This is a genomic window from Paenibacillus oryzisoli, from assembly GCF_001653565.1.
Classification (GTDB): domain Bacteria; phylum Bacillota; class Bacilli; order Paenibacillales; family NBRC-103111; genus Paenibacillus_E; species Paenibacillus_E oryzisoli.
In genome coordinates this window covers 1-57671 of the sequence record NZ_LYPB01000050.1, presented here as the reverse complement: position 1 = coordinate 57671, position 57671 = coordinate 1, and the positions used below count along the sequence as shown (strand labels likewise).

The 57671-nt window shown below is 46.0% G+C and carries 39 protein-coding genes and 1 riboswitch (1 of these 40 running past the window's edge); of the genes, 35 read left to right on the top strand and 4 right to left on the bottom strand.

Annotated features, from left to right (window positions below; translation table 11 throughout):
* From A8708_RS08455 to A8708_RS08400, 12 genes are all read left to right on the top strand, one after another.
* Positions 1–65, top strand: partial view of a glycerate kinase gene (locus A8708_RS08455; RefSeq protein WP_068663075.1) — the end only. It extends 1198 nt beyond the left edge of the window; the window shows 65 of its 1263 coding nt (coding positions 1199–1263); its start codon lies beyond the left edge, outside the window; it ends in the stop codon at positions 63–65.
* Positions 66–70: 5 nt separating this feature from the next.
* Positions 71–1045 carry a D-2-hydroxyacid dehydrogenase gene (locus A8708_RS08450; protein ID WP_068663074.1) on the top strand — a complete coding sequence of 325 codons (975 nt, stop codon included), beginning with the start codon at positions 71–73 and terminating at the stop codon, positions 1043–1045.
* 272 nt (positions 1046–1317) lie between these two features.
* Positions 1318–2778 carry a sulfatase-like hydrolase/transferase gene (locus A8708_RS08445; RefSeq protein ID WP_068663073.1) on the top strand — a complete coding sequence of 487 codons (1461 nt, stop codon included), beginning with the start codon at positions 1318–1320 and terminating at the stop codon, positions 2776–2778.
* A gap of 89 nt (positions 2779–2867) precedes the next feature.
* A complete protein-coding gene (locus A8708_RS08440) occupies positions 2868–3650 on the top strand; it encodes an MgtC/SapB family protein (protein ID WP_068663072.1) in 783 nt (260 codons plus the stop codon).
* A 143-nt stretch (positions 3651–3793) separates the two neighbouring features.
* Entirely contained in the window at positions 3794–5554 is a 1761-nt protein-coding gene (locus tag A8708_RS08435; RefSeq protein WP_068663071.1) for a sensor histidine kinase, read from the top strand.
* A 4-nt stretch (positions 5555–5558) separates the two neighbouring features.
* Entirely contained in the window at positions 5559–6299 is a 741-nt protein-coding gene (locus A8708_RS08430) for a response regulator transcription factor (RefSeq protein WP_068663070.1), read from the top strand.
* A 141-nt stretch (positions 6300–6440) separates the two neighbouring features.
* On the top strand, positions 6441–7772 hold the full coding sequence (locus tag A8708_RS08425) for an ABC transporter substrate-binding protein (RefSeq protein WP_068663069.1): 1332 nt from the start codon (positions 6441–6443) through the stop codon (positions 7770–7772).
* Positions 7773–7845: 73 nt separating this feature from the next.
* Positions 7846–8799: a carbohydrate ABC transporter permease gene (locus A8708_RS08420; RefSeq protein ID WP_082927357.1), complete on the top strand. Its 954-nt coding sequence runs from the start codon at positions 7846–7848 to the stop codon at positions 8797–8799.
* Positions 8789–9631, top strand: coding sequence for a carbohydrate ABC transporter permease (locus A8708_RS08415; protein WP_082927356.1), 843 nt, complete (start codon positions 8789–8791; stop codon positions 9629–9631). The genes A8708_RS08420 and A8708_RS08415 overlap by 11 nt, the downstream gene beginning before the upstream one ends.
* A gap of 336 nt (positions 9632–9967) precedes the next feature.
* On the top strand, positions 9968–16381 hold the full coding sequence (locus tag A8708_RS08410; RefSeq protein ID WP_068663068.1) for an S-layer homology domain-containing protein: 6414 nt from the start codon (positions 9968–9970) through the stop codon (positions 16379–16381).
* A 401-nt stretch (positions 16382–16782) separates the two neighbouring features.
* The gene (locus tag A8708_RS08405) at positions 16783–17823 is read left to right on the top strand and encodes an alpha/beta hydrolase family protein (protein ID WP_068663067.1); all 1041 of its coding nucleotides are present in this window, start codon (positions 16783–16785) and stop codon (positions 17821–17823) included.
* A gap of 3 nt (positions 17824–17826) precedes the next feature.
* On the top strand, positions 17827–18825 hold the full coding sequence (locus A8708_RS08400) for a hydroxyacid dehydrogenase (RefSeq protein WP_068663066.1): 999 nt from the start codon (positions 17827–17829) through the stop codon (positions 18823–18825).
* Between the two features lie 60 nt (positions 18826–18885).
* Here A8708_RS08400 and A8708_RS08395 read toward each other — a convergent pair whose 3' ends face one another.
* A complete protein-coding gene (locus A8708_RS08395) occupies positions 18886–21129 on the bottom strand; it encodes an AraC family transcriptional regulator (protein ID WP_167355861.1) in 2244 nt (747 codons plus the stop codon).
* Positions 21130–21365: 236 nt separating this feature from the next.
* Between A8708_RS08395 and A8708_RS08390 the strand changes: the two genes are divergently transcribed.
* The 5 genes from A8708_RS08390 (at position 21366) to A8708_RS08370 (ending at position 33304) form a co-directional block, all read left to right on the top strand.
* Positions 21366–22256, top strand: a complete 891-nt coding sequence (locus tag A8708_RS08390) for a carbohydrate ABC transporter permease (RefSeq protein ID WP_068663064.1) — start codon at positions 21366–21368, stop codon at positions 22254–22256.
* Positions 22257–22313: 57 nt separating this feature from the next.
* Positions 22314–23867: an ABC transporter substrate-binding protein gene (locus A8708_RS08385; protein ID WP_068663063.1), complete on the top strand. Its 1554-nt coding sequence runs from the start codon at positions 22314–22316 to the stop codon at positions 23865–23867.
* Positions 23868–23941: 74 nt separating this feature from the next.
* On the top strand, positions 23942–24862 hold the full coding sequence (locus A8708_RS08380) for an ABC transporter permease (RefSeq protein WP_068663062.1): 921 nt from the start codon (positions 23942–23944) through the stop codon (positions 24860–24862).
* A 112-nt stretch (positions 24863–24974) separates the two neighbouring features.
* Entirely contained in the window at positions 24975–32807 is a 7833-nt protein-coding gene (locus A8708_RS08375; RefSeq protein ID WP_068663061.1) for a DUF4962 domain-containing protein, read from the top strand.
* A gap of 200 nt (positions 32808–33007) precedes the next feature.
* Positions 33008–33304, top strand: coding sequence for a hypothetical protein (locus A8708_RS08370; RefSeq protein WP_068663060.1), 297 nt, complete (start codon positions 33008–33010; stop codon positions 33302–33304).
* Positions 33305–34420: 1116 nt separating this feature from the next.
* On the opposite strand, the gene A8708_RS08365 is transcribed toward A8708_RS08370, so the two are convergent.
* Positions 34421–34840 carry a hypothetical protein gene (locus A8708_RS08365; protein WP_068663059.1) on the bottom strand — a complete coding sequence of 140 codons (420 nt, stop codon included), beginning with the start codon at positions 34838–34840 and terminating at the stop codon, positions 34421–34423.
* Positions 34841–34852: 12 nt separating this feature from the next.
* Positions 34853–35896, bottom strand: coding sequence for an eCIS core domain-containing protein (locus A8708_RS34750; protein ID WP_082927355.1), 1044 nt, complete (start codon positions 35894–35896; stop codon positions 34853–34855).
* A 610-nt stretch (positions 35897–36506) separates the two neighbouring features.
* Between A8708_RS34750 and A8708_RS08355 the strand changes: the two genes are divergently transcribed.
* The 9 genes from A8708_RS08355 (at position 36507) to A8708_RS08315 (ending at position 45725) form a co-directional block, all read left to right on the top strand.
* Entirely contained in the window at positions 36507–37769 is a 1263-nt protein-coding gene (locus A8708_RS08355; RefSeq protein ID WP_204787492.1) for a glycosyltransferase family 39 protein, read from the top strand.
* Positions 37745–38461 (top strand): glycosyltransferase family 2 protein, encoded by a 717-nt coding sequence (locus tag A8708_RS08350; RefSeq protein WP_068663057.1) that lies wholly within the window; start codon positions 37745–37747, stop codon positions 38459–38461. The genes A8708_RS08355 and A8708_RS08350 overlap by 25 nt, the downstream gene beginning before the upstream one ends.
* Positions 38462–38463: 2 nt before the next feature.
* The gene (locus A8708_RS08345) at positions 38464–38868 is read left to right on the top strand and encodes a DUF2304 domain-containing protein (RefSeq protein WP_068663056.1); all 405 of its coding nucleotides are present in this window, start codon (positions 38464–38466) and stop codon (positions 38866–38868) included.
* Complete coding sequence (locus A8708_RS08340; RefSeq protein WP_068663055.1) at positions 38862–39200, top strand: EamA family transporter; 339 nt, start codon at positions 38862–38864, stop codon at positions 39198–39200. The genes A8708_RS08345 and A8708_RS08340 overlap by 7 nt, the downstream gene beginning before the upstream one ends.
* The gene (locus tag A8708_RS08335) at positions 39185–40288 is read left to right on the top strand and encodes a GNAT family N-acetyltransferase (protein ID WP_204787491.1); all 1104 of its coding nucleotides are present in this window, start codon (positions 39185–39187) and stop codon (positions 40286–40288) included. The genes A8708_RS08340 and A8708_RS08335 overlap by 16 nt, the downstream gene beginning before the upstream one ends.
* A 43-nt stretch (positions 40289–40331) precedes the next feature.
* On the top strand, positions 40332–40997 hold the full coding sequence (locus tag A8708_RS08330; RefSeq protein ID WP_068663053.1) for a class I SAM-dependent methyltransferase: 666 nt from the start codon (positions 40332–40334) through the stop codon (positions 40995–40997).
* A complete protein-coding gene (locus A8708_RS08325) occupies positions 40990–41838 on the top strand; it encodes a DUF3473 domain-containing protein (RefSeq protein WP_082927352.1) in 849 nt (282 codons plus the stop codon). The genes A8708_RS08330 and A8708_RS08325 overlap by 8 nt, the downstream gene beginning before the upstream one ends.
* Positions 41839–41952: 114 nt before the next feature.
* Complete coding sequence (gene ade, locus A8708_RS08320) at positions 41953–43752, top strand: adenine deaminase (protein ID WP_068663052.1); 1800 nt, start codon at positions 41953–41955, stop codon at positions 43750–43752.
* 146 nt (positions 43753–43898) lie between these two features.
* Entirely contained in the window at positions 43899–45725 is a 1827-nt protein-coding gene (locus A8708_RS08315; protein WP_068663051.1) for an APC family permease, read from the top strand.
* Positions 45726–45884: 159 nt separating this feature from the next.
* On the opposite strand, the gene A8708_RS08310 is transcribed toward A8708_RS08315, so the two are convergent.
* The gene (locus A8708_RS08310; RefSeq protein WP_068663050.1) at positions 45885–46424 is read right to left on the bottom strand and encodes a hypothetical protein; all 540 of its coding nucleotides are present in this window, start codon (positions 46422–46424) and stop codon (positions 45885–45887) included.
* Positions 46425–46719: 295 nt separating this feature from the next.
* Positions 46720–46888: riboswitch (cyclic di-AMP (ydaO/yuaA leader) on the top strand.
* A gap of 118 nt (positions 46889–47006) precedes the next feature.
* Here A8708_RS08310 and A8708_RS08305 point away from each other — a divergent pair.
* The 9 genes from A8708_RS08305 to A8708_RS08265 all read left to right on the top strand — a co-directional run bounded on the left by A8708_RS08305 (position 47007) and on the right by A8708_RS08265 (position 57310).
* Positions 47007–47477: a hypothetical protein gene (locus tag A8708_RS08305; RefSeq protein WP_068663049.1), complete on the top strand. Its 471-nt coding sequence runs from the start codon at positions 47007–47009 to the stop codon at positions 47475–47477.
* A 177-nt stretch (positions 47478–47654) separates the two neighbouring features.
* Positions 47655–48080, top strand: a complete 426-nt coding sequence (locus tag A8708_RS08300) for a DEAD/DEAH box helicase family protein (protein ID WP_068663048.1) — start codon at positions 47655–47657, stop codon at positions 48078–48080.
* Positions 48081–48218: 138 nt separating this feature from the next.
* Positions 48219–48299, top strand: coding sequence for a K(+)-transporting ATPase subunit F (gene kdpF, locus A8708_RS37065; protein WP_068663047.1), 81 nt, complete (start codon positions 48219–48221; stop codon positions 48297–48299).
* Between the two features lie 32 nt (positions 48300–48331).
* Positions 48332–50002: a potassium-transporting ATPase subunit KdpA gene (gene kdpA, locus A8708_RS08290; protein WP_068663046.1), complete on the top strand. Its 1671-nt coding sequence runs from the start codon at positions 48332–48334 to the stop codon at positions 50000–50002.
* A 26-nt stretch (positions 50003–50028) separates the two neighbouring features.
* Positions 50029–52056 (top strand): potassium-transporting ATPase subunit KdpB, encoded by a 2028-nt coding sequence (kdpB, locus tag A8708_RS08285; protein WP_068663045.1) that lies wholly within the window; start codon positions 50029–50031, stop codon positions 52054–52056.
* Positions 52057–52068: 12 nt separating this feature from the next.
* Positions 52069–52650 (top strand): potassium-transporting ATPase subunit KdpC, encoded by a 582-nt coding sequence (kdpC, locus tag A8708_RS08280; protein WP_068663044.1) that lies wholly within the window; start codon positions 52069–52071, stop codon positions 52648–52650.
* A gap of 79 nt (positions 52651–52729) precedes the next feature.
* A complete protein-coding gene (locus A8708_RS08275) occupies positions 52730–55033 on the top strand; it encodes a histidine kinase (RefSeq protein ID WP_068663043.1) in 2304 nt (767 codons plus the stop codon).
* 5 nt (positions 55034–55038) lie between these two features.
* A complete protein-coding gene (locus tag A8708_RS08270; protein WP_068663042.1) occupies positions 55039–56553 on the top strand; it encodes an ATP-binding protein in 1515 nt (504 codons plus the stop codon).
* A gap of 58 nt (positions 56554–56611) precedes the next feature.
* Positions 56612–57310: a response regulator gene (locus A8708_RS08265; RefSeq protein WP_068663041.1), complete on the top strand. Its 699-nt coding sequence runs from the start codon at positions 56612–56614 to the stop codon at positions 57308–57310.
* Positions 57311–57671: the final 361 nt, after the last annotated feature.

Genomic DNA, 57671 nt, shown 5'->3' with positions numbered 1-57671 from the left:
CTGCAAACGAACCATTGGATGCAACGGCCACCGCTGTAACCAATGACCTTTTCAAAGGAGGCTAATTTCTATGAAGCGAATCATTGTCTTAGATGGTTACACCCTGAATCCCGGCGACCTATCCTGGGCGGAATTACATCAACTTGGAAATGTGACGGTATACGACCGCACGGCTCCAGAAGATATCGTTGAACGCATAGCAGATGCTGACATTGTGCTTACGAACAAAACACCGATCAGCGCGGATACAATCCGCAAGCTGGATAAGCTAACTTATATCGGCGTGCTCGCAACTGGCTACAACATCGTCGACACAGAGGCCGCCCGCGAGCGGGGCATTCATGTGACCAATGTGCCAACATACGGCACCCCCTCGGTGGCACAATACGTCTTCGCACTTCTGCTGGAGCTGTGCCACCGAGTTCAGGTGCACAGCGATGCCGTCCATGCCGGGGATTGGGTGTCCAGTCCTGACTTTTGCTTTGTTCGGCATCCGCTCATGGAACTTGCGGGGAAAACGCTAGGTCTCATTGGCGTCGGACGTATCGGTCAGCAGACGGCCCGGATTGCGATGGCGTTCGGCATGAACGTCATCGCCGTGGGCAGTGGTACCAAGCAGCCAGATCCACTGGATGGCGTTCAATGGGTGGATATGTCCACGTTGTTTACCGAAGCGGACGTCATTAGCCTGCACTGTCCACTGACACCTCAGACCGACCAACTCATCCGGAGAGAGTGGCTGCAGGACATGAAGCGGACGGCGCTGCTCATCAACACGTCGCGTGGCGGCCTTGTTCAGGAAGCTGATTTGGCCGATGCGCTCAATGAAGGTATCATTGCGGGCGCCGCACTGGATGTATTGTCCGTTGAGCCGCCGAAAGCTGACAATCCGCTGCTGCAAGCTAGAAATTGTTTAATTACTCCTCACATCGCGTGGGCCACCAAAGAAGCGCGGGCAAGGCTCATAGAACAGGCAGTGGAAAATGTACGAAGCTTTTTGAACGGTAATGTCAGAAATGATGTTCATAGAATGCCCCAACCATAAATACTTTGCTTCTATGCTTCTTGTTCTGGAATCAGCGTATAGGAAGTAATAAACATCTTGCGATTTTGAACCAATTATGGAAATCGTGTCATTACGGCTGGGTAGTTAAAGTTTTATAATATGACTTGTAAGCGCTTAAGCAAATCCTATCAGGAAATGATCGAGGGGATGCTGACAGAGAGAACACTATGATTACCTCGTAACCGTATGTGCCAGATCGCTAGTCAGTTCACTATGCCAATGATCTTTAAGTGAGAAAGGAGACATCACATTTGAAATCACGGCCGAATATTCTGCTAATAACAACAGACCAGCAACGCGCAGATTGTCTAGGTATTGCCCAATCCACTCATCCGGTTATGACCCCTCATCTGGATCAGTTGGCCAATGAGGGTATCCAGTTCAGCCGGACTTATGTGGATTGTCCACTATGTGTACCATCAAGAACTACGATTATGACAGGCAGATCGGCATACAACCATGGCGTGGTATCCAATGGTCACTATCGTATTCCTGAGGTAGCTGAGGATACACTGCCCGGGAGATTACTGTCCGCAGGGTATCAGACTCATGCAGCAGGTAAAATGCAATTTACGCCTCCGCGCAACCGTAATGGCTTCGAACGGATGCGGTTAGTACCTGAGGATTATGTTAATTTCCTGGAGACTACGGAATATCGCGGTACGTACCGAGGGCATGGCGTAGGAGGAAATGAGGTATACCCCGTATTTAGTGCGGCACCCATACGTTACACTTCCACGCATTGGACCGTTGAAGAATCTATTGATTTCCTTCGGCAGCGTGACCAAGATACTCCCTTCTTTATGTGGACCAGCTTCGAAGCGCCGCATCCACCCTTAGATCCTCCGGAGTCCTTCGTTCGTCTTTATGACGGTATTCCCATTTCGGATCCTGTACAATCCGACTGGAGTGGAGGGGAATCATCACCAGAATGGGTTCGGGCTAGAAAAAGAAGCCATAAGCTGGACATGCTTCCGCCACACATCATTAGCATGGCCAGAAAGCATTACTATGCCCAGATTACTCATATTGACTATGAATTGGGCCGCCTGTTCGGTGAATTGCAGGGCCAGAAACTTTGGGATAATACCCTCGTCATTTTCACTTCGGATCATGGAGAGATGCTTGGCGATCATGGATTATTTCACAAAACCTGCTTCTATGAGCCTTCAACCCGGGTGCCGTTTTTACTCAAGCCACCCAAAGGTTATGGAGGCCAGTTAAGCCCATCGGAGGTGGTGGATACGCCGATAACGCTTGCTGATTTATATCCGACGGTTCTAGCGTATGCAGGCTGCCTGAAGGATGAAGACCGAAATCGGGATGGCCGGTCCTTGTTGGATATGGAAAGCATTCGTAAGGAACGTGAATGGGTTTTCGGTTACATGAATGATAGGGACGGACTGTACATGGTAGCTAATAAAGACTGGAAATATTTATATTATGTATGTGGCGGGCAGGAGCAGTTGTTTTATCTAAAAGAAGATCCCTTCGAGCAGCAAGAGCTTTCCAACAGCAGCGCGGAGCACTGCAGGGCTCAGCTTCTGGAGATGAGGGAAGCGCTAGCTGTACGTTTTCCTGAATTGAGGGAAGATGGTATGGCGGGTGCAAGCCAGCTAAAACAGACAGAACCACGCTATAAAGAGTCGGAACTCACTGCTTCCAATCCATTCGCCTGGAGAGGTCCTATCAGATATGGAGGAGGTTGGTGAGCTTTCGCTCACCTTAAAGCATGTAACGTTCGCTTAAACTCGCTGTCTGCGATGCAGGAGATATTTCAAACATAACGGAGGCGGCCTGCATGTCGTTTGCTACTGTAAGCGTATGGGAAATTACGCACTTGGAATTGGCCGTTCGAATGGTTCTGGCAGTTGTACTTGGAGGCATCATCGGAATTGAACGGGAATGGAGCAACCATGCGGCCGGCTTCCGTACCCATATCCTGGTTTGTCTAGGTTCAGCTATGATCATGTTGCTGTCCATTTATGGCTTCTCGCAATTTGTTAATGAAACCAATGTCCGCATGGATCCTGCACGTTTAGCGGCTCAGGTCATCAGCGGTATCGGCTTTCTAGGAGCGGGTGCCATCCTGCGCAACGGCAATATGATTAAAGGTTTAACAACAGCGGCTTCCGTCTGGGTTGTCGCTGCCATTGGCTTGAGCGTAGGGGCTGGCTTCTATATGGGTGCCTTGCTATGCACTTTTCTTGTATTAATCAGCTTATTTGTACTGAATAAATGGGAGAAGCATTTACTTAGAAATCGCAGATTTGATGAAGTGGTAATTGAAATTGTCGATCATCCCGGAGCTTTAGGCAGGGTAGCTACGATATTAGGGAATTATGAGCTGCAAATTGTTAATTTCCAAATGGTACCTTATACGGATGAGAGAGCAGGGGGTACCGCCAATGAGAATGGTTTGGAGATATCCGTGCAAATCCTATTCAAACTGAAGATTCAAAAACAGGAAAAGCTTATTGCGGCTCTCATGCAAATCTCTCAAATGGATGAGGTTCTTTCACTAGATTCTTTACACCTACCTACAATGAAAAGATCAGTATCAGAAAAAAAGTTAAGTTTCTAAAAGATGTAAAAAGAGCTATCCAAACTTAGCAATTAAAGTTGGATAGCTTTTTGTTTCACCAGCGGCATAGGTACTTGTAAATTCAACAGGGACAATTTATACTTTCCTTCAATACGAGCATGCATTTGAAGTGGGGGAAGCTTATGAAGATAAATAAATCGCCGTTCGTGTCCTTACGGACGAAATTTCTGGTTTTATTTTGCTTGATGATAACGCTTCCATTTTTATTTAGTGGTTATTTAACCTATCAGAAATATTCAGCTAATGTTGAGCGAGAGGCTAAAACATACTCAGATCAAATTGTGGAGCAGTTATCGATTAATTTAGAACGCTATGTGAAGGATATCGAACGAATTACGATTGCAATGTATTATGATACGAATTTATTGGAAATTTTAGAAAAACATAAAATCGCTAGGGCTAGTGGCAGCTACAAAAGCATTGAAGAGGAGGTCAAAACGAGTAAACTTATTGCCTCAATTATTATTGATCGGACGGAGTTAGAAGGTGTATTCATTTTTGCCTTGGATGGGACTTTGTTCAGCAATCTGACGGAAACGATTAATGGAAACTGGGAGCCTAATTCCTCGAAATGGATGGAGCAAGTCAAACAGAAGGACGGTGGACTCGTCATTTTGCCTCCTGTAGAGTGGAATTACTATCGCAATAAACCGAAGGAAGCATTGTCTTTTGCACGATTAATTAAGGATCCGCTTACGAATCGCGAGTTAGGCTATGTGAAAGTTGATTTGACGAGTAAAGGCTTTGAGAAAATTTTGTCCACGGTTAAAGTATCAACACATAGTAAATTGTATGTATTTAATGAAAGCTTGCAGCCGATTTACCCATTTACACAAGAAGGCTCACTTCCTTCATTCGATGATATTATGGGTACGAATTCTTCCGATATCATCACATCTTTGCGTACTACGGGGTACGGTGGCCTACAGATTATCGGCACGATACCTAAGGAAGATCTCCTTACGGATGCGCGAAAGCTTACGAGTTTCACCTTATGGATTTCAGTCGTTTCGCTCATATTTGCTTTTGCTGCCGCACTGTTTACTTCGGATAGATTGGTTAAGCCCGTCCATCATTTACAACGCAAAATGCGGCGTGTTCAAGGTGGTGATTTTCAAGAACGAGCTACTGTTTATTCGAATGATGAGATTGGTTCCTTGACAGAAGGCTTTAACAGCATGGTATCCCAGCTAGATATCATGATTAAAGAAATGTATGAGCTCAGGTTACGGGAGAAGGACTCGGAATTGAATGCGCTGCAAAGTCAAATCAATCCACATTTTCTATATAATACCTTGGAATCCATCAATATGGTCGCGGTGAAAGAACAGAATAATGAGTTATCTCAAGTTATCACGAGTTTAGGAAAGCTGCTGCGGTATACGGTGGATAAACAGGAAAGATTCGTGTATTTGAAGGATGAGTTAGCGTTTGTCCAAAACTATTTGAATATCCAAAGCTTCCGACTAGAAGATCAGCTGAGCGCAGAAATCCTTGTGGATTTCTCACACGAATATGCCATGGTTCCGAAATTAATTCTTCAGCCTTTGGTTGAAAACGCAATTGAACACGGTCTTGGCAAAGATCCCATTACCATACAGATTACCTCCAAAGCGGAGGGACAGGATCTCTATATTTATGTCACAGATAATGGCAAGGGTATTGATCCAGAGCGTCGGAAGCTAGTCGAACAACGCTTGGTTGAACCTGAACGTCAACAATCGGGCTTGCTTTCAAATAAGCGATCAAAAGGCTTCGCCCTTCGCAACATTCATCAGCGTTTGGTGATTTTATATGGTGTGTCGTATGGATTATCAATCGCAGACTCAGGTCCGGAAGGGACATCTTTCTGCATCCATATACCATTTCAATGGGAGGAATAATCAGATGAATATTTTGTTAGTTGAAGATGAACAGAAAATTAGACAAGGTCTTAAGAAGATTATTGAAGATGTCATTACCTCGAAACTGCGAATTACCGAAGCAAGTAATGGCCGTGAGGCGTTAGATTGGTTGAAAACGCAAGATCAAGTGGATCTCATTATTACCGATATTCGTATGAGTGAAATGAACGGAATTGAATTGATCAAGCGAGCGAAAGAGTCTCATCCGAGTCTCTTTTTTGTCGTGATTAGTGGGTACGATGAGTTTGTTTATGCTAGAGAGGCTTTGCGATATGGCGTAACTGATTATTTATTAAAGCCCATCGAACGTGTTGAGTTAGCCCAAGTTCTTCAGAAAATTAGTTTGCAGCTTTATATGACCACGCAGCCCACTTCCGAAACAACAACGACGCCATTGACCGATGATACGGATCGATTATTGATTCGAAGAGTAAGAGAACTCGTGAATGAATATCTCAATCAGGATATTTCCTTACAGTTTCTTGCTGAGCGCGTCTATCTTAACCCGAAATATTTATCCTATACGTTCAAGAGGGAAACGGGACAGAATTTGTCTGACTTCGTCACAGAAGTTCGTATGGAGAAAGCGAGAAAGCTGTTGAGAGAAACAACTCTGAAAGTCTCTGAAATCGCGATGATGTGTGGTATTGCCAATCATAAATACTTTGCTTCCTTGTTTAAACAAAACACGGGATGGACACCGTCCGAATTCCGAGATCAATAATCCGGTTTGTTTTGGGCAGTGAAGACCTTGCTATTTTGAACATTATATAGATTTTTTGGCGTTATCTTAAGATTGGGCTAAGTTTATAATAAGGTTATGAAAGCGCTTCACACCAAATGATGAAAAAGGGGACTAAACACAATGAAGAAAGCTTTACTCTTAACGACTTCCGTACTCTTAGTTAGTAGTTTCATTGCAGGATGCAGTTCTACGAAAGAAACGACATCAACGACTTCGACAGCTCCTGCTAGCTCTAAGGCAGCCGATGAGACGAAAGCGCCAGCAAAAAATGTTAAGTTAACAATGAGCATTTGGGGAACTGAAGAGCAAAAGAAAATGTATGAAGACATGATCGCGAATTATAGGAAGACAAAGCCGAACGTAAGTGTCGAAATCATGATTATTCCATCCGCAGATTACTTACAGAAAATGTCTGTTATGTTCGCTTCCAAAACAGCGCCAGACGTGATGTGGATGCTTGAAAGAGGCATTCCACAATTCCTTGAAGCAGGGCAGATCGAAGATATTTCTTCTATTAAAACCGATGCGGCGTTTGATATGAGCGATATCATTCCATCCTCATTAGAATTAGTGACTAAAAATGACAAACTGTACGGTGTGGCTTTCTCAACACCTCCGAACATGATCTATTACAATAAAAATTTATTCAAAGAGAAAAACTTGAAAACGCCTACTGATCTCTACAAAGAAGGCAACTGGACATATGATGAAATGAACAAAGCGGCGATCGCGATTACTCAACCGGATAAAGGGATCTACGGAATGAACTTGGTTCGTCCAGGTGGATGGGGAAGAAGTTGGCTGGAGTCACTTCAAACGTTGGTATGGGCATACGGTTCTGACTTCTTCACCAAAGATGGCAAGAAAGTTGCTTTGAATACACCACAAGGCCAGCAAGCTCTTCAATTCTTCAGTGATTCGATGTTCAAAACGAAGGTTCATCCGAAGCCAGGTGATCAAACAGGTTTCGAATCTGGCAAAATTGGCATGCAGCAAGATTTGCTGAGCTATATGGGTAAAGCGAAAGCAATCAAAGATTTCGAATGGGACATTGCGCCAATGCCGAAAGCAGCAGGCGGACAAGGAACAACGCTAGGTTATGCCGCTTACATGGTTCCCAAAGGAAACAACAACACAGCCGAAGCCATTGAACTTGTTAAGTTTCTAAGTAATAAAGAAAACACGAAGATCGCGTCCCAATACTTCGTGCCAAGCCGTAAATCCGTTCTGAATTCAGAGGAATTCTTGAAGCAAGGACCTTCTCCTGAGAGCATGAAAATGGCGGTTATCGATCAAATTGCTGGTGGTCGTGTACGTCAAGGATTCGTCAACTTCCAGAAAATTGATGACAAAATGAAGTTGCACTTCGATGCGATCTACTCGCAAGCAGGGACAATTCCAGAAATCTTTAAAAAGTTGGAAACGGATGTTAATGCAATTCTAGCGGAATGATCGGACTGGATTAGAAACTGTGGCCAAGCCCATACAGCTTGGCCATTGTCTCATAAGGAGTGGAGCGAACATCATGGACATGTATAGAACAGCACCCACCGAGGTGCCAGTAGCAAGCATAGTTACAAAAAAGCGAAACGACTTCTCTCGAATTAAACGCAGAAATGCAATCTATGGCTATTTATTTATTGCACCGATGATGCTTGGGTTCTTGATCTTTATGGCAGGACCGATTATTAGTGCCTTTGGACTTAGTTTCACCAGTTATTCGCTCCTGCATGAAACGAAATTTGTTGGCGTTGATAATTATGTGAAAGTAATAACGAATGATGAACTGTTCTGGTTGTCCGTGAAGCATACCTTGTATTTCTCGGCAGGACTGATTCCGCTTAATCTCATGCTCGCTCTAGGGCTTGCTTTATTGTTATCGACTAAACTTCCCGGTGTTGGCATCTTCCGAACGGCTATCTTCACGCCTGTCGTCACATCTATTATTGTTTGGGCTATCGTGTGGAAATATGTATTCGCTACAGATGCTGGATTGGTCAATCAGATCCTGCATTTCTTCGGCATTACGGGTCCTGCTTGGATGTACAATACGACGCTTGTGATGCCAGTTGTTATTCTCGTCAGTGTTTTGAAAAAGGTGGGAATGAATATGGTTATCTTCCTCGCGGCCTTGCAGGATGTACCGAAAATGTACTATGAAGCTGCTACGATTGATGGTGCATCAAAATGGAAGCAGTTCACGAAAATTACCTTACCGATGATTTCGCCTTCGTTATTCCTAACATTAATCATTACCTTAATCGGTTCACTAAAAGTGTTCTCGCAGATCAGTGTAATGACCGATGGCGGTCCTGGGAGTAGTACAAGTGTGCTCGTATATTACATTTATAAGCTAGCCTTCAAAACCTATGAATTCGGTTACGCATCTGCTGTTGCGTTTATCCTCTTCTTCTTAGTACTTGTACTTACCATGGTGCAGTGGAACTTCAGAAAAAGGTGGGTGCATCATGAGCAATAAATCCATCCGAATACTGAGTAATGCCTTATCGTATGTGTTGCTGACGATTGTCTCCGCCATAATTTTGATGCCGTTTGTTTGGATGGTGACCACATCACTCAAGGATCAAACGAAAATATTTTCGTTTCCTCCTCAATGGATTCCGAGTCCGATTGTATGGTCCAATTACTCGAAAGTGTTTACAACACAGACCTTATTTATAACGCATTATGCGAATAGCGTGTACATCGCGATTGTGGTAACAATTGGAACGTGCATTTTTGGAGCATTGGCTGGATTTGCTTTTGCGAAGATTAATTTCCCATACAAAAATGTTTTCTTCCTTATTCTTCTAAGCGGGATGATGATCCCAAATGAGGTTACGATTATTCCGAATTTTATCTGGTTCTCTAAGCTAGGGCTTGTGAATAATCACTTCCCGTTAATCATCCCACCTATGCTGGGAGCCGGCGGAATCTTCGGCGTGTTCTTGCTTCGGCAATTTTATATTACGATTCCTAAGGACTTGGATGAAGCAGCAGAAATGGATGGCAGTACACCTTGGCAGACATTCTGGCGCATCATGGTGCCAATGGCAACACCAGCATTCGCGACTTTATCGATTTTCACCTTCTTACACAGCTGGGAGGATTTCCTCGATCCGTTAATTTACATCAGTTCTTCGAAGTTGTTTACACTACCGATTGCATTGAAGTTATTTACGGATACAGCAGGAACGGACTGGCACTTATTAATGGCAGCATCTGTCATGGCTACCGTTCCACTCCTACTCGTGTTTTTCTTCGCTCAGAAGAAATTTATTGATGGGATCGCAACGACAGGCTTGAAATAGAAGATGGAATGAGGCGCCCGTATAGCGTTTGTAACAAAAAAGCCAATCTACCCGATAACTTGCACAGCAAGCATCAGGGTAGATTGGCTTTTTTGTTGTAGATTCACCCTTGCCATTTTTTTGAAATAGGTAAAAATATGAGCCATTTTGGTTAATTTATTTTCTTATCTACGATTCTTAATACTTATATAATGACGAAAGCACAACAACATGGCGTACTGGTTAACAAATTATTGAACTTGGAAAGGAGTTAATTTAAAGCGCTTACAGCATTTGATAGAGAACAAAGTGATCATGAAGATTTCCTACTCGTTTTAATAAAAGGAGTGAACCTGTGTGATACAACGTAAAAATCTACAGAAAAGCTTAGCGGTTATCCTTACATTGTTCATGGTAATTTCGTTATTTCCAACAAGGCCTGCTTATGCGGCTGACTCGCCACTGAAGGTGGTAACAATAGATGGGGATGCTGCCGATACGAACCCAGCCAATACATTTAAAGGTTATGGAGTGGTATCCGGTAATAATACTTCCCGTTTACTTTTAGATTATAAGGAAGAACACCCTGCGCAATATTGGGAAATTATGAATGGATTATTCAATCAAGATACAGGTGCTGGCATCAATGACATTAAGATTGAGATGGGCAATGATTCCAACACGTCATCTGGAACGGAGCCAGCTACGAAGCGCTCTGACGATGAGCTTGCTAATGTTCGGCGAGGTGCAGGATTCGTATTTGCAGCTGATGCGAAGACCATCAACCCGAATATGAAAGTAAGTATTCTCCGCTGGACCCAGCCAAGTTGGGTTCAACCATGGAGCGATGGCAATACGGATCCAACACTACCTGCAACACTGGCTTCCTATGAGCGAATGTACAAATGGTACAAGGATACCGCAATTGCGATTCAGGATACATACGGCTATTTGCTCGATTACATCAACCCAGATCGTAATGAAACAGGCACACCCAATGTGAATTTCATTAAATGGTTTGCAAAACGTATGCGGGCAGATGCTACGTTCCCTAACTACGATAAGATTAGAATTATCGCTTCCGATGAGAACACAACGCTTAACATACCTACAAGAATGCTAGCGGACGCCGAACTCATGAATGCGGTTGACGTAATGGCGTACCACTATAACTTGGCAACAAGCGCTGACTATCTCAAGGTCAATGATCAGAATCAAAAAGAAGTTTGGTATAGTGAAGGCGTGGCACCACAAACGGCAGCCAAATATCGTGCTAATTCGGATAGCGTATTCGGCGGTGTTGCTAGTGCGTTAGATATTGCTGGCCGTTTCATTGCGATGTATACACAAGGAAAGCGTACGCATTATATGTTCCAACCTGCTGTAAGCGCATTCTATAGCGGCGCTCCCTACAGCAGCAAGGAAATTATTTCTGCCAAAGATCCATGGTCAGGTTACTATACACCGGATGTGGGCGTTAACACGACCATGCAATTTACCCAATTTGCCGCAAATAACTGGATGTATATTCCTAATGCGAGCGCGGGTGTTGTTGGAAACAGAGGGAATAGCGAAATGGACGGCAACTTTACAGATGCTGAATATAATCGGATAGCCCTAGTGAGCCCGGATAAGAAAGATTTCTCTGTGGTCATGGTCAATGACAGTGATCGCGTAGCTAATTACCAATTTGATGTGAAAAAGAATATTAGCCATGCAGGCAATCCGCTGCAAGTATGGGAGACACGAGGACCTGATGCTGGACAAGCATATGATGCGAATTGGTATCAACAGCTTAGTAATGTCACCGCTACGAGTAGTGGAGATGTGTACACGTACACGCTAACAGTGAAACCGCACAGCATGGTTAGCTTGACGAGCACTGTCACTAATCCAAACACGGGGCAAGCTCGCACACCTTATGTGCGAAACACTCAAATTCCAGCACAAAGCGTATTGGATGTTGCTGGCAGCAACCCGGCTATCTTGTATGAAGATGATTTTGAGTACAGTAACTATCCTGTGGTAAATGGTTTAAGCTACCTTGAACGCCGTGGGGGCACACCTCGTTATACGGCAGATCAAGGAGGAGCTTTCGAAGTCTATGGAGGCATTGGTACGAACGGATCTAATGGCTTGAAGCAGATGATCTATTCGGGTAATAAACCGGGCACTTGGGCTACAACGCCTTTCTCCTATACGGTGCTTGGTGATGAGCGATGGGCGAATTATGAAACGTCGATCGATTTCAAAATGGATTTGGATGGAACGCATACGGGTGAGAACTATGTTGCTTTAGGTTTGCGACATACCTTGAATGGGACGACATCTGATTCAGAATCAGGTTATAAAATCCGAGTATATGCCGATGGCACTTGGCGTCTTATTCGCTTCACGGCAACCGTGGCATCTGGCAGTATGGATAACTTTGATGCTAGTGCGTGGCACCGTATTTCCATTAAAGCGGCAGAGAAATTCATCACCGCTGCGATAGATGGTAAGGTCCTTACTAGTTACACCGATACGGCTAGTGGCGCACCACTTTCTGGGCAAGTCATGATTCAGAGCAGTGTTCGCCAATCGATCTTTGACAATTTGAAGGTAGAAGCTGTTAATGGCTATGTACCTTATGCAACAGATCGAGTGGACGATCTGGATTCCCGTGTATCCTATCATGAAGGCAGCATGCCCTGGGGGCATAGTCTATCAGGTGGTGCAGGTCGAATTAACCGGACAATTACGACAAGCGGAACGACGATCCTGCCTAGTAGTTCTACGTTAATTGAGGGTACGCCGAATCGGTGGTACTTAGTAAGAAATAGTGGAAATACTTCAGCATGGAGCTCGAATACTTCGAATGCTTGGGCAGGAGAGAATGGCAGTTATGCTTCATTCACCTTTAACGGGACTAGCATTGCGGTGTACGGAAATCAGCAAGGGACAAATTCAGTAGCCAGAATGGATGTTTATCTGGATGATGCGCCTGGCTATACCAACGACGTCTCTAAGCGGGTTTTGCAAGACTTTAAGTTCAATAACGGCTCCGTTGAGCAGCAAATCTATGCAGTAACTGGTCTTGCACCTGGCACGCATACGATTAAGATTGTCAAAACGGCTGCAGCCTCTGGCGCAGGTAACTACATTTCTATTTCCAAAGCAGTAGTTGCCGCTGATAATACAGCTCCTACTTATTTGGAACTGCCTTTCACAGGAACTGGGTTTAATCTCGTAGGTGATACAGGCAGCGGGACACTCGATATGTATGTGGATGATGCACTTGTTGATTCGAATGTGGTCATTCCTGCAGCTACGATTAATCGTACGAACACCTACTCCTATCGTGGCCTGTCTAATGGACCTCACACGTTAAAGGTCGTGATGAAGAATGGAAGTTTTTCCATCGACGCTATTGATATCATGGGTGCGATCTATGGCACGGTCTCCAAAACAGCACTTACTTCCTTAATCTCTCAAGTAAGCGGCTATGCCGAGTCAGATTATATGTCTACGGAGTGGACGGCGTTTTCAACTGCGTTGACTGAGGCGCAAGTAGTGCTGGCAGATGCTGCAGCAAGCCAGTATGCTATTGATTCTGCAACGACGAAACTTCAGGCTGCTTCAGATGCGCTTAGATTGAAAAAACAACCTGTAACTGTTACTGGAGCTTTTGCAACGGTTGTAGCTACCAAAGTAGGCGAGGCCGTCGCGGGTCTGCCAACAAGTATTTCAGTTACACTTGCTGATGGTACGACAAATGTGGATGCTAACATTAACTGGGTCAACAACACAGCAAGTAGATTCATGGATCCATATTCCACCACGTCAATCAAAGGGGAGATCGTGGGCGGTAAGAACCTCTTTGTGAATGTACAAGTGGAAGTAATACCTAGTGATTTGGTGTACTTTATCGACACTGGCGTCGTTGGCGATGCAACGCCACCATTTACAGCCATTAAGAGTGTGATAGGCGCAAGCTTGTTGAACGATAAGGCGGATCAACCATCGACAAGCGATACGGTTTGGGGGCATACGCCAACCGATGCGAATTACAAGTACAAAACGATCACGGGTGCCGTTGTCGCAACGGACAAAAGTCAAACAGGTGTCTATGGTTCAGATACGAGGAATAACCCGCTCGTGTATGTGCTTCCTTTGACAGCAGGCAAGTACACGATAACATCCTTCCATCGGGACTGGTGGAATAATACGTCCCGTACAATGGACATTACCTTGAGCTACCCAGATGCCGGGGGGCAACTCGTAACAAAGACTGTACGAAGTGGCTTAGTCGCAGGACCTGATGGTACGGCGGTTTCCTATGATTTTAACCTTCCTACAGACGGAACCGTTAAATACACAGTCAATAACACCTATTCAGGAAATCAAGCTGCATTGATTAGCTATCTAGGTGTAGCGAAGAAAATCGTAAATCCAGCTGACCAGCAAGCTGTTGATAGTGCCAAAAGCATTATTGACACAGCAACTTATAGCGTTGACAAAGTGATTGCGAACACGAAGGATTCCGTTAAGTTATGGTTAGGTCAGACCATTCCTGCATTAACTGGCTTGAATGCGACTGGTGTTACGGTTGGAGAAATTACCTACGCATCTCTCCAATCCGCAAGTGCAGACACGGATGGCAACTTTACGTTCAGTGTTGTGTTATCTAAAGGGAATGCGGATGCAACGAGTGTAATTAGCGGAACAATTACAGCCCTAGATACCACCAAACCTGTTATTTCACTAGTTGGTGAAGCCGTGGTAAATCTTGCCGTCGGCTCGACTTATGTGGATGGGGGAGCTACAGCCGCAGATGATCGCGATGGCAATCTCACAGGAAGTATCGTGACGACAGTCACCAGCAATGTGTATAGCGGCGTCTATAGCGGAACGACTATTAATACAACAGTAGCGGGCACGTACACGTATCACTATAACGTGAGTGATGCAGCAGGTAATGCAGCTGTGGAAGTGACGCGTACAGTAAACGTATCCGAGAATCCGGATGTAACGAAGCCGATTATTACACTGCAGGGAGATGGAGTCATACATCTTGCCTATGGTGCGAGTTACAGTGATGTGGGAGCCACAGCTGCAGATGACCGAGATGGCAATATTACGGGGAATATCGTTACGACGATCACCAACAATATGAATAGTGATGTGCACAGCGGAACGACTATCGATACATCAGTAGCGGGAACGTATACGTATCACTACAATGTGAGTGATGCTGCAGGTAACGCAGCTGTGGAAGTAACGCGACAAGTAATTGTATCCGAAAGCCCTGATGTAACAAAGCCAATCCTTACGTTAAATGGTGATGCAATCATTCATGTAGTACATGGTGCAAGTTACACAGATGCTGGAGCTACGGCTGAAGATGACCGAGATGGCAATATCACGGGGAATATCGTGACGACGATCACCAACACTATGAATAGTGGTGTGTACAACGGAACGACCCTTGATACAACCGTAGCGGACACGTACACGTATCACTACAACGTGAGTGACGCTGCAGGTAATGCAGCTGCGGAAGTAACGAGAACTGTCATTGTGGCCGCTCAAGAGCAACCACAAACGCCAGATCCAGAAACACCGGTTACACCTGAAACGCCAAATACACCTGAGACTCCAACAACACAAGAGCCGACGTCTACCCAAGTTATAAAAGAGATGGATTTACCTGCGGCAGTTGCGGGTACGATTACAGCTCAAATCAAAGATGGTAAAGATACTGTACTGTTGCCAAGTCGTATTATTGACCTAGTTGGGGATAATAGCCTTCAACTCGTACAGAAAGATTTTACAATTGAATTCTCTAAAGAAGCGCTCAAAAATATACATGGAGCTGTTACTGGCACACAAGCTGAAGGTGCACAAATTAGCTTCTCCGCAACGGTTGCTTCTAAAGACCGCGTGACGAATCTCATTAATAATCAGGCGATCAACGGAGCTGCCCGTGTAGCCACGGCAAGTGATGTGTATGATTTCAACTTAGATATGGTTACAATAGACGGAACGCATGTACCCGTAACAACATTTAAGGAGCCATTGGTAGTTTCGTTTAAAGTCAACCCGAATGCGGATCCTAATCTGTTAGGCGTGTACTACATCGCAGCAGATGGCACCATTCAATATGTAGGTGGGACGTTGGTTAATGGTGTGATGACTGTTAAGATAGCGCATTTCAGTCAATATGCTGTGCTTGAATTTAACAAAACATTTACGGATGTGAGTTCGTCTTCATGGGCTAGCAGCGTAATTAAGAACATGGCGGCAAAGCATATCATCGATGGTGTCACGGAAACGGAATTTAATCCTGAAGGAAACGTGACACGGGCGCAATTTGCAGCTATGCTTGGCCGTACGCTAGGCTTGAAAGCAATGAACAGCGCTCGATTTAAGGATGTACAGCCTGGGGCATGGTATGCAGAGGCAATTGCTCAAGTGAATGAGGCGGGTATCGTACTCGGCCGCAGTGAAGATACATTTGCACCTGACGACGCGATTACACGTGAAGAAATGGCCGTTATGACCGTTCGTGCCTACGAATTCATGAAAGGCAAGAAAGTATCTTTGACGAAAACTAACCGGTTTAGTGATCATGCTCAAATCCAAGAGTGGGCACAAAACGCAGTAAGTGCTGCGCAAGCAGTCGGTTTGATTCAAGGACGCAGTGCAAATCAATTTGCTCCACAGGAGCGGATGACGCGCGCTGAAAGCGCGCAAGTGATTTCCAATCTTCTGAACGGAATGCAGAAATAATGAGGTAGAACGAAGGACATGTACAGCGGGAATCCCCGTGAGTGCATGTCTTTTTTTTGTATTAGAAAGCAAGTATAAGTTTCGGGTGAAAACATAGCGATGCTCTTGCTTGTATTTTAGTGAATTATGGATAATCTTGAGACGCCAGTTTCTTCAATAAGTAGAATTGTGCGCAAGGTGGGTCCCTCCGTCGCCCGACCGGCGCGAAGTAAAGATGTAGGGATATTTTGAAGCAAAAAGTGGACAGTGGAACAAATTAGTTGAGTATATGTACATTAAAAACTTCAGTTCTTTCTATAAATTGTAAAGTATACGGGAGATTAGGGGTTCGACTATGATGAACTTAGGTAACCAGTCGTCCTGTGTTACGTGCCATTCTATTAGAAAGAAGGGATTCAATTGTGGTCTATGTATTATCCCGAATTAACCAAACGGGCATTCCACCGCTCTTGAATGGGATTGTGAGTTATGAACAATGGGCGGAAAAGCTGTCTGGAATTCGTGAAACCTGGCTTTCGTACATTGGTGAACTGCCTGCCAGGGTGCCAGTCCGTGTGCAAGTCAATTGCCAGAGCAAGGAATCAAACCATACGAGGCTTCATATCGAATATGATACGGTACATGGTGATACAGTTACCGCGTACCTCCTTATTCCAGATGACAATGGATCCAATTGTTCTATAAAAGCAGGCTACCCTGCCGTTCTTGCACTCCATTCAACACATGAGCAAGGGAAAGATTTTATTGCGCTTTCGACTGGTGGGAAAAACCGCTTGTACGCGCTGGAACTGGTGGAGCACGGTTATGTGGTGCTGGTCCCCGATGCACTGACAGCCGGTGAACGGATCTACCCGAGCAGAGCGGCATTTGATAGTACACCTTTTTATGAACAGTATCCTGAGTGGTCAACAGTCGCCAAGAATATAACAGATCACATGCAAGGCATAGATGTATTATGCACGTTGGATTATGTTAATCCGCTTGCTGTCGGGGTGATCGGACATTCGTTTGGCGCTTATAACGCTTATTTCCTGGCTGGTTTAGACCAACGTATTAAAGCTGTTGTTTCCAGCTGCGGGTTCAGTCCGTTTACTGGCGATCCACATCCGGAGCATTGGGGCTACCGCACTTATCCTTACACGCATATCCCGAAAGTTTCAGCGGATTTACAACAGGACCGGATTCCCTTTGAATATCACGAGATCGTCGCCTTGTGCGCCCCAACGCCGTTTTTCAGCTACGCGGGACAAGATGATCATATATTTCCTCATTGGCAATCGGTTGGGGAAGGGATGCTGGAGCTCTCGAGGCTTTACCGATGGTTAGGAAAAGAAGACCTTTTTCAGTCCTACCTGGGGACGGGCGGACATGATTTTCCGGAGGAGATACGGATGTTAGCCTACCAGTTCCTTAATCAATGGTTGAAGAAGGAAGGCGAGTAAGGGATGAAACAACTAAAGATTGTAATGCTTCAGGATGCCGCATATACGGAGCGTATTTTTAAGCCTGAGCATTTAGAGCAAATGCAGCGTCATGGCACCTTATGCATGAATCCTCGTAAAGGTACCCCTACTCCGGAAGAAGTCGCGGAGCTAATCGAGGGGGCGGATATCGCCATTACTTCCTGGGACTGTCCGCCATTCGAGGCCGCAATCCTCGACGGTTGTCCAGGGCTGAAGCTGATCGCTCATGCGGCTGGCACGGTCAAGCCGCTTATGAGCCCCGATGTCATTTCGAGAGGGATTCGTGTCTGCAGCGCGAATGAAGCGCTGGCGCACGGAGTGGCGGAAACGACCCTCGGCCTAACCATCGTCTCGTTGAAGAACATCTGGCAGCTTGCCCGCAATACGCGGGAAGGCGAGTGGCATAAACAGCGTGAGCTTGTTCGAGAACTGTACGAGGTAACGGTAGGGGTCATCGGAGCTGGTTTGTCAGGTAAATATTACATTCACTTGCTGCAGCAGTTTGAGGTGCAAGTGTTGGTCTATGATCCTTTCTTGTCCGCTAGTCAAATTCAAGAGATGGGAGCAGTTAAGGTAGAGCTGGACCAACTACTTCAATTAACCGATGTCGTGTCTATTCATGCTCCTTCCATTCCAGCAACGCATCATTTGATGAACGAAAGGACACTGCGTTTAATGAAGGACGATGCAATCCTTATTAATACAGCAAGGGGATCACTCATTGATGAGGAAGCGCTGGTTGTGGAATTGCGTAAAGGAAGGCTATGGGCCTGCTTAGACGTTACGCAGCCCGAACCGCCTGAGCTCCACCACCCGTTCCGTACGCTGCCAAATGTTACGTTAATCCCGCACATTGCTGGAGCGACCAACAACGGGCTCCATCGGCTTGGCAGATTTATCGCTCGTGAAGTCGATCTCTTCGTCCAGGGCAGCCCGCTCATGGGTGAAGTGAAGCTGTCCGAACTTCATAGGATGGCTTAAGGGCTGTACGTAACAAAAAGGGCTTACGCTAGCAAGATACAAGCGTAAGCCCTTTTTGTGTTAAGTTCCGTTATTTCGATATTCGGCAGGCGTAATACCTGTATATTTTTTAAAGACCTTATAGAAATAAGTGCTGTTGTTATAGCCAGTCTTCTGCGAGATTTCCTCAATTGGCGCATGCGTGGAAAGAAGAAGTTCCTTTGCTCGCTGGATTCGGTATTCGTTTAAATAATCGGGAACCGACTGGTTGGCGAGCTTTTTGAAAATCCGCCCCAGATAGGCGGGGGATAAATCGAGAATTTCCGCAATTTTAAATAAGGACAATTCCCGGTCGGCGTAATTCTGACCAATGATTGTATCAATGGATGCAATCAGGTTGTCGTGTTTTGAGCTCTTCTTATCCTTGAAACCCAGACAAAGCCCATCGATTAATTCGCAGAAATGATTGTGTACATCTTGAAGCGTCTCTAGCTTATGCATGTGATGGATAAAGGAACTGAAATCATAATCCAATGGGATGCTAGCATTTTTATCCATTCCAAGTGCCGTCGTACTGAGCGAGAAGGCCAACTGATTGAATAACATGTTATAAACGATATAGGAAGGCGGGTCGACGGCACGTACAATTTCATTGAACCATTTCTTAGACTCTTCCGCTTTGCCAAGCTTAATCGTCTCCAACATATTATTCTCAAGTCCAACAGGATGGATGTACGGCGTGAGCGCTTGCGGACGATGCTGACGGCTGTGCAACATGCAACGGTAACCGTCGGTAAATTTGTATTTCAACTGCTGCAGCGCTTCCGTGTATAAGTCCGATACTTCAACGAGGCTGTCGCCGGTTCTGCTAATGGAGGCAGACAGCGAGATGCTGAGGAATTGCTCAGCTGAGTCTTGCACCTTTTTTACCGTATCCATCCATGCTTGATCACTTTGGAAGCTGCCATTCAGTAGCACCGCAAGGGTCTTCTCATCGATATCAATACACTCGCAGATGCCGATTTGTGAGAACAGTTCGGAGGCGATGTTCATCATGCCGTATTTGAGCAGAACGCGGTCTTCAAAGTGATATTGCTTGGAAAATGAATCAAATCGGTCGACTACGAAAAGGACAATGATAAAGTCACTGGTCGGATCCATCGCGATATCGAATTCACTGAGTTTGGTTTCGAGATCAGTTGGTTTTCTAAATCCACTATTGTGAACAAGCTGACGTAAGAAGTTTTGCTTTAACTTATCGTGATTATTGCGTTTTTCCTTCATCAATGTATTTAATTTGGATGTGACTTTCTCAATCGGCTTGTATAGCGTTCTGGATAAGAAGAATGAAATGCTGAGCCCAATTAATAGAATGAGCAAACAGATCCAAAGTACGGTTTCCTTAATCATTTCCACTTTCCCCATAATGGTGTCATAAGGCAGTATCCGGATGAAAAGCCAGTTGGTAAATTCATGTTTGGAGTATACAACTAACGATTTCACACCCTCTACATCATCGACAAAATAATCGGATGCTTGATTAGCGGAAGCAGTCAATATTTTTTGTACATAAGGTTTATCCTTCAAATCTGCCAGGAAAGGCATCGAATCCGTACTAGTTACCAGGGTGCCTTTGCTATCGATGATGAACGTGGACCCATTTTTATTCATATCAAGGCTTGTAATGGCGTCCTTCATCCATCGCTCGGGTACGTTAAGCATAATCATATTGTCGATATCCTTAGACTGGCCTTGCAGATCATAGAAAACGAAAGTGTATACATTAGCCATTTTGACTTCCTGAAAAGGAGTTTGAACGGGTATTGCCCGGGGAATAGGTGCCAACCGTTTGTAATTTGTGAAATGCTCTACTAACATGCGCGCGTCCGCATCGTAGAAATCGTCGAAGCCTTGAATCGTATTTAGGGAGGACAGGGTGGCTGAGTAAAATGTTTTGGAGTTCTTGCTGTACAGATAAATGGAATGGATGAAATAGTTGATATTCAGATATGTATTCAAGCGATTTAAAGCGGTGTTCGTTTCCACACTGCCTGGGGATGTATAGTGTAGGAGCTTATCGAGCAGTGGATCGGCGTATATTTGCAGCGCGTAGTTCGTCGAGTTTTCAATCATTGATTTAGCACTGTAGCTCGTCTGGGACAAGCTGCTTTTCTCCGATGCATAGATATTTGATAAGGCGATCTTCTCGAAACTCGCGTAGAGTGCAGAGGACAAAGTTACGATGGTGAGGATGATGCAAACGATGAGCGAAAGGAAGATGTTGGCGTAAAGTTTATTGGATGTGCGGGCCGTTGTGAGTTTCATCGTATTGTCCATGCTCCTTCCTTATTCGGGATCGTTGCCATTATTATAATGAATATTTAGTAAACAGGTAAGAGCAGGTACAAAAAGTGTAAAGCGGAACAAATTCGTTTAGTTGCCTTTCACAAAAAAATGGAGACTATTCACGGGTTTGTGAAGTATACGGGGAGCTTGATCGTAGTCTACGATGGAATTAGGAAACCGGTTGTCCTAAACAAAGCGAATTGATGGAGGGCTGCATGGAGAGTAAGCAATCTGTAGAGAAATATGTGTTCCAAATCATCGGCTATTTCTTCATATCGTTGTTCGCAGTCATGTGTTTAATTCCGTTCCTTATGATCGTCATAGGCTCAGTCACGGAGGAAACCCAAATTATTAGGAACGGATACAGCCTCATGCCGAGCAAGCTTTCATTTGATGCCTACGTATTTATTTTTAAAAATCCTAAGCAGATCGTATCCGCTTATCAAATTACGTTATTGGTTACGATCATCGGTACCCTGCTCGGACTGTTTCTTACAGCGATGACAGCATACGTGCTGCAGCGAAAAGACTTTAAGTACCGAAACGTATTCGCCTTCTATTTCTTCTTTACTACCTTATTTTCCGGTGGACTTGTACCATGGTACATTATGATCGTCAAGTATTTAGGATGGAAGGACTCGCTCTTGGCCTTGATTGTGCCTGCTTTATTAAACGTGTTTTATATTATTATCATGAGAAGCTTTATTAGCTCGACCATTCCTGATGCCATCAGCGAATCGGCAAAGATTGATGGTGCTGGCGATTTCCGTATCTTTTTCTCCATGATACTTCCATTGACCAAGCCAGCGCTGGCTACTATAGGTTTGTTCATTGCGCTTAATTATTGGAATGATTGGTATCATGCGACCTTGTTTATCAATAAAGAAAATCTGTACCCGCTGCAATACTTCCTCTATAAAATCTTGAGCAGTATTGCCTTCGCCAACTCATCCGTGGCTTCGCAAGGCTCTGTCGTCATGGATACGCCGAAAGAATCTTTCAAGCTCGCCATGACGGTCATCGCGACAGGACCGATCGTTCTTCTTTATCCTTTTGTCCAAAAATATTTCATTCAAGGTATTACGATAGGCTCCGTTAAAGGATGACACCGGCTGTGGCCGTTGATCATAGATGAGTGAATCAATAAAGGGGAGGATTTATCGATGAAACATGTAAAGACACTGATGACAGTCAGCTTGGCAGCAGTCATGCTTATGGCAGGCTGTTCGACAAACTCAGGCCAAGGAACGGCATCACCTAATCCAACCGCAGGCACGAGTACGGCAGCCCCATCGAACAAACCGGACATTTCTAAAGAAGTGAAGCTGAAAATGTACCTGATCGGCGATCAGCCCAAGGACATAGGGCTTGTCTATGACGAAGTCAATAAGATGCTGAAACGTGATATTAATGCAACAGTTGAGCCTATTTTCCTATCTTGGGGAGATTATTTACAGAAGTATCCGCTGCTGTTTGCAACGGGTGAAGATTTCGATTTGGTTTTCTCGGCAAACTGGATCAAGTATGGCGAGCAAGCAATTAAAGGGGCATTCCTTGAGCTTACGCCGGATATGTTAACTAAAAATGCACCGAAGACGATGAAGGAAATGCCGAAAGAAGCCTGGGAGCAGGCAAAGGTGCAAAATAAAATTTATATGGTACCTGCCTCGACCAAAGATTTCTCTATGGCCGTTGTCGGCGTCAGAGGCGATTTGAGAGCGAAGTACAACATCCCTGAGTTAAAAACGATCAATGATTTTGAGAAATACCTTGAAGCTATTTCCAAAAATGAACCGAATATGGTGCCTTTCGATGAAGGCATTAATGCTTATACGATGTACGACTTCATGGTTGGGACTGAATTAACACCTAAGCTCATTATTGGTAATTCGCTCGTTTCTGTGGACTTAAAAGATAAGTCGGGCAAATTGATTGATATCGCGCAAACTCCGCAATATTCGGAATTTGCGAAAAAGATGGCCGATTGGAACAAAAAAGGTTACTGGTCCCAGAATGCTCTGCTGAATAAGACGCCAATTAAAGATTCGTTCCTTGCTGGTAAAAGTGCAGCGATGGCTGGAAACATTCAGGATATGAGTCTCGGTGTAACGGCAGCGAATCAGAAACATCCGGAGTGGAAAGTCGAGCTGTTTGATCTTTACAATGGGAAAGCAACCTATGTGAATCCGTATATCGGAAATGGGATGTCGATTAATGCCAATTCCAAAAACCCGGAGAGAGCCCTGATGCTGCTCGATTTGTTCCGGAACAATGAGGACTACTTTAACCTTACAACGTATGGCATTAAGGGGAAGCATTATGAGTTGACTGCAGACAAAAAGATACAAGCGCTCGGCGGAACGGATTCCGGCTACAAGATCGACTCCGGTTCTCCTTGGGGCTGGCGTACGGAAGGATTGATTAAGCCGCTTGCCGACGAACCGAAGGAGGTTGGGGCGATTAAAGCAGCTTGGACGAAAACTGCAATTACGAATCCGCTTCTTAACTTTGTGTTCGATACAACGAATGTGAAGAACGAATTGGCAGCGATCAAAAACGTCAAAGATCAATACCGGAATCCAATTACGCTTGGTGTCATTAATGATCCGGTGGAAGCCGTAAAAACCCTCAATACCAAAAATAAAGAAGCGGGTCTAGATAAAGTGATCGCAGAAGCGCAGAAACAGCTGGACGACTATGTAAAGAACAATAAATAACGTTTGTGAAAGGACGAGAGAGGCTGCGGTCATCAGGCAACAGCCTCTCTCGTTTTTATTAGGAGGAGAATCGTATGCATACGAAAGGTTTTCTAGGCGATTTGCGAAGGAATCGCACATTGTATCTGATGATTTTGCCAGCGTTCTTATTTTTTCTGATCTTTTGTTATTTTCCAATGGCAGGCATGGTGGTTGCTTTTAAATCTTATTCCTATAGGGATGGTATATTTGGAAGTCCTTGGGTTGGTTTCGCTAATTTCGAATTCTTCTTCAATTCCGGGAAAGCGTTTCTAGTTACAAAAAATACGATCGTGTATAACTTTATGTTCATGATTGTGAACAACTTGCTCGAAATGAGCATTGCCATTGTGTTATTTGAGTTGGCAGGCAAATACGTCAAGAAATTTTTGCAGTCGGTCATCTTTCTGCCTTATTTCATTTCGTGGGTCGTTGCCGGAGCAATTGTTTATAATTTCCTCAATTATGAGTTCGGTGCGGTGAATACGTTCTTGAAGTCGTTAGGCATCACGACAGTAAACTTTTACAATAATCCGAGTTTGTGGCCTTATATCTTGGTCTTTTTTAGCGCATGGAAGTCGGTAGGGTATGGAACGGTAATTTACCTTGCGAGTATTGCAGGCATTGATTCGGAAATGTACGAAGCATCGAAAATCGATGGAGCGAATGTGCTTCAGCGGATAGTCCATATTACGATCCCATCCATCATTCCGACCTTGATTGTTTTGCTGCTGCTGAAGGTGAGCCAGATCGCGAGAGGCGACTTCGGCTTGTTCTACCAACTGATCGGTGATAATGGACTCTTATATGATAAAACCGATATTATCGACACGTTCTCATTCCGGGCACTCCTCGATTTGCAGGAATTCGGCATGGCGGCGGCAGTTGGTTTATATCAGTCCGTCCTCTGTTTCCTCATTATTGTGATCACGAATGAATCTGTAAAACGAATCAAGAAAGAAAGCGCCCTATTTTAAGAAAAGAAACGTTGAGAGGGGGGATGCTCGACATTCGGAAAAGGTTAGCTTGAAAGGAAGGGCTGGTTGTAAAGATAAGGGTTAGAAGAAAAAAAGGAGATGATTCGTAACGATGATGGTACGAAATTCAAAGAGTCTACTTGCGCTTGTGATGATTGTTGTCATGATGTGGGGTTGTTTCAGCGCTTTGCCGTTTGTGAAGGTACCTGTTGCAGAAGCCGCCGAAGGGTGGCCAACGTCGGTGATGTCGGGGACGAATATGCCGTTTGGTCCTGGGGATGCTCTGGTTACGACACAAAACCCGCCTGACTTCCGGTGGCCTGCCGTTAGCGGAGCAGACAACTACGATCTGCAGGTTAGTCGCAGTACGACAGTATCGAGTGTCGTGTATGAACAAGAAACCCTCACGTCGAACTTCTACAATTTTAATCATGTTTTTGACACAGGTACCTGGTATTGGCGTGTACGGTTTCACAAGCCAGTCTCTGGCTGGTCGGAATGGAGTGATATTCGGAAGTTCCGAATTGAGGAGGAGAATGTTCCGTTCCCCGTTCCTTCTGTCGAACAGTTGTTAAGCAATATCAGCGCGACACACCCTCGCATTTGGGCAAATTCATCGACGCTTGCGGATTTCCGAAATTTGCGGTATACGGTAGGGCAAGATATGTTTCAAAGAATCAATCAATCCGTTATTGCTGCACTATGTACGCCAACTGCTGAGAATCCGCATCAGTGCGACTTGGTCGAACCGGACTTTCCCTATGGAGCTACCTATAATCATAATGCTCCTGAATTTGTCGCAGCGCAGCGTGTTCTCCGTACGAATTCGGAAGCGGCCATTAATAAAATGTTCAATGCCGCATTCATTTACTTCCTCACGGGTTCGCCTGAGATCGGACAGTACGCGAAAGCAAGGCTGCTCGACCTCGCCAGCTGGAACCCGAATGGAACAACAAGCTACTTTATTCATGATCAGGTACATAGGAGCATTGCGTTAGATTCAGCCATGGCCTACGACTGGCTATACGATCTGCTTTCACCTACAGAGAAACAGACGGTATTGAATATGGTGAAAGCCCGCACGCAGACCTTGGTCAATGAAATCGTGGTCAAATACCCCATTCAGAGTAAACCGTATGATTCACATGGGTGGACCGCATTCGGATTTGTTGGCATCATCGCTACGGCGTTGCTGAATGATTTACCGGAAGCTGAATCCTGGTTTCGGCAAGTTGTTCCGGCTTACATCAATATTTTGCCTCCTTGGGGTGGGGAGGATGGCGGTTGGTCACAGGGAACTGGGTATTGGCAATGGTCGTCTACGCTTTCGAAACAATTTATGGACGTCCTGTTGAGTGCGAGCGGTTTCAATCTTTATGACAAAGCATTTTCACGTAATGAAGGCTTATATCCGCTTTATGCATTTCCGAAAGGCAGCCCGAAAGGGATTTTTGGAGACGATAGCGAGTACGCTCCAGGTTCAGCGAGTGTGACTGTTTATAATCGTCTCGCGCAAATGTACGGCGATCCCCGGATGAAATGGGCAGCTGGGGCAATTGGAACGGGCATGAACGGGGAAATGAGCAACTATTTTTATGGGGACGACAATCTGGACGCGAGACCCCCGGTTGATTTGCCGGACTCCAAGTGGTTTCAGGACATTGGACTTGTGACTATGCATTCAAAATTATACGATCCCGACAGCGTGTCGCTCTATTTCAAATCGAGCCCATTCGGCACTTACAACCATAGCCATGCGGATCAGAATGGTCTCATCGTTAACGCTTTTGGAGAATCGCTTGCTGTGGAGAGTGGTTTTTATGACTACTACGGCAGCAGCCACGATACCAACTATGCGAAGCAAACATTTGCCGCTAACGCCATTACAGTTGATGGGAAGAAGGGGCAGCCGATCGATAATATCGATGCGGACGGCAAGATCATGAGCTTTGTTACACATCCTGATTTCGATGCAACGAGCGGAGATGCCACTGCTGCCTATTCGGGTAAGCTTAATCAAGCGAACAGGAGTATCGTTTATGTCAGACCCGATATGTTCGTGGTCATTGATCAATTGCAGTCGACGAATCCAGGGGGCTCGGAATTTGAATGGCGTCTGCACGCAGATAATCAGATGGATCTTGACGCTGATCAGGCTGGAGCAACGATTTGGAAGAATGAAGCCGGATTGAGAGTCCGTTTTCAAGCGCCCTCGGGGCTTAGAACGACGTTTGAAGACCAATACTTAGATGCGAATGACGTGGAATGGAAACCAAATAAGGATTCCGTTTATGCCAACAAAAAGCAGCTGCATGCGGCATTCATCACGCCGAAAGCGAATGCGACGACTTTTGTTTCTACGATGGAAGCTTTTAAGCAGGGAATCCAGCCGCAGAATGTGATCTCAGAGAATCACGGAACGTATACGAAACTTACCTTTGACGACGGTTCAATCGTTTATGTGCGAACGAGTTCGGGTGGGGAAGTTGATACAGGCGGTATTCAATTCAACGGTACTGCTGTGGCTATGAAAGGAAGTACGGTGCTCCTCGTTGACGGTACAAAGCTTGTAAAAGACGGCACTACGCTCATTGCGAGTAGTCAACCAGCGACGGTGGTTTATGGCGGTGACCAAATATCGGTATCGAGTCCATCGGACGTGCAGGTTGATGTCAATGTACCAGGCACTGTACGCTTACGAGATGCCGGAAGTGGTCAGGACTTCCCGAGCGGCGGAGTGATCGAAGACGCAATGGGACTCAGGGGTGTACACTGGACTGCAGCAGGAAACACGCTCACCCTTCATGTCGAAAAGGGGCAGCATGCGTTCAAGCTTAACGATGCGCCGATGTCGGAGCCGCTGGCTCCAGCTACGCTGCATACAGATTTCGATGGCGTGCAGGGAACGAAGTCGATGCAGGTTCGCACCGATATGGAAGGAATCCCTGTCTCTTGGGGGAAACTTGGCAATACAGCGGGATTATACCACGTCGTGGAAGCACCTCAGGGCTTGATTTTTGAAAGGCATGGCCGTCCCCAAGACGTCTACCTCGAAGCAAACGCTAATATTATCATTCGAGGTGAGCTTGGTCCAGTTAAGTTAAGTAAGGTCGGGGGTAATAATTTTACGACTGTGGATGCCTGGACAGACCCTGAAGACATGAGAAATAGGTTGTCCTTTGATTGGATTGAAGCAGAATCCTATACGGATGCGGATGCAGGAGTTAGCGCCTATACGACGAGGCCATTTTTGTCAGGAGGGAAAGGGTTAGGCAATTGGAATCAGGCGGGACAGAAAGTACATTGGACGTATCAAGTTCCCAAGGCGGGAACCTATGACCTGGTCCTGAAGTATGTCGCGGGCTTTGGGCTGAATCCTGGTGAACTCACGAGCAGAAGCGTCATGATCGGAAATATTGCGACAGCCTTTCAGGCTCCAACGACCTACGATTACGGGACGAAGCCGGAATATTGGCAAGGGCTCCGCGTTAATCTGGGGCAGCACTTGGCGGCAGGAACGGTCGATATCACGATGTGGAACGATAATGGACCGATGAATTTGGATTGGATTGGGCTTATCGAGCGAAAAAGCGATGAGGAGCGTCCGACAGTGCCCGGCAACCTTCATCTTGTTGCAAAGACGGATACGACTGCTTCTGTAGCTTGGAACTCGTCGACCGATAATGTGGCTGTCAAGGAATATGAGCTGTATGCAAACGGTGTATTGAAAACCGTAGTTCCGAGCGGTACGCTCACGGCAACGATAGCCGGGCTAGTGATTGGCAATACGAGTGCCATCACGATGGTGGCTGTGGATACCAGCAACAATCGGTCATTAGTTAGTGAGACTTTGAACGTGTTGACGCAAGACACCATGGCTCCAACTTGGGGGGAGACTGCCTCCATATGGCCAGAGCATCTATTCCCGAATACGGCAAGACTTACATGGGACTCGGCGGCGGACAATTCAGGCTCCGTGACGACGTATACGATCTATCGGAAGGAGGGGGGGCAATCCTCCTTCGTGAAAGCGGGTACGGTGAGTGGAAGTGTGTACAGCTATGATGTGACGGGTCTACTACCCGGGGGCAACTATACGTTCCAGATTCAGGCTGCTGATGTGCAGGGCAATGAATCGACGGATGGTCCGAGCAAGACAGTGACGCTGCCTGACCTAGACAGTAGTGGCAGTTATTATGAATCGTTTGACGACAGAATAGCGGGGGCAATGAGCTCTGCTGGCAACTGGACGGTGACGACGAACTCCGGAACGTCGGCAGCCATCGTACCTTCGCCAGACTCGAGCGGCAATGTGCTGCAGTTGACAGACAATTACGCGACATCGGACAGTGACTATACGGAAAGCCCGATTGTTGTAAGAAATAATGCGCCGATTGGCGGTAAGGTCACAATCGAAACGAAATTCATGTTTAATAAAGTGAGCAGCGACACCAGCAATTTCGAGCTAAAGCTGCGTGGTTCCGGGACGGATATCGTGCGGTTCAACGGCTTCTCGGATGGAACCATCGGCTATTGGAATCTTATCAGCGGCACCAATTCATCCGTCAAAATTCCGAATGCCACCGGCTTCACGCTTCCGCGGGATCAGTGGATGACGCTCCGTTTCGACCTGGATATGGCTGCAAAGACGTATGATCTTACCATGCAGGCGGAGGCCTTCAAAACCTATTCCGGCACGGTGGCGGCGCCTGGCACGCTGGATAGGAAAACAGGCACATATCAGGTAAAAGGAATTCCGTTTTATAACAACTCAACAGCAACGACGATTGATTCCTTTCGCTTTAGTTCATCCCGATACACAAGTAAATTCTTGCTTGATTACTTGACGCTGTACAAGACAACTTTGCCTGATACCACAGCTCCAGTATGGGGCGAGGCGGCCTCGATTCAATCGGTGCAATTGTTCCCGAATGCGGCTAGACTTGCCTGGGATCAAGCGACTGACAATTCAGGATCGGTCGCATCTTATTCAATCTATCGAAGGGACAGTGGGCAATCGTCCTTCGTGAAGGCGGCAACGGTGAGCGGGAGTACGTATGCATATGACATGACTGGGCTACTGCCAGGCGGCAGCTATACGTTCCAGGTAAAGGCGACCGATGCCCAGGGCAACGAATCGTCGAACGGCCCAACCACGATAGTGACACTCCCTGCGACAGGCAGCAGCGGCGCGTACTATGATTCCTTTGATGATTGGGCAACAGGAAACGTATCAAACGGCAGTACCTGGACGGTGAGTACGAATAGTGGGACGTCCGTTTCCGTCGTGCCTTCACCGGATGGCGCTGGGAAAGCCCTCCAATTATTAGATAATTACGCTTTGTCGGACAGTGATTACACGGAAAGTCCGATTGCGGTGAGATCCCATGCCGCGCTTGGGGGTAAGCTCTCGTTTGAAACGAGGTTCATGTTCAACAAGGTGACTAGTGATGCCGCTAACTTTGAACTCAAGCTGCGCAGTGCAGGAACGGATGTCGTGCGGTTTAATGGGTTTTCGGATGGCACATTCGGATACTGGAAGGTTATCAGTGGTACCAACACGCCGGTCAAAATTCCGAAAGCCGCAGGTCTGGTACTTCCCCGCGATCAGTGGATTACACTTCGTTTTGATCTAGATATGACGGTTAAGACGTATGATATCTCCATGCAAGGAGATGTGTTTAAAAGTTATGGGGGAACGGTGGACGCGCCGGGCACCTTGGACACAAATAGCGGTACGTATCGTATCAATGGCATACCATTCTATAACAACAACACGTCAGTCACGACCATCGATACTTTCCGAATTAGTACATCGCGTTTTACGAGCAAAATTTTGCTTGATTATGTTATGTTGTACAAAAATACGATAGCTCCAGCAGATGCGATCTTATCAGCCGATAAGATCGTACCAACCAAATTGGATGTCAACGTCATGATTCAGTATCCTGCCGACGCAGCGGTAAAGGAATATAGGATCGGAGAGACTGGTACATGGACGGCCTACACAGCGCCTATTGTCCTTTCCGGCAATGCTACCGTGTTTGCTAGAGGTACTTCTGTCGATGGCAAAGTATCCAATGTTACAAGTTATACAGTAAGCAATATTGATCGAGCAGCTCCGGTTACGAGTGTAAGCGTATCTCCTGCGCAACCGGACGGCACCAACGGCATGTATGTCAATCCAGTCACAGTCACACTGGTCGGTAGCGATAGCTTATCAGGTATGGCCAAAACCGAGTTCAGTCTGGACAACGGAACTTCTTGGCAGCTGTATACGACGGACGTTACGTTTGACACTAAAGGCAACTACAGCATGCTTTATAAGTCTACAGACCAAGCGGGGAATGTCGAGATTCCTCAGCAGTTTGGCTTTATGCTCGACACGACTACAGTCAAGGTACAGCTCAAAGACAGTAAGGGTAATCCGCTTAGCGGCGGCAATGTGAAGTACTACGATGGTGGATGGAAAGATTTCGGCATTACCGACGCTTCCGGGTTGGTAAGCAAATCTCTTCTGAACAAGTCCTACACATTCGCGATGACTTACGAAGGCACATATAAGGAGAGCGTGCAGGATACGTCGATGAACACCGTTGTCAGTTTCCAAACGGTGAACGTCAAGGTGAAGCTGAAGGACAGTCAAGGGAACCCGCTTGATGGTGGTGCTGCCACCTATTATGCGGGCAGCTGGCGGATGATCGGCAGCACAAGCGGCGGCGAGGTCAGTAAGGAGCTGCTGCCAGGGTCTTATACGTTCGCGATGACTTACGAAGGCACATATAAGGAGAGCGTGCAGGATACGTCGATGAACACCGTTGTCAGTTTCCAAACGGTGAACGTCAAGGTGAAGCTGAAGGACAGTCAAGGGAACCCGCTTGATGGTGGTGCTGCCACCTATTATGCGGGCAGCTGGCGGATGATCGGCAGCACAAGCGGCGGCGAGGTCAGTAAGGAGCTGCTGCCAGGGTCTTATACGTTCGCGATGACTTACGAAGGCACATATAAGGAGAGCGTGCAGGATACGTCGATGAACACCGTTGTCAGTTTCCAAACGGTGAACGTCAAGGTGAAGCTGAAGGACAGTCAAGGGAACCCGCTTGATGGTGGTGCTGCCACCTATTATGCGGGCAGCTGGCGGATGATCGGCAGCACAAGCGGCGGCGAGGTCAGTAAGGAGCTGCTGCCAGGGTCTTATACGTTCGCGATGACTTACGAAGGCACATATAAGGAGAGCGTGCAGGATACGTCGATGAACACCGTTGTCAGTTTCCAAACGGTGAACGTCAAGGTGAAGCTGAAGGACAGTCAAGGGAACCCGCTTGATGGTGGTGCTGCCACCTATTATGCGGGCAGCTGGCGGATGATCGGCAGCACAAGCGGCGGCGAGGTCAGTAAGGAGCTGCTGCCAGGGTCTTATACGTTCGCGATGACTTACGAAGGCACATATAAGGAGAGCGTGCAGGATACGTCGATGAACACCGTTGTCAGTTTCCAAACGGTGAACGTCAAGGTGAAGCTGAAGGACAGCCAAGGGAATCCGCTTGACGGTGGTGCTGCCATCTATTACGCGGGCAACTGGCGAACAATTGGCAGCACAAGCGGCGGCGAGGTCAGTAAGGAGCTGCTGCCCGGCTCTTATACATTCGCGATGACTTACGAAGGCACATATAGGGAGAGCGTGCAGGATACGTCGACGAACACCTTCGCCAGCTTCCAGACAGTGAACGTCAAGGTGAAGCTGAAGGACAGCCAAGGGAATCCGCTTGACGGAGGGATTGCCACTTATTATGCGGGCAGTTGGCGGATCATCGGAAGCACGAGCGGCGGCGAGGTCAGTAAGGAGCTACTGCCCGGCTCTTACACGTTTGGCATCTCTTTCTTGGGAACGCACATGGAAAGGGTGAACGACATCTCTTCCAATCCCACGGTTGTTTTTCAGTAGTAGATAAGAGGGCTTTTGTCCGAATCCGAACGGAACTTACAAGTAGATTCAAAAAAGGAACCCGAATCCAAATTGTGGATTTGTGTTTCTTTTTTGTTCTGAATAAGAGTGGACATGTACGATAGACTAATGAAGTTGGCAGGAGGGAACGATGCAGATAAGAATCGGGATGTTTTCGACAGCACCGTGCCTGGGGGCGGATGAGTTATGAGTCGGACGTAAGCGGCTGGCAAAATGAACGGGAAACCCGCTCCCGCAGCGGCGGGCAAAGATTGGTAGATCGCATGATGGATGCGGTCAACGATTACGGCGTGAAGCTTCGCGGGACAGGCACGGACGAGAACCTGTTTGTCTATCGTAAGCTAGAAGGTATGTTGGCCGCGCATGGGGAGACGATTGAGGCTCTGCACATTTTGAAGCCGATCGGTGTTTGCACGGCTCCCGCAAGCCAACCAAGCGCCGAAGCTGACCGTATTAGTGATGAAAAACATCACTAAGTCATCCCGTACGCCCACGAAACGCCGAAGCTGACCGCATTAGTGATGAAAACATCACTAAATCATCCCGCACGCCAACCAAGCGTCGAAACTGACCACATTAGTGATGAAAAACATCACTAAGTCATCCCGTACGCCCACGAAACGCCGAAGCTGACCGCATTAGTGATGAAAAACATCACTAAGTCATCCCGCGCACTCACCAAGCGCCGAAGCTGACCAAATTAGTGATGAAAAACATCACTAAGTCATCCCGCGCACTCACCAAGCGCCGAAGCTGACCAAATTAGTGATGAAAAACATCACTAAGTCATCCCGCGCACTCACCAAGCGCCGAAGCTGACCAAATTAGTGATGAAAAACATCACTAAGTCATCCCGCGCACTCACCAAGCGCCGAAGCTGACCAAATTAGTGATGAAAAACATCACTAAGTCATCCCGTACGCCCACCAAGCGCCGAAGCTGACCGCATTAGTGATGAAAAACATCACTAAGTCATCCCGCGCACTCACCAAGCGCCGAAGCTGACCAAATTAGTGATGAAAAACATCACTAAGTCATCCCGTACGCCAACCAAGCGCCGAAGCTGACCGCATTAGTGATGAAAAACATCACTAAGTCATCCCGCGCACTCACCAAGCGCCGAAACTGACCACATTAGTGATGAAAAACATCACTAAATCATCCCGCACGCCAACCAAGCGTCGAAACTGACCACATTAGTGATGAAAAACATCACTAAGTCATCCCGTACGCCCACCAAACGCCGAAGCTGACCGCATTAGTGATGAAAAACATCACTAAGTCATCCCGCGCACTCACCAAGCGCCGAAGCTGACCAAATTAGTGATGAAAAACATCACTAAGTCATCCCGTACGCCAACCAAGCGCCGAAGCTGACCGCATTAGTGATGAAAAACATCACTAAGTCATCCCGCGCACTCACCAAGCGCCGAAACTGACCACATTAGTGATGAAAAACATCACTAAATCATCCCGCACGCCAACCAAGCGTCGAAACTGACCACATTAGTGATGAAAAACATCACTATTGCGGCCACCCGAACAGAATAAAAGCAGTCCCCCAAGTAGTAACCTACCTCGGGGACTGCCTTTTACTCGCTCGATGCATCTTCTAATTCCCACGTATCGCCGATAGCGCTCACCTTGTAGCAAGAACCCTCCAACGAAATGCAAGCTTCCAACCCAAGCTGCGCAAACGTCAGCAACCAGCTTTCCTCATTATTCTCATACTGAATAGGAAGCACGTCATGCAGGTGGCGGATGAAATCGAAGACGTTCGTGTCATCACCCGTCGCCCGTGTGAAGTCAATCCAACGACCTGTGACCTTTCGATCATTCACCGCGGCGAGGAGATCGATAAGCCAAGAAGGAGCAGCGTCTGCGGCATCAAGCTCGTACTCCGCAATGTGCTCCGCCAAAGCTTGCTTATTAGTCATCGGCGCTCCGCCGCCAGCAGTCAATGCTACAGCCAGCTCGTCCAAGAGCTGACTCAATCGCGTTGAAGACTCCATTTTCTCATCCTCCTAGCTTACTGGAAACATCGTGTTGATTTTTAACTTGCCATTGTCCGGCTGAATATCCAATTGAACCTGGTCGCAAGTGACCTCTGTGCCATCGCGGAGATACCCGACTCCTGCACCTGGTACGCTGATTACGGTACCCATACCGACGAGTTTCTGCTTCGGTGCATTCTTGGACACCAATGTGCTGTAAGCACTGGCGAAGGCTGCCTTATGCTTATCATCTGAGACGAATTTCGAAGCGGCTTTGCCTGTTGGCACTTTACTCACACGACCTGAAGGTGCAGTACCGCTTTTCAAGCGTTCGCGTTGTTGATCTTCCGTTGTATGCGCCCCATGATCGGCATAGGAATGTCCACCGCCAACATCATACGTACTTGGATCATTCGCATCCAATCCGTCGTAAAGGTCGGCAGCCACCTTTTGGATCGTATCCGAAGAGGGGGATGTCTCACCACTTACTAAACTATCGTTGTCCGATCTTTTCATTTGCATACGTTCTTCGCCTAGATCAGATGCTTTCGCTCCCATTCGATCGGCTTCGGACTCTAGTCCATGATCATCATTAATGGCGACGCCGCCAGCTTGCTGCGTAGGAGCCACTCTGCCTTGACGCTGTTGGACAACATGCCAAGCCTCATGTGGCAAATGCTGCTCTTGACCAGGCCCTACATGGATGTCATTTCCCTGCGCGTAAGCTAATGCCTGCAACTGAGCAGGTTTATCGGAATTGTAGTGCACCTTAACGGAGTCCATAGACAATCTGGACAGATTTTCTACACCTGATTTCAATTGATCGGGCATACCTGTGTTATTTTTTTTGGTCTGGATAGGCTGCTCAGATTGTGCAGGTGTTGGAGACTGGGATTTAAACAACTGTGCGACAGCTCGGTTCCCGATGGTTCTTTGTAGTTGTGCGATATGTGAAGTGGATAAAGAGGACATGCGATCCGCAGTTCCATTCTGTTTGGCTGGGCTATTCGTGTGAGTCTGCTTATTGTGTTGTTCTGACGATTGGTTATTTCTCACATGGGATTGATAACTCATAAATACAATTCACCGCCCTAAGTAAATGACCTAACTTTCAACAAATTTCCTGTCGTCCACTCTTTATTTTAAGGTAAAAGTTACCAGAGGACAACAGTTCTAAAGTTGTGTTTACTCCACATAGTTCACTAAGCAGTATCTAATGAATATTAGGTCGGTTCACAAGTTACGGACATCGCATGTAATCTTCATAAAGAGACACTACTACTCAGTTCGAAATGACTGCAATCCCTCATGCAGTTCGCGAGCTTCCTCTGTTAAGTGAGTCATTGGCTACATACTATTGTAGATATCTCAGATATTTCGAAGTTGAGCAAATACTTCAAGGAGCTTGTGTACTCGAGCAATGAATAGATAGAAGGAAGAACCTCTTGTGAAAGGGGTTTTTCCTGTTCGATCGGATCAATATTTCTTGCGAAATATCCTTCAAAACCACTTTCTAGATACCTCATATAAATATATTTAAATATAGTTCAAAAGAAGCAGGAATTTATCAAGGAATGTCGAAAATTCTAAGATGTTTTCACACTTAAATCACACTTTTTTTACAATTCGTTCACAATTAGTTTGCAGATATGGAGTTGTTTGTAGCGTGTATCTTATCGACCGAATGAATCAAATTTATCAGCGATATAAGGGTTGCGAATGGCTATATATTCTCGTTCTCCTCGCGATTTCACTAAAGAAGAAACTAGAGTACTTCTTCTTCATCCTGAACTCGGAGAAGGGACTCCCGAAATCGGAAGATTCGCAGTGGTATCTGAATTACGCTCATTCCTTATTAACAGATTTCAAGCTTGGCTTACACATGAATGACCTACTTTATATGGGCTATAATCTCATTCTTGCCGTACTAATAGGTTTGTTTAAGGAAGAACAAATTGTTGTTTTTATTCAGGCTGTTACAACGGCATCGTGTGTCATTCTGGTGTACCTTATCACGCTTCGCTTATTTAACCGAATTACCGCCATTGTGGCTTCGTATTTCTACGCAACTTCCTGGCATATAACGGTCTGGTCGATGTACATTCTTTCAGATAGTTTATTTATGAATCTAGTCCTGTTGAATGTGTTTCTTCTTCTGAAAACGCTTGAGAATAACAATAAAGTTATGGGTTCGTTATTCCTCGCTTCTTCACTTCTCATGTTAGTATTCCGCCCAACGGGTGTTCTAACACTTGTGTTTATTTTCATCTACATCGTACTGAATGTTAAACGGGAACAACCGATCCATTTCCTCAAGAGGCATAGATATAAGTTTGTATGCGCTTTACTAGTTGTTTTCACAACGTTGGGCTTTCTTGTATGGGCCGACAAATTCAATCCACTTCTGACATCTCTACAATATAATGCGAAGTTAGTCCTGTACAATATCTATGCCAAAGGGTGGATTTATGACAATCCCTCAGACCATGACTATTTTTATCGTCCTGATTATCGCATTGATATGCTAGGCAGCTTGATCCTGAGTTTTCTTATTCATAATTGGGAACATGTCCTGGTGTTATATGGAAGAAGAGCGCTCGCGTTCATTGGCTGGTGGGTATGGAAGACGGATGTTCAGAGTGTGGCTGGAGTTATTAAATTGTTCAGGGATATCCTCCCGTCACTCCTTTTTCTATTGGGAACTTACGCGGCCATTCGAAACCAAATATTCAGGAAAACATCGATTGTTTGGTTGGTGATCGCGTCGATATTCCTATTCTGTATGGTGTTGTTCATGGATAGTATGTATCGCTACAAGCTGCCTGCCCTCCCTTTTATTTGTATCATCTGTGGCTATGGTGTCGAAAGATGGATTGGTATCATCTTATACTTCTTTAACAAATTAGAAGGGAAGTTGCTTCAATGGAACAGAAACAAGCACTCATAGTCATCCCGGCCTATAATGAGCAGAACAATATTTTAAAAGTAATCAGGGATGTACGTGAGAATCTTCCTAGCTACGATATTCTCGTGATTAACGATTGCTCGAAGGACAACACATCGGCCATAGCCAAGGGAGCAGGAGAGGGGGTCAAAGTAATAGACCTCTCTTATAATCTGGGAATTGGTGGCGCGGTGCAAACAGGCTTCAAATATGCACAGAAGAACGGATATTCCTATATGGTGCAAATTGACGGGGACGGTCAGCATCTTCCTGGCGAGGTGGATAAGTTATTTGCGTGTATGACCCAAACAGGAGCTGATATGGTTATCGGCTCGAGGTTTCTAGATATTAAATCATTCCAAACAACGCGGACAAGGCGCCTAGGGATTAAAGTGTTCTATTATTTATTTCGTATATTAATCCAGACGAAGATTACGGATGGGACATCAGGGTTTCGTATGTATAATCGCAAAAGCATCGAGTTATTAAGCCAATTTTATCCGGATGATTACCCAGAGCCCGATGCCATTATTCTGATCAGCAAACATGGACTTCACATCGGTGAAGTAGGCGTTGAAATGAGAGAACGTGAACACGGCGTCTCGTCGATCACTCCAATGCAAAGTCCTTATTATATGACGAAGGTAATTATGTCGATCTTATTCTCTTTTACAAGGACAAGGACGAGGTGGTAGGGATGCTAACGAGTGAACATCATTTATATAGTGTGCAAGTCATGGGTGTGGTCTTCTCTTTAATTCTGATGAGTACGGTATTTATGATGGTGAGAGCTAGAAGACTTCGAGAGAAATACGCACTTGTCTGGTTCGTGATTGGCTTCTTTACGCTGATTATGTCCATGTTCACGGATTTGATGGAGTGGTTCTCCAAGCTGCTGGGGATCGATTATGCGCCATCTGCATTTTTCGCCATCCTAATCGCATCTGCTTATCTCCTGCTGCTGAATACGAGCATAAGTATCTCGGGGTTAAAACTACATAACAAGGCGCTCACGCAGGAACTGGGTTTAACGAAGCTAAGGCTGGAAGAACTTGAGAAGAAGAGCATTGAGGAGGAAAAATCATCAAATATATCATGCTAGTTGCCAGTGTGCTTATGACGGTTGTGGCCAGTACCTTGCTGAAAATAGGGGGGCGAGCTGTCAATTTTGAAGGTGGCATAATGACGATTGCCATAGGGTACATGACGACACCATTGATTGTGACCGGGTTTGCCTTTTACGCACTGGCGGCCTTTATTTGGATCTATTGCCTATCCCAATTCGACCTGAGCTATGTGACTTTCGTATCGAGTATTCAATATATTTTTATGATTCTTGTTTCGATCATGATTTTCCATGAACAAATTAGTGCCATGAAGTGGGCGGGATGTGTGTTTATTATGATTGGCGTCATTCTATGGTTGAAAGGATAGTCCCCATGTACCGTTGTTTGCCCTATACCGAAGACATGAAGGAAGAATGGAACAAGCTGGCTTGGTCTCAGGGGACCACGTTTCATACATTGTCATTTCGACAGATTCTGCTCGAGACGTTCGGTTATCAATGCTTGTATCATGCTGTAGTTGATGCTCATGACCGGATTTGCGCGTTAATCCCTTTAATAAGCGGCCGCAACTTAGGACTCCAACGGGTAGGCGTTTCGCTTCCCTTTGTTAACTATACCGATGTGTGTGCCCTTAATGAGGAAGCTGCGCAATTCGCTAGGGATGCCATCGTGCAGTTGAAGGGGCAATACCGTCTTCGCTATATCGAGTTGAGATTTAAGAGCGGGACGATGCCCATTGAAGGCAAGAACCTGTCTCCGATACGTAAGCAATTGGAAACCGTTCATGGGCAGATAAACAACATTAATCACACTTTCGTACTGCCATTAACCAATGAAGATGAGGTGCTATCCCTCTCCACTCGCAGTAATCGAAACCATATTCGGAAGGTGTACAAGAACAATTGGTTTCAGGTTTCTTATGATCAAGGGAATCTAGCGCGATTTCATAAGGTTTATGTCCGGCGTATGAAGCAGTTGGGTTCACCAGCACAGGAGATCGGTTTTTTTCAAAAATTCTTCGACTATTTGCCCCATCATACGGTGCTGCTTACCGTGATAGACGTAGAGACGGGTGAGGTAGCTGGTGGTATGCTGCTAATCATTAGCCCGGGGGATTCAACACTTTATTATCCCTATGGAGCAAATTTGACGGCGTACAACCACAAGTATCTCAATAACTTTATGTACTGGGAAGCTGTGAAATTGGGGATTCGAAGAGGGCTGAAACAGCTGGATCTGGGTCGTTCACAAACCGGTTCAGGAACGTATAAGTACAAGGAACAATGGGGGGCTGCTGCCGAGCAGCTCACCTATGTCGTCATGGGCAGCGCCAATGACTTGGCGGGTCCTCCGGATAAAGAAAAGCTTCGCCTTTTCATCGAACTCTGGAAGAAAATGCCTAACATGGTGACAGAGCCCCTAGGTAAGCAACTCATTAAGTATCTCATGCCGTAACGAACAAACTATAGGTGTCATCTAAAATCGGGGGAAATAAAGAATGGCTAATCTTAGCTGGAAGCAGTATTTTGACAAGAGGGCAGAGGTTCATGGAGCTTCCGTGCAATCCTCCGATTATTATAATGAGGAAAGTTTCTTTTTGCAGCGAAATCATACATTAGGTTGGCTTGGGGAACTTCACGACAAAGAGATTCTGGATGCCGGCTGTGGTGTTGGCGCATTTAGTGAGCCTCTCGTTGGGGCTAACACGGTGTATGGGGTGGATTTCTCGGAGAGAAGCCTTGCCTTTGCCGCGGAAAGAGGTCTTCGAACATCGTCGGATGATCTAACGGCGCTTCATTTTGAAGAGGGCAAGTTCGACGTCGTGCTGTGTATCGGTGTGATTCAACTCATCGAACAGTATCGAGCGGTTATTGCCGAGTTGGCTAGGGTGACGAAGCCTGGGGGAACGCTGCTCATAGAAACCTTGCATCGACGTTCCTGGCAGAGGAAAGTGCTCCTATTGTTCGAGAAAACCAAAAAATTCGATCGCATGTACGCGATGGACGAATTGAAGAAAGTATTCATAGCGCACGGATTTGAGCATATAGAGTTCTTAAAGATCTATCATCCGTTCCCTTACGTTTCCAAAGGAAGTACGGGGTGGAAAGTGCACGATCGGTTGTGCACGTCATTCGCCATCAAAGGAAGTAAGAAGCATGTCTAATTCTTCCAAACCGATAACGAATTTACTCACCTTTGATATTGAAGAATGGTTTCATGCGAATTATGATGGGCTGACGCCAGATCGGACGAAAGGTTCTAGTTTCCGTGCTCACATGGATACCCTGCTTCAGATGTGCAGCGACGCGGGGTGTAAAGCGACTTTTTTTACGCTCGGCTGTATTGGAGAGGATTATCCGGATATCGTGAAGGCTATTGCGCGAGAGGGGCATGATGTTGCCTCGCATGGGTATGCCCACGAACTAGCCTATAAGCAAACGAGAGAAGAGTTTCGGGCAGATGTTCAGAAATCGGTGGATATTCTTGAGGATTTGACGGGGACGAAGGTGCTCGGTTATCGGGCGCCGTCATGGTCTATCGTTGAAAGCAATTTACACTATCTTGAAGTACTGGAAGAGATGGGCTTCCTGTATGACGCGAGTATTTTTCCTGTCAAGACGTTCCTTTATGGAATACCTACTGCGAAAAGAGAGATTCATAAGCCAATCGTGAACGGCAGAGAACTTCATCTCTACGAGGTTCCCATGTCTGTCATGCGCGTTGCCGGGAGAAATGTGGGTTATTCCGGTGGGTTTTATTTCAGATTTTTCCCGGAATTCGTGATCCGCAAAGCAATGCAATCAGCCAACCGCCGAGGGGAGAGCTCGATTGTCTATCTGCATCCACGTGAAGTTGATCCCAGTGAGCATAAGCTTGATCTTCCTAGCAAGGAGCACTTTATTCATTATTACAATGTCAAAGGTACGCAAGCGAAGCTGGCAAACATTCTGGGGGCATTCGCTTTTACGTCCATTTCGGAGCACTTGAAGGGGCAGCATACATAATGAACGGTTGGTATCTGTTAGAAGAAATAGTTACAAGTTGCTCAGCTATGCATGAAAGTGTACATTTAATAGTTGAAATGGATGCTCATGTAGGAGTAAAGGAGAACGAAATCGATGACATATACCCCCAATCGAAATACATTAACGAATGTTAGCCGCACACTGGCTAAAGTTGCTTTGGGAGAAGCTGCAGCCGATCTGGTTATTCAAAATGGGACCTTAGTCAATGTGCATTCTGGTGAGCTTATTGCTCATATGGATATCGCGATTGCAGCGGGACGAATTGCTTATATAGGAAAGGCAGACCATACCATCGGGGCGCACACGAAACGAATCGATGCCTCTGGCAAATATATGGTACCGGGCCTGCTGGACGGCCACATGCATGTGGAAAGCACGATGCTTTCCGTGACGGAATTCGCCAAAGCGGCGATTGTCAAAGGGACGACAGGGATTTTCATGGATCCGCATGAGATCGCGAATGTGTTCGGCGCCGAAGGGGTCAGACTCATGCATGAAGAGGGGCAGCCTCTGCCGCTCAAAGTGTTCACGACCTTCCCATCCTGTGTGCCGGCAACGAACGATTTGGAAGATGGCGGCGCTACCTTAGAGGTAGCTGATATTGTGGCGGGCTTGCAGTGGGACAATGTAGTTGGACTGGGTGAAGTGATGAATTTCCCCGGTGTTGTGTACGGAGATCCCAAAATGTGCGGAGAAATCGAAGCAACGCTGCACAGCGGAAAGACGGTAACAGGACATTTCCCGAGTGACGATGATCGGATGCTGCAAGCGTATCTCGCATCAGGCGTTACGTCGGATCATGAGACGGTAACCCGCGAGCAGGGGCTGCATAAGGTTCGCATGGGGATGCACCTCATGATTCGGGAAGGCTCAGCGTGGCATGATGTCAAAGAAGTCATCAAGATTGTCACCGAGGATGGCGTCAATACGTCCAATATCTCGCTGGTTACCGATGACGTGAATCCGCAAACACTTGTGGAGAAAGGGCATCTCAATCATGTGGCACGACGCGCGATGGAAGAAGGCGTTCCGGCGGTTACTGCGATTCAAATGGTCACGATTAATGTGGCCCGATATTTTAAGCTGGAGCATGATGTGGGATCGATCACACCGGGGAAATGCGCTGACATCCTGTTGATGGATGACCTGCAGAAGATGGAGCCTTCTACGGTTATTACGGATGGGCAAGTCATTGCAGAACAAGGCGAGCTAACAGTGGAATTCCCTGTGTTTACGTACCCGCTTCATATTCGTAATTCGATGAACGTGAAGCGTGAGTTGACGGCAGAGGATTTTAAGCTTGCGACGGCAGCTGCGGAGCGGGAGCACACGAAAGTCAATGTCATCCGCGTGGTCGAAAATAGTGCAAGAACCGAGAAGATGACTGCAGAGCTCGCCATTCAAGAAGGTGTCATCCTGCCGGATGCCGAGCAGGATATTGTTCGTTTGGCTTGCATTGAGCGGCATCGAGGTACAGGTCAAATTTCACTTGCTTTTGCCCATGGATTTGGCGTGAAATCTGGCGCAGTGGCATCTACGGTGGCCCACGACAGTCACAATCTGCTCGTAATGGGGATTGATGAAGGAGATATGGCATTCGCTGCGAATGAGCTAGTGAAGCTCGGCGGCGGTATGATCGTTGTGGAAAATGGCAAAGTGCTAGCCCAAGTTCAGATGACCATTGCTGGCCTTATGTCTGAGAAGGCACTGCCTGAAGTCGTCAAGGAAGTCGCCGAGATGGACAAAGCATGGCAACACATTGGCTGTACGATGAACGCCCCGTTCATGACGTTTTCCCTCATCGCGCTGCCCGTGATTCCGGAGATTCGTATATCGAATCGCGGGTTGGTTGATGTGACTCAGTTTAAGCTGATCGATGTGGAGATTGTGTAACCAATCCATACAATTCAAACCTTCTCTGAACATTAGTGCATGATGCTAATGTTCTTTTTTCTATGTGGGTTACCAATATTTATAATGGATTTCATATAAATAGGGCAAACTGAAACGAACTTATCACATCAAGGTGGTGTCCTCCATTGTTGACTGATTTGAAGCGTTTATTAATAGGCCAGCCCTTGAAGTCCCATGAATTAGGCGAGCAGAAATTAAATAAAAAGAAAGCCCTGGCTATTCTTTCTTCCGATGCACTCTCCTCGGTAGCGTATGGCCCAGAGCAGATTCTAATTGTGTTAATAACGATTAGCGCAGCGGCGTTCTGGTACACCATACCTATCGCTTGCGGCGTTTTATTTCTCTTAGTTGCTCTAATTTTGTCCTATCGGCAAATCATCTTTGCTTATCCCCATGGGGGAGGCGCTTATGTCGTCTCGAAGGAGAACCTCGGCATGAACGCGGGATTATTTGCGGGCGGGTCCCTATTGGTCGATTACATCTTGACTGTAGCGGTTAGTATATCCGCAGGAACCGATGCGATCACCTCGGCTTTTCCAAGTTTACATAGCTACACGGTACCGATTGCGCTGGCACTCGTCTTGTTTATTACGATCCTCAATCTGCGAGGAATCACCGAATCTGCCTCTATTTTGGCGTATCCTGTGTATTTGTTTGTGGTCGCGTTGTTTATCCTGATTGGTATTGGTGTGTATAAAATTCTGACAGGTCAAATTTCTCCGGATTTGCATGCTCCATTGGGGACACCGGTTGCGGGCATTTCCTTATTCATCTTGTTAAGAGCATTCTCCTCAGGGAGTTCAGCGTTAACGGGGGTAGAGGCGATATCCAATGCGATACCGAATTTCAAAGCGCCTGCCCCGCAAAATGCTTCCAAAACATTAATGGCCATGGGGATGCTACTCGCGATTTTGTTCGCTGGCATCATCTATTTGGCTTACTACTACGGTATTGCCCCGACCGAGAAGGAAACGGTTGTTTCTCAGATTGCGACGGTGACATTCGGCCGAGGACTGATGTATTATATCGTCCAAGGTACTACCGCGATGATTCTTGTTCTCGCCGCGAATACGGGCTATTCCGCATTTCCTTTGCTCGCAGTTAATCTGGCCAAAGATAAATTTATCGCTAGAATGTTTACGATGCGCGGCGACAGATTAGGCTATTCGAATGGGATTATCTTTCTGGCTGTTACCTCAATGTTATTAATCATCGTGTTCAAAGGGCAAACGGAGCAGCTGATCCCTCTCTATGCAGTCGGGGTGTTCATTCCTTTTACACTGGCTCAGACAGGTATGCTGGTGAAATGGTTCCGTGAGAAACCGAGAGGTTGGCTGCTTAAATTGACGGTCAATTTGGTAGGCGCATGTATGAGCTTCATCGTCATGATGATCTTCTTTATCACCAAATTTGGCCAAGTGTGGAGTGTGCTCATTTTCCTCCCGCTCATCGTTTTTATTTTTCATCAAATCAAAAAGCATTACGATGCGATCGCGGAACAATTGCGACTCACTTCTTGTGAACCTGCCCTTCCGATTGAGGGCAATGTCATGATAGTGCCTGTAGCGGGCTTCACACATGTCGTGGAGAATTCGTTGAACTATGCCAAGTCGCTGTCACCTGATCAAATTATCGCAGTGTATGTGGCCTTTGAACGGGACGATGAGAAGAAATTCGAGGAGAAATGGCAGAAGTGGCAGCCTGATGTGCGCTTAGTTACGCTGCATTCCCATTATCGAAGTATTGTTCATCCCTTGACCAAATTCATCGATACGGTGGAACACAAAGCTACGGAATCTAACTTCCGTGTAACCGTGATTATTCCACAGTTTATTCCTAAGAAGAATTGGCATAACATCCTTCACAATCAATCTAGTTTGCTGATCAGGGCGTTCCTGCTGTATAAGCGGAACTTGGTTGTGACGACCGTGCCGTATCATTTGAAAAAGTAGACCGAATTAACCTAACTATTTGCTCGGCTAGCCTCACGAAATCCCTATTAGTCCGAAAAGGCCGAACTAAATCCCCTTAAACCCTCCACACCAAGGGGAAAAGGCGAATTAGTTCGGCAAAATCGGACTATTTACCGTTTTTAAGCAGGAATCCTCGATTTAATTCCGATAAATCGGACTAATGAGCGGGCTGCCCTTTCTCATGAAGGTTTCCATCTGATGTTCTTCACTCACTCGCTGCATAAACCCACGAAGCTCTTCCTCTGTTTCACAGACTGCGACATGTTCCAACCAAACAAAGAATTTCTTCTTCAGTATGGCTGAAACATGGAGGGGGTAAGTCTCCCGAGACTTGATGATATACAAACCTGAGGCAACTTCATTCCACGGTGACTTGAATATCGTACGAATCGATAATCGAGTCCGAGTCTCCCAATCCTGTTTTTTTTGCAGGTTTCTTATCGACTGATACATTCTCATAATGATCTGATTATCTGATATTTGGGTCCATTTGGATAAACCAGTCTGGACAACATTGTGAGTGATCTCAGACTCTTCTTTAGAAAACCAGTACCCCACAATAATAGGGAAACGATTATTTTCTTCAAGCCATAAGACACCGAACCATTCGTAATCTAGATCAATCGGATTCAACATATGAGGTAGTGTTCCTAAATAATAACGTGGTAAGGAAGTCATGACAGTTCTCCTTTTTTGACTTGATCTCGAAGTCGGTAGTGATTGAATATATGCCATTATTGTAGGTTGGAACGCTATAAAAAGGGGGTAAAGAATGAGTAGTCAACATATAAAAATAGAATAAAAATAGTGAAAACGAGAGTAAACCGAAGTATTTCTATGGAAAATACCTGTGACACATAAATGGATGCGCTTTCACAGGCGGCAAATGTCACAGAATGGGAAATAAGTATCTCCCAAGCATTTTACATTGGCGAGCAATCGGGGTAAGATTCGGTTCAACAACAGATCGCATTCAAGCAAAACGCTGAGTTCCCGTAAGGGAAACGGGGGAACCAATAGAAGCCGATTGGACACAGTTCGGTTTCTCGGGGTGAATCTAATGCAAGCGCAGCTTGCTAAGGTAGGGCACTTCCAAGCCCGAATCCGACAGCTAACCTCGTAAGCGCATTGGGAGAGAACCGCCTTCTTTTCGTGCCCTCCGCAGCGCGTGAATTCACGCTGCTTCGAAGCTCGAGAGTAGAGATTCTCTGCTCTTTGGCTTCTTTTTGTTGTTCACCAATTGAGGAGAGTGAATCTATTATGTATCCCGAACCCCTAACGCTAGTAAGAGAATCAGATGAATGTACCAAACGTATCAAGGAATGCAAGATTATCCGTATTGAATGCTTTCAATTCGATTGCGAGCTATCAGATAAGCTGCTGCCTGGGCATGGTACGGACTGTCATTGCGGCATGCTAACGATTTCAACAAATCTTGGAACATGTGGATTAGGGCAATTCGTGATTCCATGTGGCAACCTGAGAGGGGATTTTGTTCAATGGGCGGTTGTTTTTCAAAAGCTCAAAGGCCTAACCCTGAAGGATGGTTTGGATTACGTTCATCAGAAAGAAGAGGCATGGGGAGAGGTTAGATCACAATTAATGGCATCTGCACTAACCAATTTATTTGAAAAGCTAGAGAGCTCATCAACTATAGTTGAACAAGAACTAAGTTTCCTTAGGGATCGCACTTATTTATTTGAGCATTCTGGGGCGTATATCTCTTTCTAAGGTCACGGCGTATTATAAAAAAGCACCTTCAACCACTTCCTTTGAGTGAGTGAGGTGTTTTTTTTGCTTCCGTATATCCTATTTTTATACTTTTTTTATACGGACCACACAGATTCTTTACCCCCTTTTTATACAGATCGGCGTTACAATGTTTCAGGAAAGGGGGCGGTGATCATCATGCAAAGTGATTTTTTGCTGATAGCTGCGCCAACCAAGGCAGGCGAAGCGTTTATGAAATATACAAAATTGGTTGGCCTTCCTTTTGTTGCATTAACGAACAACAAGATGGAAAGAATCAAGTTAGAAGGTCAAGGAGTGAAGCATATTATCCAAGTGGATACGATGCATTCAGAGGATTTTATCGTTCCCGACTATCCAATTGGGAACGTCGTACTGTTTGAGGAGAGCTTACCCTTATGCTGTAGGTATATCCAAATTTGTCGTAGTTGGACTTCAAGACCTATTTATGTCATCACCCAAAGAGTCAATCCTCGATTAATTTACAAAGGGCTGGGTGCGGACTATGTGATTTATTCTACGAATGGAGATGTCAAATTTCTAATATCCTCCCTACAAACAAATGAAGCACAGCAGCATGTATAGGTTTTTGGAAATTAATCTAAGGGAGGTAAATGACATGTTGGATGTCATAATGGTTGCGGGATTTATTCTATTAACAGTCATGATGATTGGCGTATCTGCCTGGGCTGGCAAAGTAGTCGAAGAGGGAAGTGGGAATAAATGATATGGGTGCTTGGGATTGCAGTGATTATGCTGTTTGTGTACTTAGTTTATGCTTTGATAAATCCGGAAAAATTTTAAATAACTTCATTTCAGGAGGGATTTGAGTCACTATGGTTGCCTTCATTTCAATTGCAGTCACGTTACTGCTAGTATTGCTGCTGGCTCGTCCGGCAGGTTTGTATATAGCTAAAGCATTTAATTATGATAGAACAGGTCTAGATAAATTTTTTACACCTTTTGAAAAATTGATTTATGCAGTAGGCGGTATTCGTCAGGATAATCAGACTTGGAAAAAGTATGCTGCTGCCGCTGTACTAAGCAATGCCGTAATGATAACACTCGTTTATATCATTTTTAGAACGCAGGCGTACTTGCCACTGAATCCAGCTGGCATTCCTAATATGGAGCCAACGCTTGCATTTAATACAGCGATTAGTTTCATGACCAATACGAACTTACAGCATTACAGCGGTGAAAGCGGCTTATCGTATTTGGCGCAAATGTTAGCGATTGTCTTTATGATGTTCACGGCTCCAGCCACTGCGCTTGCAGTAGCCATTGCATTCATTCGTGGCCTAGCAGGTAAGCCGCTTGGTAACTTTTTTGTAGATTTGATCCGCTCGATTACGCGTATTCTATTGCCCATTTCTTTTGTAATGGCATTCGTATTTATTGCTCTTGGTGTACCGCAGACGTTGGAACCAGCGGCTGTGGCCCATACATTAGAAGGCGCTGAACAGATTATTGCCAGAGGACCTGTTGGATCATTTCTATCCATTAAGGAACTGGGCAATAACGGTGGCGGATTCTTTGGAGTCAACTCGGCGCACCCATTTGAGAATCCCGATGCGATTAGTAACTTGCTCCAGATCGTACTGATGATGCTTTTTGGAACGGCACTACCGTTCACGTACGGCAAAATGGTCGGAAACATGAAGCAAGGGCGTGTTCTATTTATTTCTATGGCACTATTGTTTGTCGTTATGCTCGGTATTTCGTTTAGCGCTGAAAAAGCTGGGAACCCAGCTTTGAACACTATGGGTATACAGCATGATCAAGGAAGTATGGAAGGCAAAGAAGTTAGATTCGGTATAACGCAGTCTTCTCTATACTCAGTCGTTACAACAGCTACTGAAACAGGTGCTGTCAATGGTATGCATGATTCATTAACTCCGCTCGGAGGCCTAATATCAATCTCCAACATGATGCTGAACACTGTGTTTGGCGGCGTCGGCGCAGGGTTCATGAACGTGCTTATGTATGCCATCATTGGAGTGTTCTTAGCTGGTTTGATGGTGGGTCGTACACCGGAGTTTTTGGGTAAAAAAATCGAAGGCAGAGAAATGAAATTGGTTGCTTTAACGATGTTAATTTCGCCTTTTCTTATTTTGATACCAACGGCTATTGCAGTCTTCAGTTATCCGAGTACAATCTCCAATCCGGGGTTTCATGGTCTGACGCAAGCCATGTATGAATTTACTTCGTCCGCTGCAAATAACGGTTCTGGATTTGAAGGATTAGGGGATAATACGCCATTCTGGAATATTTCGACAGGCATTGTGATGTATCTTGGGCGGTTTATCTCCATGGTCACTTTGCTTGCGGTAGCAGGGTCTTTAGCGGCGAAAAAAGCAGTGCCGGAATCGGTGGGGACATTCCGTACGGACACCGGATTGTTTGCGGTCGTGTTCCTTGCTTCCGTATTGATCGTCGGCGCTTTGACATTCTTCCCTGGTCTTGTTCTTGGACCCATTGCCGAGCAGTTAACCTTGAAGCCATAAGCTAAGTTTGAATGGAGGACCCTATCATGAGTCAAAAGAAATCGATGATGAACGGAACAATCGTACGAAATGCAATAAAGGAATCTTTTTTGAAGCTGGATCCGAGGGTGATGATTCGAAACCCAATTATGTTTGTGGTAGAGATCGGATTTATCATCACGCTATTCTTGATATTTGTTCCAGGAGCATTCGGAGGTGAAGTACCTGTTTGGTTTAACGTAACCGTTTCGCTCATTCTGTTGTTAACGATTCTTTTTGCTAACTTTGCAGAAGCACTTGCTGAGGGCAGAGGAAAAGCGCAAGCAGATTCGCTTAAGAAAACGAAAAAAGAAATTACAGCTAATAAAGTGGTAGGGAACGCAATCAAAAAGGTACCATCCACTGAATTGCGAAAAGGGGATATCGTCGTTGTATCGCAAGGAGAGCTTATTCCCAGCGATGGTGTTGTAATCGAGGGGCTTGCCTCCATCGATGAATCCGCGATTACCGGTGAGTCTGCCCCAGTCATTAAAGAAGCAGGTGGAGATTTCAGTTCTGTTACCGGCGGTACGCGTGTCGTAAGCGACCAGATTAAAGTTCGCATTACGAGCGATCCCGGCGAAACATTCCTTGACCGAATGATCTCTCTGGTAGAAGGGGCCAAAAGACAGAAAACCCCTAACGAAATCGCATTGAATACTGTTCTTATTAGCTTGACTTTAATCTTTTTGATTGTCGTCGTTACACTGCCGTTTTTTGGGCAATTTTTAAATATCAAGATTGAAGTGCCTATGTTAATTGCTCTTTTGGTATGCTTGATTCCTACAACAATCGGTGGATTGCTGTCTGCTATCGGGATCGCGGGAATGGATCGAGTTACCCAATTCAACGTACTAGCGATGTCCGGTAAAGCTGTAGAAGCGGCGGGAGACATCAATACCATTATTTTAGACAAAACAGGTACAATTACGTACGGAAATCGGATGGCCAGTGAATTTATTGCGGTCGGTGGGGAGAAAGAAGCTGCTGTTGCTGAATGGGCGGCGATTTCCTCCATCAAAGATGAGACACCGGAAGGTCGTTCTGTGCTGGAACTGATGACTAAGCGGGGATTCTCTTATCATGACAAGATTGCTGAAGGCGGAGAATTCGTAGAGTTCAAAGCTGAAACCCGTATGAGTGGAATGAATCTGATTGATGGCCGTATCGTCCGTAAAGGCGCGGTAGATGCCGTCAAAAAATGGGTGACTGCACAAGGAGGAAACATTCCTTCAGATTTGGATACGAAGAGCGATAAGGTTGCTTCTGCAGGCGGGACACCACTTGCCGTTGCGGTGGATAACAAAATTTATGGCGTTATTTATCTAAAAGATACCGTGAAGCCCGGAATGCGGGAACGATTCGAGCAAATGCGTCAAATGGGGATTAAAACCGTCATGTGTACGGGGGACAACCCGTTGACCGCCGCGACAATCGCACTCGAAGCCGGTGTGGACGATTATATCGCGGAAAGCACACCGGAAGATAAAATTGCCGTTATTCGTAAAGAACAAGCGGAAGGCAAGCTGGTTGCCATGACCGGTGATGGTACGAACGATGCTCCTGCCCTTGCACAAGCTGACGTAGGTATCGCAATGAATAGCGGAACGGTTGCGGCCAAAGAGGCGGCCAACATGGTCGATCTGGATTCCGATCCTTCCAAGATCATTGAAGTGGTGGCTATTGGGAAGCAGCTTCTTATGACAAGAGGAGCGTTAACCACGTTCAGTATCGCAAATGATATTGCAAAGTACTTTGCGATCATTCCGGCCATGTTCATGATTGCGATTCCGGAAATGAGTGTGCTGAACGTCATGCGACTAGGTTCTCCGATGTCAGCAATTATATCAGCGCTCATATTCAACGCCATCATTATTCCGCTGCTGATTCCTCTCGCAATGAAAGGTGTTGCCTATAAACCGCTCAGTTCCTCGAAGCTGTTACAACGAAACTTATTCGTCTATGGGTTAGGCGGAGTTGTCATACCTTTTTTCGGTATTAAATTAATCGACCTAGTCATTCATTTGTGGGTTTAGGAAAAGGAAGGAATGAGTCCTATGAAGGTTATATTATCAAGTATTCGGATAAGTTTGTTTCTCATGCTGCTTTGCGGGCTTTTATATAATGTGATCATAACTGGAATCGCCCAAGCTGTTATGCCGGGTAAAGCAAGCGGAAGTATAATTTATAATGAGAAGGGTGATATTGTTGGATCGGAATTGATTGGACAATCGTTTACTGATCCGCAATTCTTCCAAAGCCGCGTATCCAGCATTGAGTACAAAGCAGAAGGTTCAGGTACGCCAAACTATGCGCCTTCGAATCCAGATATGATAAAACGCGTACAGGAGTCAATTGAAGCTTGGAAAGCTAAAAATCCAGACGTACCTGTCAGCGAGTTGCCAATTGACCTTATTTCCAACTCCGGATCTGGCTTAGATCCCCATATCAGTCCTGAAGCGGCTCTAGCCCAAATTCCGCGGATCAGTAAACTGACCGGGATCGCTCCCGGGCAGTTAGAATCACTCGTGAGCTCTAATACGCAAGCAAGAGAGTTCGGGATTTTAGGCGAACCTGCTGTCAATGTATTGAAGCTGAATCTGGATTTACAAAAAAAGATTGGTAAGTAAAATAACAAGCAAGCAGCCACTCTCGTTAATAATGAGAGTGGTTTCTGCACATTTTAGGATAAGGGAGAATGTTGCTATTTTGGATGTTTTCAAACGAAAGACACCGGAAGAGATCTTGTTATCCATCTCCAAACTGCATCGCGGCAGCTTAAAAATTTACATCGGTGCAGTCAGCGGATCTGGTAAAACGTATCACATGCTTCGGGAAGGACATAACCTCAAGGGGCAAGGGATCGATGTGGTCATTTGTGCAGTATCGACGCTCCAAAGACCGGAAACCGTGGAACAATTGGGGGATCTGGAGAGGGTACCCAGCATTCATTGGATGAAAGACGGCGTGGAACAAAAGGATCTGAATTTGGAAGCATTACTCGAAAGAAATCCTGAAGTTGTTCTCGTTGATGGGCTTGCTCATCAGAATCGGGAGGGTGCCCAATTTCCAACTAGGCTCGAAGATATTAAATATCTACTCTCGCACGATATTAGCGTGATCAGCACAGTGAATGTTTACGAGCTAGAAGGGACGAAGGAGGTTGCTCATAAGCTGACAGGCATTGAAGTGGGCTGCTGTGTCCCCTCTGATACACTAGAACTAGCCGATGAGGTGAGACTCATTGATGCAACGCCGGAAACAATTTTAACTCGACTGGGAGAAGGTCATTTAAAGGGGAACAAAGATGCAGCCTTATTTCAACGCGGTAATTTAGGTGTGCTGCGAGAACTGGCCCTCCGCCTTGTTGCAGAGGATGTTAATGATTCTTTAGAGGCACATCGGGAACAAATGGGGTTTCAGGGTCCTTCAGGAGCGACGGAACGTATTATGGTTACAACGCAATATCACTGGAATGGATCCATTTATGTACGCCGAGGTCAACAAATCGCAAAGCGTTTGAATGGCGATCTGCATGTAGTCACGCTGCGTAAAAAGGGTAAAACGCTTACCAAAGAAGCGGCTGCTTTTCGTAGGTCAATTATGAAGCTTGTAGAGAAAGTAAACGGGAAATTTGAAGAGCTTCCGATTTCTTTTCGCCGCTGCATCCCTCAGATTTTAGTTGACTATGCGAACGCTAATCATGTTACACGTATTATTTTAGGGCATTCCAAACAAACGAAATGGCAAACTTTTCTTCAAGGTTCGGTTATCAATGGCGTGTTAAAAAGAACCAAAAATATCGATGTGTTCCTGGTAGCCGATCGAGCTTCTCAGGAGGGTGAACGCATTCTGCCTGCTCATATTCACACGCCCAAGGAGCCTTACAAATTTAGACGTCTGAGCAAGCAAGAAGTGGAAGCGAAAATTGAAAAAATAAAACGCGGCAGATTCAAGGTTTATATTGGCGCTGCGCCTGGTGTCGGTAAAACGTACACGATGCTGCGTGAAGGTAATGATCTGCTCAAAAAAGGGATCGACGTGAAAATTGGTTTGCTTGAAACGCATGGCAGAATAGAGACCACCCAGCAGGTTGGCGATCTCGACATTTTGCCTCGAGCAGAAATACAATATCAAGGTGTAAGACTCCAAGAGATGGATACGGAAGCCATTATTCGTCTGCGACCTGAAGTCGTCTTGGTTGATGAGCTTGCCCATACCAATGTACCCGGAAGCACAAATAAGAAACGTTATGAAGATGTGCTGGATATTTTGGAAGCTGGCATTTCGGTTATCTCCACTGTAAACGTTCAACATTTGGAGAGCTTAAATGATGCTGTCGAGCATATAACAGGTATTCGCGTGCGAGAAACCGTTCCAGATAGTATTCTTCGTGCAGCAGATGAAGTTCAGTTAATAGATGTCTCCCCCCAATCTTTACAGCTTCGTATGAGAGATGGCAAGATTTATGCAATGGTAAAAGTGGATCAAGCGTTGAATAATTTTTTTAAAACTGGGAATCTGATCGCTTTAAGAGAACTAGCGTTGCGTGAAATCGCGGATGATGTTGATGAACGATTGGAATCCATGGAGCGTAAGAGCTCCCTACGTGGTCCATGGCGGCGGAAAGAAGTCATATACGTCTGTGTGACAGAAATTTCGCAGGCCGATCGCTTAATTCGGAGAGGGTTTCGCATTGCGCATCGGCTTAAAGCAGTTTGGCATGTAAGCTTTATTGTGGCCCGGCATACGAATGATGAGTGGAAGACAAAGCTAGAGATGCTAGAGAAGCTGACCATTCGTTTAGGAGGCGAATTTTCTTATCAAGAGGTCTTGAATCGTAACCAAATTCCACGTGATTTTGCAGCGACAGCAAGTAAAGCTGGAGCAACACAAATCATCGTTTGGAAAACCGATCTCATTAAAAAACTTTTACCGCATGCTAGTAAAATGGATGTGCTCATCGTTGCCGATTATGACTCGTGGCAAACTTCGCGAAATAGGGTAAAATAAAGCCTATGGAAACTCCAAAAAAAGAACATGCTAACTGGCAATCGTATGGTGTGACTGCACTTTTTATCGTCCTATTGACCATATTTTTGAAAGGTTTTGAATTTTTTTTTGATCTTGTCAATATCTCTCTTCTCTACATATTTCCTGTCTTGTTTAGTGCCGTTCGTTGGGGGAGGGGGCCTTCTTTTTTTGCTGCGGGACTAGGAGTGTTGGCTTTTGATTTCTTCTTTGTTCCACCTCAATTCAGTCTGACAGTTGCTGATTTGCGTTATATCCTAACCTTTATTGTGTTCTTATGTGTAGCTGGCCTTACTGCAAGCCTTGCTTCAAAGCTGATGGATCAATTTCAGCAAGCACAGAAGAAGGAAGCCAATACGGCTGCGCTGTATGCATTAAGTCGTAAAATTACAGCGATTTCAGATTTAGACATGTTGCTGAAGCAGATTGTTCAACATGTTTCCGACACATTAGATGCGAAGGCTGCTATCATGTTGCCAAACCAAGAGGGTGTACAGGAGGTTGAAGCTTATTCGAAGAATAGTGGGGATTGGGCCAGCGATGAAGCCCACCTAACTATTGCCGGATGGGTGAGTCATAACAATACAATTGCGGGACGAGGGACGCGAAGATTGAGTGAATCCTCGGATTTACATGTCCCTTTAGCGACAGACCAACAGGTGCATGGTGTGCTCGCTGTACAAGTTGGTGATCGAGTCATGTCCGATATGCCAGAGCTTATTCGCATTATTGAGGCGCTATCGGATCTTGCAGCCGTGGCCATTTCTCGAGTTAAGCTAGCGGATGAGGCCAAAGTGGCGCAATTGACTGCTGAGTCTGAGAAACTCCGCACAGCTTTGCTGGATTCTCTCTCTCATGAATTACGCACGCCGCTGGCTACGATCATTGGCTCTGTCACGGGATTACTCGATGGGGAGGACGTCTTTGGCCCAGAAGATCGGCGAGAATTATTGCTAACGACGCGCGAGGGAGCTACTCGCATGAATCGACTTGTGGGGAATTTGCTCGGCATGGTTCGGATTGAGAGCGGGATGATGCGTTTAAATAAGATGTGGTGCGGGATTGAGGATGTTGTTGGTGTTGCCTTATCACAATTGAAGGATTCTCTGCAGAATAGAGTCGTTAGTGTTGTTCTGGATCCGGATCTGCCATCCGTTCCGCTGGATGAAGTTCTTATGGAGCAAGTGCTGTTGAATGTCATCAGCAATGCGATTAAATATTCACCTGAAGGCAGTGAAATCCGCCTTAACGCTGAGCAGAACGGCAAGAGGCTGCGACTGTCAATTACAGATGAAGGAGGAGGTATTCCTCCTGGGGATCGGGAACGCATATTTGAGAAGTTCTATCGGGGCGATCGGACCAAACATATCCCTGGCACGGGGCTTGGACTCGCTATCTGTAAGAGCATTGTAGAAGCGCATGGCGGTTCCATTACGGCTAACGCGAGGACAGATGGCAGGCAGGGCACGGTTATCGAACTGAGCTTGCCTTTATCACAGTGAACATACAAGGTTCTAACTGCATGTACGATGAAATTCGCTAAGCGGGAAGGAGAGCACGATGACAACTACAGGGGCGAAAATTCTAGTCATTGATGACGAGGCGCAAATTCGCAAATTATTGCGGGTCACGTTAACCGCGCACGGTTTCGAAACGGCAGAAGCGGCAACGGGACAGGATGGCTTGCTGCAGGCGGCGATGTTCCGACCGGATCTCATCGTCCTAGATCTGGGATTACCGGATCTGAGCGGCATGGAGGTGCTGGCCGGCATTCGTGAGTGGTCGATTGTGCCTATCATTATTCTCACAGCGCAAGATCAGGAACCTGACAAGGTCGCTGCCCTGGATCGCGGCGCAGACGATTATGTGACGAAGCCATTCGGCATGGGCGAGTTCATGGCTCGGATGCGCGTGGCTCTTCGACATATCGCCAAGGCGCCGGATGAGCCTGTGCTGAAGCTCGGCCAGCTTGTCATTGACCTGGCCAAGCGCAGTGTCGAGCTGCATGGCGAGAAGCTGAAGCTAACGCCAACCGAGTACGATTTGCTCAAGGTGCTGGGCGTTAATGCTGGGCGTGTCATGACGCATAAGCAGCTGCTCAAGCAGGTATGGGGCGGTCAGCAATATGAATCTGACAGCCAGTACCTTCGCGTATACGTAGGACACCTACGGAAGAAGATTGAAACAGATCCGGCCAGACCACAATATATATTGACGGAGCCGGGGATTGGGTATCGGTTTGCTTGGCAGGAGAACTAACGAAGTAGAGCTCAATGATAAGGGCTGCTAATAGGCAAAGACAAAGCTTCTCCCCCTACGATGACGTGGGGAGAGAAGCTTTGTCTTTGAGGTGGTGGGTGAAGCGAAGCTTCCAACAGATGAATAGGTCACGATAACGTTGGTTGTGAGTAGAGTGGAGTAGAGTAGAAGTAGAAGTAGTATGCTGAGCTCATTTGAGTAGCTAGCTTTCAAATAACTGTAAAAACTACAGTTAAAATCGCCGTATGACCTAAGATTTACCGAATAGATGGAAAAAGTAGTTACTACTTAGGTTCAGAAGCTGAATTGTCCTTGGAAGACGGAGATAAGCGAGGCGTATATGGGGAGTTTCTGTTTCAAA

Bases quoted from the DNA above. Each gene is read 5' to 3' on its own strand.
- A8708_RS08380 (WP_068663062.1), top strand. From the start codon at position 23,942: ATGCATACGAAAGGTTTTCTAGGCGATTTGCGAAGGAATCGCACATTG.
- A8708_RS08395 (WP_167355861.1), bottom strand. From the start codon at position 21,129: ATGAAACTCACAACGGCCCGCACATCCAATAAACTTTACGCCAACATC.
- A8708_RS08335 (WP_204787491.1), top strand. From the start codon at position 39,185: ATGGTTGAAAGGATAGTCCCCATGTACCGTTGTTTGCCCTATACCGAA.
- A8708_RS08400 (WP_068663066.1), top strand. From the start codon at position 17,827: ATGAAACAACTAAAGATTGTAATGCTTCAGGATGCCGCATATACGGAG.
- A8708_RS08420 (WP_082927357.1), top strand. From the start codon at position 7,846: ATGGACATGTATAGAACAGCACCCACCGAGGTGCCAGTAGCAAGCATA.
- A8708_RS08365 (WP_068663059.1), bottom strand. From the start codon at position 34,840: ATGGAGTCTTCAACGCGATTGAGTCAGCTCTTGGACGAGCTGGCTGTA.
- kdpA (WP_068663046.1), top strand. From the start codon at position 48,332: ATGGTTGCCTTCATTTCAATTGCAGTCACGTTACTGCTAGTATTGCTG.
- A8708_RS08345 (WP_068663056.1), top strand. From the start codon at position 38,464: ATGCTAACGAGTGAACATCATTTATATAGTGTGCAAGTCATGGGTGTG.
- A8708_RS08390 (WP_068663064.1), top strand. From the start codon at position 21,366: ATGGAGAGTAAGCAATCTGTAGAGAAATATGTGTTCCAAATCATCGGC.
- A8708_RS08370 (WP_068663060.1), top strand. From the start codon at position 33,008: ATGAGTTATGAGTCGGACGTAAGCGGCTGGCAAAATGAACGGGAAACC.
- A8708_RS08330 (WP_068663053.1), top strand. From the start codon at position 40,332: ATGGCTAATCTTAGCTGGAAGCAGTATTTTGACAAGAGGGCAGAGGTT.
- A8708_RS34750 (WP_082927355.1), bottom strand. From the start codon at position 35,896: ATGAGTTATCAATCCCATGTGAGAAATAACCAATCGTCAGAACAACAC.
- A8708_RS08310 (WP_068663050.1), bottom strand. From the start codon at position 46,424: ATGACTTCCTTACCACGTTATTATTTAGGAACACTACCTCATATGTTG.
- A8708_RS08385 (WP_068663063.1), top strand. From the start codon at position 22,314: ATGAAACATGTAAAGACACTGATGACAGTCAGCTTGGCAGCAGTCATG.
- ade (WP_068663052.1), top strand. From the start codon at position 41,953: ATGACATATACCCCCAATCGAAATACATTAACGAATGTTAGCCGCACA.
- A8708_RS08265 (WP_068663041.1), top strand. From the start codon at position 56,612: ATGACAACTACAGGGGCGAAAATTCTAGTCATTGATGACGAGGCGCAA.
- A8708_RS08375 (WP_068663061.1), top strand. From the start codon at position 24,975: ATGATGGTACGAAATTCAAAGAGTCTACTTGCGCTTGTGATGATTGTT.
- A8708_RS08415 (WP_082927356.1), top strand. From the start codon at position 8,789: ATGAGCAATAAATCCATCCGAATACTGAGTAATGCCTTATCGTATGTG.
- A8708_RS08440 (WP_068663072.1), top strand. From the start codon at position 2,868: ATGTCGTTTGCTACTGTAAGCGTATGGGAAATTACGCACTTGGAATTG.
- A8708_RS08425 (WP_068663069.1), top strand. From the start codon at position 6,441: ATGAAGAAAGCTTTACTCTTAACGACTTCCGTACTCTTAGTTAGTAGT.
- kdpC (WP_068663044.1), top strand. From the start codon at position 52,069: ATGAGTCCTATGAAGGTTATATTATCAAGTATTCGGATAAGTTTGTTT.
- kdpB (WP_068663045.1), top strand. From the start codon at position 50,029: ATGAGTCAAAAGAAATCGATGATGAACGGAACAATCGTACGAAATGCA.
- A8708_RS08305 (WP_068663049.1), top strand. From the start codon at position 47,007: ATGTATCCCGAACCCCTAACGCTAGTAAGAGAATCAGATGAATGTACC.
- A8708_RS08300 (WP_068663048.1), top strand. From the start codon at position 47,655: ATGCAAAGTGATTTTTTGCTGATAGCTGCGCCAACCAAGGCAGGCGAA.
- A8708_RS08435 (WP_068663071.1), top strand. From the start codon at position 3,794: ATGAAGATAAATAAATCGCCGTTCGTGTCCTTACGGACGAAATTTCTG.
- A8708_RS08325 (WP_082927352.1), top strand. From the start codon at position 40,990: ATGTCTAATTCTTCCAAACCGATAACGAATTTACTCACCTTTGATATT.
- A8708_RS08270 (WP_068663042.1), top strand. From the start codon at position 55,039: ATGGAAACTCCAAAAAAAGAACATGCTAACTGGCAATCGTATGGTGTG.
- A8708_RS08450 (WP_068663074.1), top strand. From the start codon at position 71: ATGAAGCGAATCATTGTCTTAGATGGTTACACCCTGAATCCCGGCGAC.
- A8708_RS08430 (WP_068663070.1), top strand. From the start codon at position 5,559: ATGAATATTTTGTTAGTTGAAGATGAACAGAAAATTAGACAAGGTCTT.
- A8708_RS08350 (WP_068663057.1), top strand. From the start codon at position 37,745: ATGGAACAGAAACAAGCACTCATAGTCATCCCGGCCTATAATGAGCAG.
- A8708_RS08355 (WP_204787492.1), top strand. From the start codon at position 36,507: ATGAATCAAATTTATCAGCGATATAAGGGTTGCGAATGGCTATATATT.
- A8708_RS08340 (WP_068663055.1), top strand. From the start codon at position 38,862: ATGCTAGTTGCCAGTGTGCTTATGACGGTTGTGGCCAGTACCTTGCTG.
- kdpF (WP_068663047.1), top strand. From the start codon at position 48,219: ATGATATGGGTGCTTGGGATTGCAGTGATTATGCTGTTTGTGTACTTA.